The 57,671-nt window shown below is 55.5% G+C and carries 40 protein-coding genes, 7 tRNA genes, 7 rRNA genes and 1 riboswitch (2 of these 55 only partly in view); of the genes, 42 read left to right on the top strand and 12 right to left on the bottom strand.

What is annotated here, in order from left to right; translation table 11 throughout:
* A protein-coding gene (gene fadB / locus ACK3SD_RS16415; RefSeq protein WP_481126183.1) for a fatty acid oxidation complex subunit alpha FadB crosses the window boundary here: on the bottom strand, positions 1–796 show its 5' portion. It extends 1,394 nt beyond the left edge of the window; the window shows 796 of its 2,190 coding nt (coding positions 1–796); its start codon is at positions 794–796; its stop codon lies beyond the left edge, outside the window.
* A 184-nt stretch (positions 797–980) separates the two neighbouring features.
* On the opposite strand from fadB, the gene pepQ reads away from it, so the two are divergent.
* The 10 genes from pepQ to birA all read left to right on the top strand — a co-directional run bounded on the left by pepQ (position 981) and on the right by birA (position 12,608).
* Positions 981–2,312: a Xaa-Pro dipeptidase gene (pepQ, locus tag ACK3SD_RS16410; RefSeq protein WP_481126182.1), complete on the top strand. Its 1,332-nt coding sequence runs from the start codon at positions 981–983 to the stop codon at positions 2,310–2,312.
* A complete protein-coding gene (locus ACK3SD_RS16405) occupies positions 2,312–2,935 on the top strand; it encodes an IMPACT family protein (RefSeq protein ID WP_481126181.1) in 624 nt (207 codons plus the stop codon). The genes pepQ and ACK3SD_RS16405 overlap by 1 nt, the downstream gene beginning before the upstream one ends.
* 20 nt (positions 2,936–2,955) lie before the next feature.
* Positions 2,956–4,407: a Trk system potassium transporter TrkH gene (gene trkH, locus ACK3SD_RS16400; RefSeq protein ID WP_481126180.1), complete on the top strand. Its 1,452-nt coding sequence runs from the start codon at positions 2,956–2,958 to the stop codon at positions 4,405–4,407.
* 18 nt (positions 4,408–4,425) lie between these two features.
* Positions 4,426–4,956: a menaquinone-dependent protoporphyrinogen IX dehydrogenase gene (gene hemG / locus ACK3SD_RS16395; RefSeq protein WP_481126179.1), complete on the top strand. Its 531-nt coding sequence runs from the start codon at positions 4,426–4,428 to the stop codon at positions 4,954–4,956.
* 417 nt (positions 4,957–5,373) lie between these two features.
* Positions 5,374–6,914, top strand: a 16S ribosomal RNA gene (locus ACK3SD_RS16390).
* A gap of 81 nt (positions 6,915–6,995) precedes the next feature.
* Positions 6,996–7,071: transfer RNA gene (locus ACK3SD_RS16385), tRNA-Glu, on the top strand.
* 211 nt (positions 7,072–7,282) lie between these two features.
* Positions 7,283–10,192: ribosomal RNA gene (locus tag ACK3SD_RS16380) — 23S ribosomal RNA — on the top strand.
* Positions 10,193–10,279: 87 nt separating this feature from the next.
* Positions 10,280–10,395 (top strand): 5S ribosomal RNA (rrf, locus tag ACK3SD_RS16375).
* The 16S, 23S and 5S rRNA genes sit together here with 1 tRNA gene alongside, the layout of an rRNA operon.
* 222 nt (positions 10,396–10,617) lie before the next feature.
* Complete coding sequence (murB, locus tag ACK3SD_RS16370) at positions 10,618–11,652, top strand: UDP-N-acetylmuramate dehydrogenase (protein WP_481126178.1); 1,035 nt, start codon at positions 10,618–10,620, stop codon at positions 11,650–11,652.
* Positions 11,649–12,608, top strand: a complete 960-nt coding sequence (gene birA / locus ACK3SD_RS16365; protein ID WP_481126177.1) for a bifunctional biotin--[acetyl-CoA-carboxylase] ligase/biotin operon repressor BirA — start codon at positions 11,649–11,651, stop codon at positions 12,606–12,608. Before murB ends, birA begins: the two co-directional genes overlap by 4 nt.
* Positions 12,609–12,633: 25 nt before the next feature.
* Here birA and coaA read toward each other — a convergent pair whose 3' ends face one another.
* A complete protein-coding gene (gene coaA / locus ACK3SD_RS16360) occupies positions 12,634–13,584 on the bottom strand; it encodes a type I pantothenate kinase (protein WP_137764591.1) in 951 nt (316 codons plus the stop codon).
* A gap of 483 nt (positions 13,585–14,067) precedes the next feature.
* Between coaA and ACK3SD_RS16355 the strand changes: the two genes are divergently transcribed.
* The 15 genes from ACK3SD_RS16355 to ACK3SD_RS16285 all read left to right on the top strand — a co-directional run bounded on the left by ACK3SD_RS16355 (position 14,068) and on the right by ACK3SD_RS16285 (position 31,183).
* Positions 14,068–14,143: transfer RNA gene (locus ACK3SD_RS16355), tRNA-Thr, on the top strand.
* A 14-nt stretch (positions 14,144–14,157) separates the two neighbouring features.
* A tRNA-Tyr gene (locus ACK3SD_RS16350) sits at positions 14,158–14,242 on the top strand.
* Between the two features lie 132 nt (positions 14,243–14,374).
* Positions 14,375–14,449 (top strand) — tRNA-Gly (locus ACK3SD_RS16345).
* A 6-nt stretch (positions 14,450–14,455) separates the two neighbouring features.
* A tRNA-Thr gene (locus tag ACK3SD_RS16340) sits at positions 14,456–14,531 on the top strand.
* Between the two features lie 108 nt (positions 14,532–14,639).
* Positions 14,640–15,824 carry an elongation factor Tu gene (tuf, locus tag ACK3SD_RS16335; protein WP_137761935.1) on the top strand — a complete coding sequence of 395 codons (1,185 nt, stop codon included), beginning with the start codon at positions 14,640–14,642 and terminating at the stop codon, positions 15,822–15,824.
* A gap of 234 nt (positions 15,825–16,058) precedes the next feature.
* The gene (gene secE, locus ACK3SD_RS16330; RefSeq protein WP_137764590.1) at positions 16,059–16,442 is read left to right on the top strand and encodes a preprotein translocase subunit SecE; all 384 of its coding nucleotides are present in this window, start codon (positions 16,059–16,061) and stop codon (positions 16,440–16,442) included.
* Position 16,443: 1 nt separating this feature from the next.
* Entirely contained in the window at positions 16,444–16,989 is a 546-nt protein-coding gene (nusG, locus tag ACK3SD_RS16325) for a transcription termination/antitermination protein NusG (protein WP_137764589.1), read from the top strand.
* Between the two features lie 162 nt (positions 16,990–17,151).
* On the top strand, positions 17,152–17,580 hold the full coding sequence (gene rplK, locus ACK3SD_RS16320; protein WP_072933574.1) for a 50S ribosomal protein L11: 429 nt from the start codon (positions 17,152–17,154) through the stop codon (positions 17,578–17,580).
* Between the two features lie 3 nt (positions 17,581–17,583).
* Positions 17,584–18,288 carry a 50S ribosomal protein L1 gene (gene rplA / locus ACK3SD_RS16315; protein WP_137764588.1) on the top strand — a complete coding sequence of 235 codons (705 nt, stop codon included), beginning with the start codon at positions 17,584–17,586 and terminating at the stop codon, positions 18,286–18,288.
* 307 nt (positions 18,289–18,595) lie between these two features.
* The gene (rplJ, locus tag ACK3SD_RS16310; RefSeq protein WP_481126176.1) at positions 18,596–19,093 is read left to right on the top strand and encodes a 50S ribosomal protein L10; all 498 of its coding nucleotides are present in this window, start codon (positions 18,596–18,598) and stop codon (positions 19,091–19,093) included.
* A 63-nt stretch (positions 19,094–19,156) separates the two neighbouring features.
* Complete coding sequence (gene rplL, locus ACK3SD_RS16305; protein ID WP_137764586.1) at positions 19,157–19,522, top strand: 50S ribosomal protein L7/L12; 366 nt, start codon at positions 19,157–19,159, stop codon at positions 19,520–19,522.
* Positions 19,523–19,847: 325 nt separating this feature from the next.
* Complete coding sequence (gene rpoB, locus ACK3SD_RS16300) at positions 19,848–23,876, top strand: DNA-directed RNA polymerase subunit beta (protein WP_137764585.1); 4,029 nt, start codon at positions 19,848–19,850, stop codon at positions 23,874–23,876.
* A gap of 97 nt (positions 23,877–23,973) precedes the next feature.
* Positions 23,974–28,194, top strand: coding sequence for a DNA-directed RNA polymerase subunit beta' (gene rpoC, locus ACK3SD_RS16295; RefSeq protein ID WP_137764584.1), 4,221 nt, complete (start codon positions 23,974–23,976; stop codon positions 28,192–28,194).
* 331 nt (positions 28,195–28,525) lie between these two features.
* Positions 28,526–29,854, top strand: a complete 1,329-nt coding sequence (locus ACK3SD_RS16290; protein ID WP_481126175.1) for a PTS sugar transporter subunit IIC — start codon at positions 28,526–28,528, stop codon at positions 29,852–29,854.
* 15 nt (positions 29,855–29,869) lie between these two features.
* Positions 29,870–31,183, top strand: a complete 1,314-nt coding sequence (locus ACK3SD_RS16285) for a 6-phospho-beta-glucosidase (RefSeq protein ID WP_481126174.1) — start codon at positions 29,870–29,872, stop codon at positions 31,181–31,183.
* On the opposite strand, the gene ACK3SD_RS16280 is transcribed toward ACK3SD_RS16285, so the two are convergent.
* A complete protein-coding gene (locus ACK3SD_RS16280; protein ID WP_481126173.1) occupies positions 31,173–31,904 on the bottom strand; it encodes a GntR family transcriptional regulator in 732 nt (243 codons plus the stop codon). The two genes, ACK3SD_RS16285 and ACK3SD_RS16280, sit on opposite strands and share 11 nt — an antisense overlap.
* A gap of 101 nt (positions 31,905–32,005) precedes the next feature.
* Here ACK3SD_RS16280 and ACK3SD_RS16275 point away from each other — a divergent pair, with 101 nt between their 5' ends.
* Positions 32,006–33,151 carry an SIS domain-containing protein gene (locus ACK3SD_RS16275; RefSeq protein ID WP_481126172.1) on the top strand — a complete coding sequence of 382 codons (1,146 nt, stop codon included), beginning with the start codon at positions 32,006–32,008 and terminating at the stop codon, positions 33,149–33,151.
* 161 nt (positions 33,152–33,312) lie between these two features.
* On the opposite strand, the gene thiH is transcribed toward ACK3SD_RS16275, so the two are convergent.
* The 7 genes from thiH to rsd all read right to left on the bottom strand — a co-directional run bounded on the left by thiH (position 33,313) and on the right by rsd (position 39,528).
* Positions 33,313–34,440, bottom strand: coding sequence for a 2-iminoacetate synthase ThiH (gene thiH, locus ACK3SD_RS16270; RefSeq protein WP_481126171.1), 1,128 nt, complete (start codon positions 34,438–34,440; stop codon positions 33,313–33,315).
* On the bottom strand, positions 34,437–35,219 hold the full coding sequence (locus tag ACK3SD_RS16265; protein WP_481126170.1) for a thiazole synthase: 783 nt from the start codon (positions 35,217–35,219) through the stop codon (positions 34,437–34,439). Before ACK3SD_RS16265 ends, thiH begins: the two co-directional genes overlap by 4 nt.
* Before the next feature lies 1 nt (position 35,220).
* Positions 35,221–35,421, bottom strand: coding sequence for a sulfur carrier protein ThiS (gene thiS / locus ACK3SD_RS16260; RefSeq protein WP_481126169.1), 201 nt, complete (start codon positions 35,419–35,421; stop codon positions 35,221–35,223).
* Entirely contained in the window at positions 35,405–36,166 is a 762-nt protein-coding gene (locus ACK3SD_RS16255) for a HesA/MoeB/ThiF family protein (RefSeq protein ID WP_481127574.1), read from the bottom strand. Before ACK3SD_RS16255 ends, thiS begins: the two co-directional genes overlap by 17 nt.
* Positions 36,156–36,803 carry a thiamine phosphate synthase gene (gene thiE, locus ACK3SD_RS16250; RefSeq protein WP_481126168.1) on the bottom strand — a complete coding sequence of 216 codons (648 nt, stop codon included), beginning with the start codon at positions 36,801–36,803 and terminating at the stop codon, positions 36,156–36,158. The genes ACK3SD_RS16255 and thiE overlap by 11 nt, the downstream gene beginning before the upstream one ends.
* The gene (gene thiC / locus ACK3SD_RS16245) at positions 36,796–38,724 is read right to left on the bottom strand and encodes a phosphomethylpyrimidine synthase ThiC (protein WP_481126167.1); all 1,929 of its coding nucleotides are present in this window, start codon (positions 38,722–38,724) and stop codon (positions 36,796–36,798) included. The genes thiE and thiC overlap by 8 nt, the downstream gene beginning before the upstream one ends.
* Before the next feature lie 112 nt (positions 38,725–38,836).
* Positions 38,837–38,952: riboswitch (TPP riboswitch) on the bottom strand.
* Between the two features lie 57 nt (positions 38,953–39,009).
* Positions 39,010–39,528 carry a sigma D regulator gene (rsd, locus tag ACK3SD_RS16240; RefSeq protein WP_481126166.1) on the bottom strand — a complete coding sequence of 173 codons (519 nt, stop codon included), beginning with the start codon at positions 39,526–39,528 and terminating at the stop codon, positions 39,010–39,012.
* Between the two features lie 98 nt (positions 39,529–39,626).
* Here rsd and nudC point away from each other — a divergent pair, with 98 nt between their 5' ends.
* The 6 genes from nudC to ACK3SD_RS16210 all read left to right on the top strand — a co-directional run bounded on the left by nudC (position 39,627) and on the right by ACK3SD_RS16210 (position 44,028).
* Positions 39,627–40,433 carry an NAD(+) diphosphatase gene (gene nudC, locus ACK3SD_RS16235; RefSeq protein WP_481126165.1) on the top strand — a complete coding sequence of 269 codons (807 nt, stop codon included), beginning with the start codon at positions 39,627–39,629 and terminating at the stop codon, positions 40,431–40,433.
* Between the two features lie 13 nt (positions 40,434–40,446).
* Positions 40,447–41,511: a uroporphyrinogen decarboxylase gene (hemE, locus tag ACK3SD_RS16230; protein WP_481126164.1), complete on the top strand. Its 1,065-nt coding sequence runs from the start codon at positions 40,447–40,449 to the stop codon at positions 41,509–41,511.
* 9 nt (positions 41,512–41,520) lie between these two features.
* Positions 41,521–42,213, top strand: coding sequence for a deoxyribonuclease V (nfi, locus tag ACK3SD_RS16225; RefSeq protein ID WP_481126163.1), 693 nt, complete (start codon positions 41,521–41,523; stop codon positions 42,211–42,213).
* 56 nt (positions 42,214–42,269) lie between these two features.
* Complete coding sequence (locus ACK3SD_RS16220; protein WP_137764570.1) at positions 42,270–42,860, top strand: YjaG family protein; 591 nt, start codon at positions 42,270–42,272, stop codon at positions 42,858–42,860.
* Positions 42,861–43,049: 189 nt separating this feature from the next.
* The gene (gene hupA, locus ACK3SD_RS16215; protein WP_481126162.1) at positions 43,050–43,322 is read left to right on the top strand and encodes a nucleoid-associated protein HU-alpha; all 273 of its coding nucleotides are present in this window, start codon (positions 43,050–43,052) and stop codon (positions 43,320–43,322) included.
* Between the two features lie 46 nt (positions 43,323–43,368).
* Positions 43,369–44,028 (top strand): DUF1481 domain-containing protein, encoded by a 660-nt coding sequence (locus ACK3SD_RS16210; protein WP_481126161.1) that lies wholly within the window; start codon positions 43,369–43,371, stop codon positions 44,026–44,028.
* Between the two features lie 59 nt (positions 44,029–44,087).
* On the opposite strand, the gene purD is transcribed toward ACK3SD_RS16210, so the two are convergent.
* Together purD and purH are read right to left on the bottom strand one after the other, a co-directional pair.
* Positions 44,088–45,383 (bottom strand): phosphoribosylamine--glycine ligase, encoded by a 1,296-nt coding sequence (purD, locus tag ACK3SD_RS16205; protein WP_481126160.1) that lies wholly within the window; start codon positions 45,381–45,383, stop codon positions 44,088–44,090.
* Between the two features lie 47 nt (positions 45,384–45,430).
* Positions 45,431–47,020 (bottom strand): bifunctional phosphoribosylaminoimidazolecarboxamide formyltransferase/IMP cyclohydrolase, encoded by a 1,590-nt coding sequence (gene purH, locus ACK3SD_RS16200; protein ID WP_481126159.1) that lies wholly within the window; start codon positions 47,018–47,020, stop codon positions 45,431–45,433.
* 613 nt (positions 47,021–47,633) lie between these two features.
* Here purH and ACK3SD_RS16195 point away from each other — a divergent pair.
* From ACK3SD_RS16195 to aceK, 10 genes are all read left to right on the top strand, one after another.
* A 16S ribosomal RNA gene (locus ACK3SD_RS16195) occupies positions 47,634–49,172 on the top strand.
* An 81-nt stretch (positions 49,173–49,253) separates the two neighbouring features.
* Positions 49,254–49,329 (top strand) — tRNA-Glu (locus ACK3SD_RS16190).
* A 211-nt stretch (positions 49,330–49,540) separates the two neighbouring features.
* Positions 49,541–52,450 (top strand): 23S ribosomal RNA (locus ACK3SD_RS16185).
* A gap of 87 nt (positions 52,451–52,537) precedes the next feature.
* Positions 52,538–52,653, top strand: a 5S ribosomal RNA gene (gene rrf / locus ACK3SD_RS16180).
* Between the two features lie 14 nt (positions 52,654–52,667).
* Positions 52,668–52,743, top strand: a tRNA-Thr gene (locus ACK3SD_RS16175).
* A 40-nt stretch (positions 52,744–52,783) separates the two neighbouring features.
* Positions 52,784–52,899: ribosomal RNA gene (gene rrf, locus ACK3SD_RS16170) — 5S ribosomal RNA — on the top strand.
* Positions 52,900–53,266: 367 nt separating this feature from the next.
* Positions 53,267–54,196, top strand: coding sequence for a homoserine O-succinyltransferase MetA (gene metA, locus ACK3SD_RS16165; RefSeq protein WP_481126158.1), 930 nt, complete (start codon positions 53,267–53,269; stop codon positions 54,194–54,196).
* A gap of 327 nt (positions 54,197–54,523) precedes the next feature.
* Positions 54,524–56,122, top strand: a complete 1,599-nt coding sequence (gene aceB / locus ACK3SD_RS16160) for a malate synthase A (RefSeq protein ID WP_481126157.1) — start codon at positions 54,524–54,526, stop codon at positions 56,120–56,122.
* Between the two features lie 27 nt (positions 56,123–56,149).
* Positions 56,150–57,457 (top strand): isocitrate lyase, encoded by a 1,308-nt coding sequence (gene aceA, locus ACK3SD_RS16155; RefSeq protein ID WP_481126156.1) that lies wholly within the window; start codon positions 56,150–56,152, stop codon positions 57,455–57,457.
* Positions 57,458–57,501: 44 nt separating this feature from the next.
* Positions 57,502–57,671, top strand: the start of a protein-coding gene (aceK, locus tag ACK3SD_RS16150; RefSeq protein WP_481126155.1) for a bifunctional isocitrate dehydrogenase kinase/phosphatase. The gene runs 1,591 nt beyond the window's last position; 170 of the gene's 1,761 nt are visible here — the first part of the coding sequence; its start codon is at positions 57,502–57,504; its stop codon lies beyond the right edge, outside the window.

Raw genomic sequence — 57,671 nt, 5'->3', positions numbered from 1 at the left:
GGCCATGTTTCGCCGCGGCCTCAATGGTCTTGACCGCCGCCAGCGGGGCCGGGTAGTGCGGGCCAGCCTGCTGCATCACCAGCCCTTTGGCGACATTGAAACTCATCGCCGCCTCAATCCTGGAGAGCTTCAGTGGCTCCAGCTTTGGTTGGCGTGCCGCGCGCCAGTCGAGCTGGCCGTCAATCGCCTGACGCAGCATCTGCAAGGCCGCCGGCAGCAGCTTCTCGTCGCTGACCACCGCATCCACCAGCCCCAGTTTCAATGCTTCCGCCGCCGGCAGATCTTTCCCAGCAGTGATGATCTCCATCGCGCTGTCCGCCCCCAGCAGGCGTGGCAAGCGGACAGAGCCGCCGAAGCCCGGCATGATGCCCAGCTTGGTCTCCGGCAGGCCGATGCGGGCGTCTGGCGTGGCCACGCGCAAGTCGGTCGCGAGTACGCACTCACACCCGCCGCCGAGGGCATAGCCATTGATCGCCGACAGCGTCGGGACGGGCAGATCCTCCAGCCGGTTGAAGATTTGGTTGGCAAAGCCCAGCCACGCGGCCAGCTTCTCTGGCGGGGCGTCAAACAGTGACAAGAATTCGGTGATATCCGCCCCAACAATAAAGGCGGCCTTGCTGGAACGCAGCAGCACACCTTGCAGATTGGGCAGGGATTCCAGTACCGCAACGGCTTCGCCCAGGCTGGCGACCGTCTTGGTGTCGAGCTTGTTGACCGAGCCTGGGGCATCAAACACTAGCTCGGCAATGCCGTTCTCCAGCCAGTGTAGGTGCAGGGTATCGCCTTGATAGAGCATCTCTCTCTCCTGAATCAGCGCATGAACTGGTATGACCAGATGTCAGGGAGTGTGGTGACTATGTTAATAATTTGCAAATGAATCGTTGTTTATTTGCCGAAGGGATCACAAACCGCTGGAGGCTACGCCCCTACTGTGGCTGTGGTAATATGCCCGGATCATGTGAAGCTAAAAGGATACTGTGATGGAAACGCTCTCTTCGCTTTATAAAGACCATATCGCTACCCTCCAGCAACGGACCCGCGAGGCGCTAGCGCGCCATCAACTCGACGGTTTGCTGATCCACTCCGGCGAACCGCTGACGGTATTCCTGGATGACCATGACTACCCCTTCAAGGTCAATCCCCAGTTCAAGGCCTGGGTGCCGGTCACCCAGGTGCCGCACTGCTGGCTGTGGGTGGATGGCGTGAACAAGCCGAAGCTGTGGTTCTACGCGCCGGTGGATTACTGGCACAAGGTGGAGCCGCTGCCGGAGAGCTTCTGGACGGAAGAGGTCGAGGTGATCGCGCTCAAGAGCGCCGATGAGATTGCCAGCCTGCTGCCCGCCGCCCGTGAGCGCATCGCTTACCTCGGTTATGCCCAGCCGCGTGCGCGCCAGCTTGGCTTTAGCGCCGATAACATCAACCCACAGGGCGTGATTGACTATCTCCATTACTACCGCGCCTATAAGACCAGCTATGAGCTGGCCTGTATGCGTGAGGCGCAGAAGCTGGCGGTGGTGGGCCATCAGGCGGCGTATGAGGCATTCCTCTCTGGCCTCAGCGAGTTCGACATCAATATGGCCTACCTGACTGCCACCGGCCACCGCGATACCGATGTGCCTTACGGCAACATCGTAGCGCTGAATGAGCACGCGGCGGTGCTGCACTATACGCAGCTGGAGCAGCGCGCACCGACGGAGCTGCGCAGTTTCCTGCTGGATGCGGGCGCGGAGTATAACGGCTATGCCGCTGACATCACCCGCACCTATGCCGCCCAGCCAGAGAGTGATTTCGCGGCGCTGGTCAGCGATCTCAATGAGCAGGAGCTGGCGGTGATCGCCACCCTCAAGCCGGGCACCCGTTACACCGATTACCATGTGCAAATGCACCACCGCATCGCCAGCCTGCTGAAAAAGCACGATCTGGTGCAGGGGCTGAGTGAGGAAGCAATGGTGGAGCAGGGGCTGACCACGCCATTCCTGCCGCATGGTCTGGGGCATCCGCTGGGGTTGCAGGTGCATGACGTCGCCGGCTTTATGCAGGATGACCACGGCACCCATCTCGCCGCGCCCTCCCGCTATCCTTTCCTGCGCTGTACCCGTGTGCTGGAGCCGGGCATGGTGCTGACCATCGAGCCGGGCCTCTACTTTATTGATTCCCTGCTGGCACCGTGGCGGGAAGGGGAGTTCAGCCAGCACTTCAACTGGTCACGCATTGAGGCGCTGAAGCCTTACGGCGGTATCCGCATTGAGGACAACGTGGTCATCTACGCGGATCGCATTGAGAACATGACCCGCGACCTGAAACTGGCCTGATGCAACCCTACCCAATACCCGCTGAAACGGTCACTGTCAGCGAAGAGATTAAAAAGAGCCGCTTCATCACCCTGCTGGCCCATGCGGAGGGAACGGAAGCCGCCAAGGCGTTCGTCCAGCAGTGCCGACAGGAACACCCCGACGCCCGGCACCACTGCTGGGCGTTTGTGGCGGGCGCGCCGGGGGATTCCCAGCAGCTCGGCTTCTCTGATGATGGCGAGCCTTCCGGCACGGCGGGCAAGCCAATCCTTGCCCAACTGCTCGGCAGCGGGGTAGGGGAGGTGGTCGCCGTGGTAGTGCGCTACTACGGCGGCATCAAGCTGGGCACCGGTGGGCTGGTGAAAGCCTATGGCAGCGGCGTACAACAGGCGCTGAAAAGCCTGCCCACCCAGCAGAAGGTGCCGCAGGCTGAGTTCTTCCTGCTGTGTGACTATGCGCACCTCTCCATGATTGAGACGCTGCTGGCGCAGTATCAGGGCACGCTGCTGGAGGGGGAGTATGGCGCGCAGGTCACGTTACGGGTGGCGCTGCCGCAAACCGTGACCGAAACGGTTTCCGCACGTTTGCGTGATCTGAGCCGGGGGGCGCTCACACTAAAACCGGTATCCTCTCCGCCGTCATAAATCGCCTACGGAGAGGCGCCATGCAATATCGCACCATTACCCGGATCGTCGGGCTGTTGGTCATGCTCTTTTCCGGCACCATGTGGGTGCCCGGCGCGGTCGCCCTGATCTACCGTGACGGCGCGGGACGTGCCTTTATCCAAACGTTTGTCGCCGCGCTGCTCATCGGTGTGCTGCTCTGGCTACCCAACCGAACCCAGAAGCAGCCGCTGAAAGCGCGCGAGGGCTTTCTGATTGTCGTGCTGTTCTGGACAGTGCTTGGCAGCGTCGGCGCCCTTCCTTTCCTCTTTATTGACAAGCCAGCGCTTTCACTGACTGATGCCCTCTTTGAATCCTTCTCCGGGTTAACCACTACCGGTGCTACGGTGCTGGTGGGGCTGGACCACCTGCCGAAGGCCATCCTCTTCTACCGGCAGATGCTGCAATGGTTTGGTGGGATGGGCATTATTGTGCTGGCTGTGGCTATCCTGCCGATCCTGGGTGTCGGGGGAATGCAGCTCTACCGGGCAGAGATGCCGGGGCCACTGAAAGACAATAAAATGCGCCCGCGCATCGCGGAGACCGCCAAAACGCTCTGGCTTATCTATTTACTGTTGACCATCAGTTGTGCGCTGGCGCTGCGCGGTGCCGGGATGCCGTGGTTCGATGCCATCACCCACAGTTTCTCGACCATCGCCATTGGCGGGTTCTCCACCCACGATGCCAGCATCGGCTACTTCAATAATCCCACCATTAATACGCTGGTGGCACTGTTCCTGCTGATCTCCGCCTGCAATTTTGGCCTGCACTTCGCCCTGATCACCAATCGCCGGATCGGTGTCTATTGGCGTGACCCGGAGTTCCGCATCTTTATTCTGATACAGTGCACCCTGACGGCGATCTGCACGCTGGTGCTGTGGCGGCATGAACTCTACCCATCCAGCCTGCTGGCGCTGAATCAGGCTTTCTTCCAGGCGGTCTCCATGTCCACCACGGCGGGCTATACCACGGTCAGCATCGCTGGCTGGCCGCTGTTCCTGCCGATTTTGCTGCTCTGCTCCTCCTTTATCGGTGGCTGCGCTGGCTCGACCGGCGGTGGGATGAAAGTGATCCGCGTGCTGCTGCTCTCCCTGCAAGGCTCACGTGAAATGAAAAGGTTGGTGCATCCCAATGCGGTCTATACCATTAAGCTGGGGAACCGGATGCTGCCGGATCGCATCATTGAGGCCATCTGGGGATTCTTTTCCGCGTATGCGCTGGTGTTCATCGTCTGTATGCTGGCGGTGTGCGCCACAGGCGTGGATGAGTTCACCGCTTTTTCTGCGGTTGCCGCGACGCTGAATAACCTTGGCCCAGGGCTGGGCAGGGTCGCCGACAACTTTAATACGATGAATGAGCCGGCAAAGTGGATACTGATGATTGCCATGCTGTTCGGCCGGCTCGAAGTTTTTACCCTTTTGGTACTGTTCACCCCGACCTTCTGGCGTGACTAACCAAAACAGGAGCAACAGATGAAAGCACTCCTTCTCTATTCCACCACTGATGGACAAACCCGTGCCATCGCCTCTTATCTGGCAAGCTGTCTGAAGGAGACATTGCCATGCGACGTGGTGGATCTTCAGAATGCTGGGCAACTGCCGCTGGCAGAGTATGGCGTGGTGGTAATTGGTGCATCGATTCGCTATGGCCACTTCAATCCGGCGCTGGATAAGTTCGTAAAACAACATGCCGAAATGCTGAATCGGCTACCTACCGCTTTTTATGGCGTGAATCTCACCGCGCGCAAACCGGAAAAGCGTACGCCGCAGACCAATCCCTATGTCCGCAAGTTCCTGCTGGCTTCCCCCTGGCAGCCTACACGCAGCGCGGTGTTTGCTGGCGCCCTGCGTTACCCTCGCTACCGCTGGCTGGATAAGGTGATGATCCGCTTTATTATGAAAATGACCGGCGGAGAGACGGACACCAGTAAAGAGGTGGAGTACACGGACTGGAACGATGTGGCCGCCTTTGCCCAGGAAATCGCGCGAATCGCGGGTAAATAGTAGGCATATCGCCGTTTATTGCCGCGTTGTGGTGAAAAAAACTGCGGTCAGATAATTTTTTAAAATTAGGGGTTGCGGCCTGCCGAGAACTCCCTATAATGCGCCTCCACTGACCGGGAACAACGACCAACACGTCGCCGGGTCAGCGGAGAGGCCCTCAGCGGAGACGCTGAAAACACTAGAAAATAGTGCTTGACTCTCCGGTGGGAAAGCGTAATATGTGCCTCCCACGTTACCGAAACGAAACGGTAACGACTGCTCTTTAACAATTTATCAGACAATCTGTGTGGGCACTCACAAGACGATATCGAGCATCTTCGGATGCACAAAATATTAAGTCTTGAAGAGTGACTAACTGAAGTAAAATTCAAACAGTAACCTTTGAGCATCGCTACCTTGTGTAGCACATCAAGCTTTTAATTGAAGAGTTTGATCATGGCTCAGATTGAACGCTGGCGGCAGGCCTAACACATGCAAGTCGAGCGGCAGCGGGAAGTAGCTTGCTACTTTGCCGGCGAGCGGCGGACGGGTGAGTAATGTCTGGGGATCTGCCTGATGGAGGGGGATAACTACTGGAAACGGTAGCTAATACCGCATAACGTCGCAAGACCAAAGCGGGGGACCTTCGGGCCTCGCGCCATCAGATGAACCCAGATGGGATTAGCTAGTAGGTGGGGTAATGGCTCACCTAGGCGACGATCCCTAGCTGGTCTGAGAGGATGACCAGCCACACTGGAACTGAGACACGGTCCAGACTCCTACGGGAGGCAGCAGTGGGGAATATTGCACAATGGGGGAAACCCTGATGCAGCCATGCCGCGTGTATGAAGAAGGCCTTCGGGTTGTAAAGTACTTTCAGCGAGGAGGAAGGCGGTAAGGTTAATAACCTTGCCGATTGACGTTACTCGCAGAAGAAGCACCGGCTAACTCCGTGCCAGCAGCCGCGGTAATACGGAGGGTGCAAGCGTTAATCGGAATTACTGGGCGTAAAGCGCACGCAGGCGGTTTGTTAAGTCAGATGTGAAATCCCCGAGCTTAACTTGGGAACTGCATTTGAAACTGGCAAGCTAGAGTCTCGTAGAGGGGGTAGAATTCCAGGTGTAGCGGTGAAATGCGTAGAGATCTGGAGGAATACCGGTGGCGAAGGCGGCCCCCTGGACGAAGACTGACGCTCAGGTGCGAAAGCGTGGGGAGCAAACAGGATTAGATACCCTGGTAGTCCACGCTGTAAACGATGTCGATTTGGAGGTTGTGCCCTTGAGGCGTGGCTTCCGGAGCTAACGCGTTAAATCGACCGCCTGGGGAGTACGGCCGCAAGGTTAAAACTCAAATGAATTGACGGGGGCCCGCACAAGCGGTGGAGCATGTGGTTTAATTCGATGCAACGCGAAGAACCTTACCTACTCTTGACATCCAGAGAACTTGGCAGAGATGCCTTGGTGCCTTCGGGAACTCTGAGACAGGTGCTGCATGGCTGTCGTCAGCTCGTGTTGTGAAATGTTGGGTTAAGTCCCGCAACGAGCGCAACCCTTATCCTTTGTTGCCAGCGATTCGGTCGGGAACTCAAAGGAGACTGCCGGTGATAAACCGGAGGAAGGTGGGGATGACGTCAAGTCATCATGGCCCTTACGAGTAGGGCTACACACGTGCTACAATGGCGCATACAAAGAGAAGCGAACTCGCGAGAGCAAGCGGACCTCATAAAGTGCGTCGTAGTCCGGATTGGAGTCTGCAACTCGACTCCATGAAGTCGGAATCGCTAGTAATCGTGGATCAGAATGCCACGGTGAATACGTTCCCGGGCCTTGTACACACCGCCCGTCACACCATGGGAGTGGGTTGCAAAAGAAGTAGGTAGCTTAACCTTCGGGAGGGCGCTTACCACTTTGTGATTCATGACTGGGGTGAAGTCGTAACAAGGTAACCGTAGGGGAACCTGCGGTTGGATCACCTCCTTACCTAGAGATATTTGACTGTGCAGTGCTCACACAGATTGTCTGATAGATGTACGAGCAAAGCGTCTGCGAAGCTGACCACGTGTCCCCTTCGTCTAGAGGCCTAGGACACCGCCCTTTCACGGCGGTAACAGGGGTTCGAATCCCCTAGGGGACGCCACTTGCTGATGATGGGTGAAAGACATTATCAACCGATATCTTAAAGCTGACTTACGAGTCAGGTTTACGATATTTGCTCTTTAACAATCTGGAACAAGCTGAAAATTGAAACCTTACAGCCCTGTCTCTCTCCGTAGAAGTCTTGAGAGATGGCGCATGTAAGAGAGTCTCTCAAATAATCACACCCTGATGGAAACATCTTCGGGTTGTGAGGTTAAGCGACTAAGCGTACACGGTGGATGCCTAGGCAGTCAGAGGCGATGAAGGGCGTGCTAATCTGCGATAAGCGTCGGTAAGCTGATATGAAGCGTTATACCCGACGATACCCGAATGGGGAAACCCAGTGTGATACGTCACACTATCTCTGCATGAATACATAGTGCAGTGAGGCGAACCGGGGGAACTGAAACATCTAAGTACCCCGAGGAAAAGAAATCAACCGAGATTCCCCCAGTAGCGGCGAGCGAACGGGGAACAGCCCAGAACCTGAATCAGTTTGTGTGTTAGTGGAAGCGTCTGGAAAGTCGCACAGTAAAGGGTGATAGTCCCGTACACAAAAATACACAGGCTGTGAGTTCGATGAGTAGGGCGGGACACGTGACATCCTGTCTGAATATGGGGGGACCATCCTCCAAGGCTAAATACTCCTGACTGACCGATAGTGAACCAGTACCGTGAGGGAAAGGCGAAAAGAACCCCGGCGAGGGGAGTGAAATAGAACCTGAAACCGTGTACGTACAAGCAGTGGGAGCCTTGATTTATCAGGGTGACTGCGTACCTTTTGTATAATGGGTCAGCGACTTATATTTTGTAGCAAGGTTAACCGAATAGGGGAGCCGTAGGGAAACCGAGTCTTAACTGGGCGTCTAGTTGCAAGGTATAGACCCGAAACCCGGTGATCTAGCCATGGGCAGGTTGAAGGTTGGGTAACACTAACTGGAGGACCGAACCGACTAATGTTGAAAAATTAGCGGATGACTTGTGGCTGGGGGTGAAAGGCCAATCAAACCGGGAGATAGCTGGTTCTCCCCGAAAGCTATTTAGGTAGCGCCTCGTGAATTTATCTTCGGGGGTAGAGCACTGTTTCGGCTAGGGGGCCACCCCGGCTTACCAACCCGATGCAAACTGCGAATACCGAAGAATATTATCACGGGAGACACACGGCGGGTGCTAACGTCCGTCGTGAAGAGGGAAACAACCCAGACCGCCAGCTAAGGTCCCAAAGTCATGGTTAAGTGGGAAACGATGTGGGAAGGCATAGACAGCCAGGATGTTGGCTTAGAAGCAGCCATCATTTAAAGAAAGCGTAATAGCTCACTGGTCGAGTCGGCCTGCGCGGAAGATGTAACGGGGCTAAACCATGCACCGAAGCTGCGGCAGCGACGCTTAGGCGTTGTTGGGTAGGGGAGCGTTCTGTAAGCCTGCGAAGGTGGACTGTGAGGTCTGCTGGAGGTATCAGAAGTGCGAATGCTGACATAAGTAACGATAAAGCGGGTGAAAAGCCCGCTCGCCGGAAGACCAAGGGTTCCTGTCCAACGTTAATCGGGGCAGGGTGAGTCGACCCCTAAGGCGAGGCTGAAAAGCGTAGTCGATGGGAAACAGGTTAATATTCCTGTACTTGGTGTTACTGCGAAGGGGGACGGAGAAGGCTAGGCTGGCCAGGCGACGGTTGTCCTGGTTTAAGCGTGTAGGGGGAGAAGGCAGGTAAATCCGCTTTCTTGTTAACCCTGAGGCGCAATGACGAGCCACTACGGTGGTGAAGTAGCTGATGCCCTGCTTCCAGGAAAAGCCTCTAAGCTCCAGGTAACACGAAATCGTACCCCAAACCGACACAGGTGGTCAGGTAGAGAATACTCAGGCGCTTGAGAGAACTCGGGTGAAGGAACTAGGCAAAATGGTGCCGTAACTTCGGGAGAAGGCACGCTGGCATGTAGGTGAAGGGACTTGCTCCCAGAGCCGAAGCCAGTCGCAGATACCAGCTGGCTGCAACTGTTTAATAAAAACACAGCACTGTGCAAACACGAAAGTGGACGTATACGGTGTGACGCCTGCCCGGTGCCGGAAGGTTAATTGATGGGGTTAGCGGCAACGCGAAGCTCTTGATCGAAGCCCCGGTAAACGGCGGCCGTAACTATAACGGTCCTAAGGTAGCGAAATTCCTTGTCGGGTAAGTTCCGACCTGCACGAATGGCGTAATGATGGCCAGGCTGTCTCCACCCGAGACTCAGTGAAATTGAACTCGCTGTGAAGATGCAGTGTACCCGCGGCAAGACGGAAAGACCCCGTGAACCTTTACTATAGCTTGACACTGAACATTGAGCCTTGATGTGTAGGATAGGTGGGAGGCTTTGAAGTGTGGACGCCAGTCTGCATGGAGCCAACCTTGAAATACCACCCTTTAATGTTTGATGTTCTAACTCGGCCCCGTTATCCGGGGTGAGGACAGTGTCTGGTGGGTAGTTTGACTGGGGCGGTCTCCTCCTAAAGAGTAACGGAGGAGCACGAAGGTTAGCTAATCACGGTCGGACATCGTGAGGTTAGTGCAAAGGCATAAGCTAGCTTGACTGCGAGAGTGACGGCTCGAGCAGGTGCGAAAGCAGGTCTTAGTGATCCGGTGGTTCTGAATGGAAGGGCCATCGCTCAACGGATAAAAGGTACTCCGGGGATAACAGGCTGATACCGCCCAAGAGTTCATATCGACGGCGGTGTTTGGCACCTCGATGTCGGCTCATCACATCCTGGGGCTGAAGTAGGTCCCAAGGGTACGGCTGTTCGCCGTTTAAAGTGGTACGCGAGCTGGGTTTAGAACGTCGTGAGACAGTTCGGTCCCTATCTGCCGTGGGCGTTGGAAGATTGAGAGGGGTTGCTCCTAGTACGAGAGGACCGGAGTGAACGCACCACTGGTGTTCGGGTTGTCATGCCAATGGCACTGCCCGGTAGCTAAGTGCGGAAAAGATAAGCGCTGAAAGCATCTAAGCGCGAAACTTGCCTCAAGATGAGTCTTCCCTGGGGCCTTGAGCCTCCTGAAGGGACGTTTAAGACGAAGACGTTGATAGGCCGGATGTGTAAGTGCAGCGATGCATTGAGCTAACCGGTACTAATGACCCGTGAGGCTTAACCTTACAACACCGAAGGTGTTTTTAGAGACACGATATTCAGCTTGGTTCAGATATCTGATGGCCCGGTGGGCGGTCAGAGCACAGAATTTGCCTGGCGGCACGAGCGCGGTGGTCCCACCTGACCCCATGCCGAACTCAGAAGTGAAACGCCGTAGCGCCGATGGTAGTGTGGGGTCTCCCCATGCGAGAGTAGGGAACTGCCAGGCATCCATTCACAAAACAGCCTCATGCGACAGCATGGGGCTTTTTTGTTGTCTTAAAATCATCATTTTGCTTATTTTTCCTGCTATTTATTTAGCTCATCCCGCCAAAATCACTGCCGATCAATTCACTATTTCCATTACAGAAGCGATAACTGATAAACAAGCGATCTGCATTGATTAGGATCGGGTAGACTATCCGGGATCACGTTGAGATGAGTTTTCGTAATGGCTAATCCAGTATCTTTGCATCCTTATAATACTTTCCATATAGCAGCCAGCGCCCAACAGCTGGTTATTGCGACGACTGTGGAGCAGCTGCACGCGGCATGGCAGGAAGCCAGGCATCAACAACACGATGTATTGTTGATGGGCGAGGGGAGCAATATGCTTTTCCTCGAGGATTTTGGTGGCACTGTTATCCTGAACCGCATCATGGGTATCACCCTGACTGAGTCGGCCACTGATTGGCGTCTGCATGTTGGTGCCGGTGAGAATTGGCATCAGTTGGTGTGTTATTCCCTGGAACAGGGGATTATGGGCCTGGAGAATCTGGCGCTCATCCCAGGATGTGTAGGCTCCTCGCCAATCCAAAATATCGGTGCCTACGGCGTCGAATTAAAACAGGTATGTGAATATGTGGACGTGCTCGATCTGGAGAACGGTAAAACATTCCGCTTGAGTAACGAAGCCTGCCAATTTGGATACCGTGAAAGTGTATTCAAGCATCATTATCGCCAAGGATACGCGGTCATTGCCGTTGGTTTTAAACTTACCAAACAGTGGCAGCCGGTATTGGCCTATGGCGATCTGCGTAATCTGGACAGCACTACGGTTACCGCAAAAGAGGTGTTTGAAGCGGTCTGCCAAATGCGGCGCAGTAAATTACCCGACCCTGCTGTCACTGGGAATGCAGGTAGCTTCTTCAAAAACCCTGTCGTGCAGCCGGCGGCATTTGAGAAAATTAAAAAAGAGTTTCCGACCGTGCCGGCTTACCCTCAGCCCGATGGGGCTATCAAATTGGCGGCTGGCTGGTTAATTGACCAGTGCCATTTGAAAGGATATGCCCAAGGCGCCGCAGCTGTTCACCGTAATCAGGCGCTGGTATTGATTAATCAGGGTGGGGCGTCAGGTGCAGAAATTAAGGCCCTGGCCCGGCATGTGCGTGAAACGGTAGCAGAACGCTTTGGTATTTGGTTGGAGCCGGAGGTGCGTTTTATTGCGGCTCATGGAGAAGTGGACGCAGTAGGAGCATTGGCATGAAAGATTACACCACCCCTTTACGGCTGATCGCGATCCTTGCTGACGGCGAGTTCCACTCTGGCGAACAGGTGGGCACAGCATTGGGCATGAGCCGCGCTGCTGTTAACAAGCATATCCACACTATCCGCGAATGGGGCTTGGATATCTTTACCGTTCCAGGTAAGGGCTATAGCTTGCCTGCACCCATACAGTTACTGGATGAAGAGAAGATTCTGACGACCCTGCCGGAAGGGCAAGTGACGGTGTTATCCGTCATTGACTCCACCAACCAATACTTGATGGAACGCATCCACCAATTGAAATCGGGTGACGCGTGTGTGGCTGAATATCAGCAAGCAGGCCGGGGAAGGCGCGGCCGACAATGGGTTTCGCCATTTGGAGCAAACCTCTATCTATCGATGTTCTGGCGTCTGGAGCAGGGGCCTGCTGCCGCCATGGGATTGAGCCTGGTTATAGGTATCGTGATGGCGGAAGTCTTGCAGAACCTGGGTGCAGAAGATGTGCGGGTCAAATGGCCTAATGATCTCTACCTGCGTGACCGGAAACTGGCTGGAATTCTGGTAGAACTGACAGGAAAAACCGGTGATGCGGCTCAACTGGTTATCGGTGCCGGTATCAATCTGGCAATGCGTGAATCATCCAGTCAAGCTATCAATCAGGGATGGATTAACCTGCAAGAGGCGGGCGTGAATATCGATCGCAATCAACTGACAGCCATGATCTTAAAAGAGTTGCGTCAGGCCCTACGCCAGTTTGAGATTGAGGGCTTAGTGCCATTTATTTCGCGCTGGAATCGGCTGGATAATTTCAAGGATCGCCAAGTAAAACTGTTGATTGGCGAACAGGAGATATTCGGCATTGCACGAGGAATCGATAATCAGGGCGGGCTGCTTTTGGAACGTGAAGGGGAGATCAAGCCCTTTATTGGTGGCGAAATCTCCCTGCGCAGCGCATAACTCAAAGTGGGGGACATCCCCGCCTCTATTTTCTTAAACGTACCGATTCGACGGCATGATTGGCACTTTTCGTCATAATTAAGCTAGCGCGTTCTCGGGTCGGTAATATATTTTGTTGCAGGTTCAACCCATTAATTTCCTGCCATAACTGCGTAGCGATATTAATCGCCTCCGGTTCTGGCAACTTCGCATAATTATGGAAGTAGGAGTTGGGATCGGAGAATGCGCCTTGGCGGAACTTCAGGAAGCGATTGATATACCATCGTTGCAGCAACGCTTCCGGGGCATCAACATAAATAGAAAAGTCCACAAAATCAGAGACAAATACGCGATGTGGATCATGTGGATAATCCATGCCACTCTGTAGGACATTCAATCCCTCAAGGATCAGAATATCTGGCTGCTCTATTGTTTTATTGCCATCAGGAATGATGTCGTAAATAAGATGCGAGTAAACAGGCGCAGTAACTTTCTGAGCACCAGATTTTACTTCAGAAACAAACCGCACCAGGTTGTGCATATCATAGGATTGCGGAAAGCCTTTCTTCTTCATTAATCCACGTTCCTGCAATACCTTGTTCGGATGCAAGAAACCATCGGTGGTAATGAGTTCAACAGTGCGATGCTCAGGCCACCGGCTGAGTAACGCCTGAAGTAAGCGAGCTGTCGTGCTTTTCCCGACCGCCACACTACCGGCAATGCCGATAACATAGGGAATTTTTTGCCCATCAGTGCCAAGGAATTGCTCGAGCACCGCCTGACGACGCAAGTTAGAACTGATGTAGAAATTTAACAGTCGTGAAAGGGGCAGATAGATCTGTGCCACTTCCTCTAAAGACAAATCTTCATTGATCCCTTTTAACTTGACGATCTCTTCTTCCGTCAGCGTGAGGGGGACTGAATCACGCAGCGCCGCCCATTGGGTTCGATCAAACTGTAGATAGGGCGTCGCCAGCGATTGGTCTTTCTTGGTCATAAGCTACGTCTGCCTGTTAGCGCAGGTCGGGAGAGGCGTAATAGCCAGCCCAGACAGTAAACAAGCCGACCATTATAAACACCTTCGTTTTTTCCGTAGACAATTTTCTCACAAGCACATGTTTTCTTTGGGAGCTGGATTACAACTCCTTATGCAGATCCACAAGTCAGCCTAATTGATTGCTACCAGGAGAGTGTAACGTAACCACTCTAAAACGCGGTATCACCAGTAAGATAAGAGCGAACACTCGACCTGCGGGGTTCAGAAAGGCGTGTAAATAGAGAAGCGGGACGAATTGATTTTGAGCAATAACGTGGGCTGGTGCAAAGGGGTAAAAATGATTTTTGAGTATTATTTCAACAAGACAGGGCAGCTTCGATAACAAATCAGCCTGTTTTGGATGAAAACTGAGCGGAAGCACACAGAAAGCAATTTTTTTGTTGCATAGGTGCCGATGTCTCCCTAGAATGCGCTGCACTTGATGCCGGCTTAGCTCAGTAGGTAGAGCAACTGACTTGTAATCAGTAGGTCACCAGTTCGATTCCGGTAGCCGGCACCATTATCAAGTACTCAGGTGGGGTTCCCGAGCGGCCAAAGGGAGCAGACTGTAAATCTGCCGTCACAGACTTCGAAGGTTCGAATCCTTCCCCCACCACCAAATTCACCCTAGCGATAGGGTAAGCTTGGAGCCACTCAAAAGGCTTCAGGTGAAGTTGGAAGAGACGAACGATACCAATCCTCTTTCAGCTTTAACAATCTACAGAAAAATCAGGTAGCCGAGTTCCAGGATGCGGGCATCGTATAATGGCTATTACCTCAGCCTTCCAAGCTGATGATGTGGGTTCGATTCCCACTGCCCGCTCCAAGATGTGCTGATATAGCTCAGTTGGTAGAGCGCACCCTTGGTAAGGGTGAGGTCGGCAGTTCGAATCTGCCTATCAGCACCACTTCTTTTTTTCTCGCCCCTGATTATCTTTCTGTTGTGGATTCAGCAAGCACTTGCTTGGTTAATGTGGTGAAACCACCGATTTACTCGTGTATTAGAGGGACAATCGATGTCTAAAGAAAAGTTTGAACGTAAAAAACCGCACGTTAACGTCGGTACTATCGGCCACGTTGACCACGGTAAAACAACGCTGACCGCTGCAATCACTAACGTACTGGCTAAGAAATTCGGTGGCCAGGCTCGTGCTTTCGACCAGATCGATAACGCGCCGGAAGAAAAAGCACGTGGTATCACCATCAACACCTCTCACGTTGAGTACGATACCCCGAGCCGTCACTACGCACACGTTGACTGCCCAGGGCACGCCGACTACGTGAAAAACATGATCACCGGTGCTGCTCAGATGGACGGCGCGATCCTGGTTGTTGCTGCGACTGACGGCCCGATGCCGCAGACCCGTGAGCACATCCTGCTGGGTCGTCAGGTAGGCGTTCCTTTCATCATCGTGTTCCTGAACAAATGTGACATGGTTGATGACGAAGAGCTGCTGGAACTGGTTGAGATGGAAGTGCGTGAGCTGCTGTCTCAGTACGACTTCCCGGGCGACGACACTCCGGTAATCCGTGGTTCTGCTCTGAAAGCGCTGGAAGGCGAAGCAGAGTGGGAAGACAAGATTGTAGAACTGGCCGAAGCACTGGACAGCTACATCCCGGAACCAGAGCGTGCGATTGACAAGCCGTTCCTGCTGCCGATCGAAGACGTGTTCTCCATCTCCGGCCGTGGTACCGTTGTGACCGGTCGTGTAGAGCGCGGCATCATCAAAGTGGGTGAAGAAGTTGAAATCGTTGGTATCAAAGACACCGCGAAATCCACTTGTACCGGCGTTGAAATGTTCCGCAAACTGCTGGACGAAGGCCGTGCAGGCGAGAACGTAGGTGTTCTGCTGCGTGGTATCAAACGTGAAGAGATCGAACGTGGTCAGGTACTGGCTAAGCCGGGCACCATCAAGCCGCACACCAAGTTCGAATCTGAAGTGTACATCCTGTCCAAAGAAGAAGGCGGTCGTCACACTCCGTTCTTCAAAGGCTACCGTCCGCAGTTCTACTTCCGTACTACTGACGTGACTGGTACCATCGAACTGCCGGAAGGCGTTGAGATGGTAATGCCGGGCGACAACATTCAGATGGTTGTTACCCTGATCCACCCGATCGCGATGGACGACGGTCTGCGTTTCGCAATCCGTGAAGGCGGCCGTACTGTTGGTGCGGGCGTTGTTGCTAAAGTTATCGCTTAATCGCTGATAATATTTGACGCAATACGTACTGAAAGGGCATCATTCGATGCCCTTTTCTACGCTGTGACGTTAGAACCTATCTCATCAGCGATTTTATGTCATAATCATTGGTGAGATGGGCTCTGGGCTATAGCGTAAATACCGAGTTTGCGCTCTAAGAGCATCAATCGGTTTGGTTTGCCTCGCGACGCGAGGCAAAGTTGTTTGTTCTAAATCATTGTGACAGGTTGGTTTATGAGTGCGAATACCGAAGCTCAAGGGAGCGGACGCGGCCTGGAAGCGGTAAAGTGGTTGGGTGTCGCCCTATTATTGGTCGTCGCCATCGTCGGTAACTATCTCTACCGTGAGTATAGCCTGCCACTGCGAGCATTGGCTGTTGTCATCCTGATCGCCCTGGCGGGCGCGCTGGCACTGACGACGACGAAAGGTAAAGCCACTGTCGCTTTCGCCCGCGAAGCGCGTACTGAAGTACGCAAAGTAATCTGGCCGACCCGCCAGGAAACGCTGCACACCACACTCATCGTCGCCGCGGTTACTGCCGTGATGTCACTGATTCTGTGGGGCCTGGATGGTATTCTGGTCCGCCTGGTATCATTTATTACTGGCCTGAGGTTCTAAGATGTCTGAAGCTCCAAAAAAACGTTGGTACGTCGTTCAGGCGTTCTCCGGCTTTGAAGGCCGCGTAGCCCAATCGCTGCGTGAGCATATCAAATTACATGACATGGAAGAGCTGTTTGGCGACGTCATGGTTCCGACCGAAGAGGTTGTTGAAATCCGTGGCGGTCAGCGTCGTAAGAGCGAGCGCAAGTTCTTCCCTGGCTATGTTCTGGTCCAGATGGTCATGAACGATGCAAGCTGGCACTTAGTTCGCAGCGTACCGCGTGTAATGGGCTTCATCGGGGGTACTTCCGATCGTCCTGCGCCGATCAGCGATAAAGAAGTGGATGCGATCATGAACCGCCTGCAACAGGTGGGTGACAAGCCACGTCCGAAAACGCTGTTTGAGCCGGGTGAGCTGGTTCGTGTTAACGATGGTCCGTTCGCTGACTTTAACGGTGTGGTTGAAGACGTTGACTATGAGAAGAGCCGCCTGAAGGTGTCTGTTTCTATCTTTGGTCGCGCAACACCGGTTGAGCTGGACTTTAGTCAGGTAGAGAAGGGCTGATTACGTTTCACCCAATTTTCTCTATTTGCTAGTTGTAAGAGGCGCGAAATTGAACTACAATTTCGCGCCTTTTGTTTTTAGACGTCGCCATTATGGCGGCGGCTTCGTAAAAGAACGGGGAGCCTGTTACCAGGCGATATAACCCAAATCGAGGATATTTAGATGGCTAAGAAAGTACAAGCCTACGTTAAGCTGCAAGTTGCAGCTGGCATGGCTAACCCGAGCCCACCGGTAGGTCCGGCTCTGGGTCAGCAGGGTGTGAACATCATGGAATTCTGTAAGGCGTTCAATGCTAAGACTGACAGCATTGAAAAAGGTCTGCCGATTCCGGTTGTTATCACTGTTTACTCTGACCGTTCCTTCACTTTCGTTACCAAAACCCCGCCGGCAGCTGTGCTGCTGAAAAAAGCGGCTGGTATCAAATCTGGTTCCGGCAAGCCGAACAAAGATAAAGTGGGTACTGTGACCCGTGCTCAGGTACGTGAAATCGCAGAGACCAAAGCTGCGGACATGACTGGTTCTGACGTTGAAGCGATGACTCGCTCCATCGAAGGTACTGCTCGTTCCATGGGCCTGGTAGTGGAGGATTAAGAAATGGCTAAGCTGACCAAGCGCATGCGCGTGATCCGTGACAAAGTTGATGCAACTAAACAGTATGACATCAACGAAGCCGTTGCCCTGCTGAAAGAGCTGGCCACTGCTAAATTCGTAGAAAGCGTTGACGTTGCTGTTAACCTCGGCATCGACGCTCGTAAATCTGACCAAAACGTTCGTGGCGCTACCGTTCTGCCGCACGGCACCGGTCGTTCTGTTCGCGTTGCCGTATTTACCCAAGGCGCAAACGCTGAAGCTGCTAAAGCTGCAGGCGCTGAGCTGGTAGGTATGGAAGATCTGGCTGACCAGATCAAGAAAGGCGAAATGAACTTCGACGTAGTGATTGCCTCCCCGGATGCAATGCGCGTTGTAGGTCAACTGGGTCAGGTTCTGGGCCCGCGCGGCCTGATGCCGAACCCGAAAGTTGGTACTGTAACTCCGAACGTTGCTGAAGCGGTTAAGAACGCTAAAGCAGGTCAGGTTCGCTACCGTAACGACAAAAACGGCATCATCCACACCACCATCGGTAAAGTGGACTTTGACGCTGACAAACTGAAAGAGAACCTGGAAGCACTGCTGGTTGCGCTGAAAAAAGCAAAACCGTCTACTGCTAAAGGCGTTTTCATCAAGAAAGTTAGCCTGTCCACCACCATGGGTGCTGGCGTTGCGGTTGACCAAAGCGGCCTGAACGCAGCAGCGAACTAATCGCGCTGTATTTAACGCTTTACGCGGGCGTTGGTTTTGTATAAAATCTGACGCCCGTTGTTTCGCTAAGTGCGAAACCAAGATTTTTTCGGTTGGAGCCTGGCCTAATCCAGGCCTCCGTCCAAGACCGCAGGTGCTTCGTCAGGGGCTTAATTTTCCTGCGTAGACGGTGACAGAGCCTAAAGAAAATTTTTAATTGTCTTTGCTGGATTCTGCTCACCGTGTTTGAACGTCTGTCATCGATACTCGATAGCAGGCGAAGTGAGTTCCGGGGGTTTTCCCCGGCCCAATCCAGGAGCAAAAGCTAATGGCATTAAATCTTCAAGACAAACAAGCGATTGTTGCTGAAGTCAACGAAGTAGCCAAAGGCGCGCTGTCTGCGGTTGTTGCGGATTCCCGCGGCGTTACCGTTGACAAAATGACCGAACTGCGTAAAGCAGGCCGTGAAGCTGGCGTATACATGCGTGTTGTTCGCAACACCCTGATGCGTCGCGTCGTTGAAGGTACTCCTTTCGAGTGCCTGAAAGACACGTTTGTCGGTCCGACCTTGATTGCATTCTCTAACGAACACCCGGGCGCTGCTGCTCGTCTGTTCAAAGAGTTCGCTAAAACGAATGCAAAATTCGAGGTTAAAGCTGCGGCCTTTGAAGGTGAGCTGATCCCTGCGGCGCAAATCGACCGCTTGGCAACGCTGCCGACTTACGAAGAAGCAATCGCACGCCTGATGGCAACCATGAAAGAAGCCTCTGCTGGCAAACTGGTTCGTACTCTGGCTGCACTGCGCGATCAGAAAGACGCGGCTTAATCGCCCGCTTTTTCATCGCGTTGCTAACGTATAATCTATTTCTGAATTTTAGGAACAATTGTTATGTCTATCACTAAAGAGCAAATTCTGGACGCAGTTGCAGAAATGTCCGTAATGGACGTTGTTGAACTGATCTCCATGATGGAAGAAAAATTCGGCGTTTCCGCTGCTGCTGCTGTAGCTGTAGCTGCTGGCCCGGCTGAAGCTGTTGAAGAAAAAACCGAGTTCGACGTAGTTCTGGCTGCTGTTGGCGCTAACAAAGTTGCTGTTATCAAAGCAGTACGTGGCGCAACTGGCCTGGGTCTGAAAGAAGCTAAAGACCTGGTAGAATCTGCTCCGGCAGTTCTGAAAGAAGCCATCAGCAAAGACGACGCTGAAGCTCTGAAAAAATCCCTGGAAGAAGCTGGTGCTTCTGTTGAAGTTAAATAAGTTAACTTCCCAGGTTGCAGCCTGACTTAAAAGGCTGATGGCTGGTGACTTTTCGGTCACCAGCCTTTTTGCGCTCTAGGCGTCAGTGGTCTTTCACACTGTTTAACCACTGAACAGCCTCAATATTTATTTCTATCGACGCCTTAATATACTGCCGCTCCCTGTGACAGACCGCTTCTCGATCAAAGTGCAATGAAATGATTTAAGAGTGATAGAAACGAATATTGCGGAAAGTCTTTCGCTTTCCGATCGACATAAATGGTGTTGTAGAACTGTCCTTTAGGACGGACAGAGTGGGTCACTGATCAGCGAGCTGAGGAACCCTATGGTTTACTCCTATACCGAGAAAAAACGCATTCGTAAGGACTTTGGTAAGCGTCCACAAGTTCTGGACGTACCATATCTCCTTTCTATCCAGCTTGACTCGTTCCAGAAGTTTATCGAGCAAGATCCAGAAGGGCAGTACGGGCTTGAAGCGGCATTCCGTTCTGTTTTTCCCATCCAGAGCTATAGCGGTAATTCGGAGCTGCAATACGTTAGCTACCGTCTTGGTGAGCCGGTATTCGACGTTAAAGAATGCCAGATCCGCGGTGTAACATATTCTGCGCCACTGCGCGTTAAATTGCGCCTGGTTATCTATGAGCGCGAAGCACCGGAAGGTACGGTTAAAGACATCAAGGAACAAGAAGTCTACATGGGTGAAATTCCGCTCATGACCGAAAACGGTACCTTTGTAATTAACGGGACTGAGAGGGTTATCGTATCTCAGCTGCACCGTAGTCCTGGTGTCTTCTTTGACAGCGATAAGGGTAAAACCCACTCGTCGGGTAAAGTGCTCTATAACGCACGTATCATCCCTTACCGTGGTTCCTGGCTGGATTTCGAGTTTGACCCGAAAGACAACCTGTTTGTACGTATTGACCGTCGCCGCAAATTGCCAGCGACCATCATTCTGCGTGCACTGAATTACACCACTGAGCAGATCCTCGACCTGTTCTTCGACAAAGTTGTCTTCGAAATTCGTGACAACAAGTTGCAGATGGAACTGGTGCCTGAGCGCCTGCGCGGTGAGACTGCCTCCTTCGATATCGAAGCTGATGGCAAAACTTACGTCGAAAAAGGCCGCCGTATCACGGCTCGCCATATCCGTCAGCTGGAGAAAGATGGCGTTGAGCGCATCGAAGTCCCGGTTGAGTACATTGCGGGTAAAGTGGTCGGTAAAGACTACATCGACGAGAGCACCGGTGAGCTGATTTGTGCCGCGAACATGGAACTGTCCATGGATCTGCTGGCCAAGCTGAGCCAGTCTGGTCACAAGCGCATTGAGACGCTGTTTACCAACGACCTGGATCACGGCCCATACATCTCTGAGACGCTGCGCGTCGACCCAACCAACGATCGTCTGAGCTCGCTGGTTGAGATCTACCGCATGATGCGTCCGGGCGAGCCGCCGACGCGTGAAGCAGCGGAAACGCTGTTCGAGAACCTGTTCTTCTCCGAAGATCGTTACGATCTCTCTGCCGTTGGCCGGATGAAGTTCAACCGTTCTCTGCTGCGCGACGAGATCGAAGGTTCCGGTATCCTGAGCAAAGACGACATCATTCAGGTGATGAAGAAGCTCATCGATATCCGTAACGGCAAAGGCGAAGTCGATGATATCGACCACCTGGGCAACCGTCGTATCCGTTCTGTCGGTGAGATGGCGGAGAACCAGTTCCGCGTCGGTCTGGTGCGTGTTGAGCGTGCGGTGAAAGAGCGTCTGTCTCTGGGCGATCTGGACACCCTGATGCCTCAGGACATGATCAACGCCAAGCCTATTTCGGCGGCGGTGAAAGAGTTCTTTGGCTCCAGCCAGCTCTCCCAGTTCATGGATCAGAACAACCCGTTGTCTGAGATCACGCACAAGCGTCGTATCTCCGCACTGGGCCCGGGCGGTCTGACCCGTGAGCGCGCCGGCTTTGAAGTTCGAGACGTACACCCAACCCACTACGGTCGTGTGTGCCCAATCGAAACGCCGGAAGGTCCGAACATCGGTCTGATCAACTCCCTGTCTGTGTACGCACAGACCAACGAGTACGGTTTCCTGGAAACCCCGTACCGTCGTGTGGTTGATGGCGTGGTGACGGACGAGATTCACTATCTGTCTGCGATTGAAGAAGGCAACTTTGTTATTGCCCAGGCGAACACCAACCTGGATGAAGAAGGCCACTTCGTAGACGATCTGGTTACCTGTCGTAGCAAAGGCGAATCAAGCCTGTTTAGCCGCGACCAGGTTGACTATATGGACGTATCCACCCAGCAGGTTGTTTCTGTTGGTGCATCCCTGATTCCATTCCTGGAACACGATGACGCCAACCGTGCATTGATGGGTGCGAACATGCAACGTCAGGCAGTTCCGACCCTGCGCGCTGATAAGCCGCTGGTAGGTACTGGTATGGAACGTGCGGTAGCGGTCGACTCCGGTGTAACAGCCGTAGCGAAACGCGGCGGTACTGTTCAGTACGTTGATGCATCCCGTATCGTGATTAAGGTCAACGAAGACGAGATGTACCCAGGCGAAGCAGGCATCGACATTTACAACCTGACCAAGTACACCCGTTCCAACCAGAACACCTGCATCAACCAGATGCCGTGTGTCTCGCTGGGCGAGCCAATCGAGCGCGGCGACGTGCTGGCTGATGGCCCGTCTACCGATCTGGGCGAGTTGGCACTGGGTCAGAACATGCGCGTAGCGTTCATGCCTTGGAACGGCTACAACTTCGAAGACTCCATCTTGGTCTCCGAGCGCGTGGTACAAGAAGATCGCTTCACCACGATTCATATCCAGGAACTGGCGTGCGTCTCCCGTGACACCAAGCTGGGGCCTGAAGAGATCACCGCTGACATCCCGAACGTGGGTGAAGCTGCGCTCTCCAAACTGGATGAATCCGGCATCGTCTATATCGGTGCTGAAGTGACCGGCGGTGACATTCTGGTTGGTAAGGTAACGCCGAAAGGTGAAACCCAGCTGACGCCAGAAGAGAAGCTGCTGCGTGCGATTTTCGGTGAGAAAGCATCGGACGTGAAAGATTCGTCCCTGCGTGTACCGAACGGCGTTTCCGGTACGGTTATCGATGTACAGGTCTTTACCCGCGATGGCGTGGAAAAAGACAAACGTGCATTGGAAATCGAAGAGATGCAGCTGAAGCAGGCGAAGAAAGACCTGACTGAAGAGCTGCAGATCCTGGAAGCCGGTCTGTTTGCGCGTATCCATGCCGCACTGGTATCTGGTGGTGTTGAAGCTGAGAAGCTGGACAAACTGCCGCGTGACCGTTGGCTGGAACTGTCGCTGACTGACGAAGCGAAGCAAAACCAACTCGAGCAGTTGGCTGAGCAGTACGACGAACTGAAATCCGACTTCGAGAAGAAGCTGGAAGCCAAGCGTCGTAAGATCACCCAGGGTGATGATCTGGCACCGGGCGTGCTGAAGATCGTCAAAGTGTATCTGGCCGTTAAACGTCAGATCCAGCCGGGTGACAAGATGGCAGGTCGCCACGGGAACAAGGGTGTTATCTCCAAGATCAACCCGATCGAAGATATGCCTTACGATGAAAACGGTACGCCGGTTGACATCGTTCTGAACCCGCTGGGCGTTCCATCTCGTATGAACATCGGTCAGATTCTGGAGACCCACTTGGGTATGGCCGCGAAGGGCATTGGTGAAAAGATCAATGCTATGCTGAAGAAACATGAAGAAGTTTCCAAGCTGCGCGAGTTCATCCAGAAAGCGTACGAATTGGGCGACGATACCCGTCAGAAGGTTGATCTGAATACCTTCAGCGATGACGAAGTACTGCGCCTGGCAGAGAACCTGAAAAAGGGTATGCCGATCGCGACGCCTGTCTTCGATGGTGCAAAAGAGAAAGAGATCAAAGAGCTGTTGCAGCTGGGTGGTTTGCCGACTTCCGGTCAGATCACACTGTTCGACGGTCGTACCGGTGAGCAGTTCGAGCGCCAGGTTACCGTTGGCTACATGTACATGCTGAAACTGAACCACTTGGTCGATGACAAAATGCACGCGCGTTCTACCGGTTCTTACAGCCTGGTTACTCAGCAGCCGCTGGGTGGTAAGGCGCAGTTCGGTGGTCAGCGCTTCGGTGAGATGGAAGTATGGGCACTGGAAGCTTACGGTGCCGCCTACACGCTGCAAGAAATGCTTACTGTCAAGTCGGATGACGTCAACGGCCGTACCAAGATGTATAAGAACATCGTGGATGGCAATCATCAGATGGAACCGGGCATGCCGGAATCCTTCAACGTACTGTTGAAAGAGATCCGCTCACTGGGCATCAACATCGAACTGGAAGACGAATAGTCTCCTCCCGTTCGATAGTGCAGTTCGCACTCGTCACAGGGGCGCCTGAATTTCGGTTCAGGCGCCTGACAGGTCTAACTCCGACAGGAGCCAATCCGTGAAAGACTTATTGAAGTTTCTGAAAGCGCAAACTAAAACCGAAGAGTTTGATGCGATCAAAATTGCTCTGGCATCGCCAGACATGATCCGTTCCTGGTCTTTTGGTGAAGTTAAAAAGCCGGAAACGATCAACTACCGTACGTTCAAGCCTGAGCGTGACGGCCTTTTCTGCGCCCGTATCTTTGGGCCGGTTAAAGATTACGAATGCCTGTGCGGTAAGTACAAGCGTTTGAAACACCGTGGTGTTATCTGTGAGAAGTGTGGCGTTGAAGTTACCCAGACTAAAGTGCGCCGTGAGCGTATGGGTCACATCGAGCTGGCTTCTCCGACTGCCCACATCTGGTTCCTGAAGTCGCTGCCGTCCCGTATCGGCCTGCTGCTGGATATGCCGCTGCGTGATATCGAACGTGTACTCTACTTTGAGTCCTACGTGGTGGTTGAAGGCGGCATGACCAACCTGGAGCGTCGTCAGATCCTGACTGAAGAGCAGTATCTGGACGCGCTGGAAGAGTTCGGCGATGAGTTCGACGCGAAGATGGGCGCCGAAGCTATCCAAGCCCTGTTGAAAAACATGGATCTGGAAGCAGAGTGCGAGCAGCTGCGTGAAGAGCTGAACGAAACCAACTCTGAAACCAAGCGTAAAAAGCTGACCAAGCGTATCAAGCTGCTGGAAGCGTTCGTACAGTCTGGCAACAAGCCGGAGTGGATGATCCTGACCGTGCTGCCGGTACTGCCGCCGGATCTGCGTCCGCTGGTTCCGCTGGATGGTGGTCGTTTCGCAACGTCCGATCTGAACGATCTGTATCGTCGCGTGATCAACCGTAACAACCGTTTGAAACGCCTGCTGGATCTGGCTGCGCCTGACATCATCGTGCGCAACGAAAAACGTATGCTGCAAGAAGCGGTAGACGCCCTGCTGGACAACGGCCGTCGCGGTCGCGCCATCACTGGCTCGAACAAGCGTCCGCTGAAGTCCCTGGCAGACATGATCAAAGGTAAGCAAGGTCGTTTCCGTCAGAACCTGCTGGGTAAACGTGTTGACTACTCCGGTCGTTCCGTTATCACCGTAGGCCCGTACCTGCGTCTGCACCAGTGCGGCCTGCCGAAGAAGATGGCGCTGGAGCTGTTCAAACCGTTCATCTACGGCAAGCTGGAGCTGCGTGGCCTCGCGACCACCATCAAAGCTGCCAAGAAGATGGTTGAGCGTGAAGAAGCGGTAGTCTGGGATATCCTGGACGAAGTGATCCGTGAGCACCCGGTACTGCTGAACCGTGCGCCGACCCTGCACCGTCTGGGTATCCAGGCGTTCGAGCCAGTACTGATCGAAGGTAAAGCGATCCAGCTGCACCCGCTGGTTTGTGCGGCATACAACGCCGACTTCGATGGTGACCAGATGGCTGTTCACGTACCGCTGACGCTGGAAGCCCAGCTGGAAGCGCGTGCGCTGATGATGTCCACCAACAACATCCTGTCTCCTGCGAACGGCGAGCCAATCATCGTTCCGTCTCAGGACGTTGTACTGGGCCTCTACTACATGACGCGTGACTGTGTTAACGCCAAAGGCGAAGGCATGGTACTGACTGGGCCGAAAGAAGCTGAGCGCATCTACCGCGCTGGCCTGGCGTCCCTGCATGCACGTGTGAAAGTCCGTATCACTGAAGATGTGAAGAACACGGAAGGCGAGTGGGAATCCAAGACCTCTCTGGTGGACACCACCATTGGTCGTGCGATCCTGTGGATGATTGTGCCGAACGGCCTGCCGTTCTCCATCGTCAACCAGCCGCTGGGCAAGAAAGCGATCTCCAAAATGCTGAACACCTGTTACCGCATTTTGGGCCTGAAGCCGACCGTTATCTTCGCTGACCAGATCATGTATACCGGCTTTGCGTATGCAGCACGTTCTGGTGCGTCCGTTGGTATCGACGACATGGTTATCCCGGAGAAGAAAGCCGAGATCATCGAAGAAGCCGAAACCGAAGTGGCCGAGATCCAGGAGCAGTTCCAGTCTGGTCTGGTTACCGCGGGCGAGCGTTACAACAAAGTCATCGATATCTGGGCTGCGGCGAACGAGCGCGTAGCGAAGGCGATGATGGAAAACCTGTCTGTTGAAGACGTGGTTAACCGTGACGGCGAAGTTGAGCAGCAGGTTTCGTTCAACAGCATCTTCATGATGGCCGACTCCGGTGCGCGTGGTTCTGCCGCGCAGATTCGTCAGCTGGCCGGTATGCGTGGTCTGATGGCGAAGCCGGATGGCTCCATCATCGAAACGCCGATCACCGCGAACTTCCGTGAAGGTCTGAACGTACTCCAGTACTTCATCTCGACCCACGGTGCACGTAAAGGTCTGGCGGATACCGCACTGAAAACTGCGAACTCCGGTTATCTGACCCGTCGTTTGGTTGACGTGGCGCAGGATCTGGTTGTGACCGAAGACGACTGTGGCACCCACGAAGGCATCCTGATGACTCCGGTTATCGAGGGTGGCGACGTGAAAGAGCCGCTGCGTGAGCGTGTACTGGGTCGTGTAACTGCAGAAGACGTGCTGAAGCCGGGTACGGCGGACATTCTGGTGCCGCGTAACACCCTGCTGAACGAGAAGACGTGTGATCTTTTAGAAGAGAACTCTGTCGACGCCGTGAAAGTACGCTCCGTGGTAGGTTGTGAAACCGACTTTGGTGTGTGTGCTTACTGCTACGGTCGTGACCTGGCACGTGGCCACATCATCAACAAAGGTGAAGCGGTCGGTGTTATTGCAGCACAGTCCATCGGTGAGCCGGGTACCCAGCTGACGATGCGTACCTTCCACATCGGTGGTGCGGCATCCCGTGCGGCAGCAGAGTCCAGCATTCAGGTGAAGAACAAGGGCAGCATCAAGCTGACCAACGCGAAGCACGTAACCAACTCCAACGGTAAGCTGGTTATCACCTCGCGTAACACTGAACTGAAGCTGATTGACGAATTCGGTCGTACGAAAGAGAGCTACAAAGTGCCTTACGGTGCGGTCATGGCGAAAGGTGACGGTCAGGAAGTCAGCGCGGGCGAAACCGTAGCTAACTGGGATCCGCACACCATGCCAGTTATCAGTGAAGTGAGTGGTTTCATTCGCTTCGCCGATATGGTCGATACCCAAACCATTACCCGCCAGACTGACGAACTGACCGGTTTGTCCTCTATCGTGGTACTGGACAGCGCAGAGCGTACCGGTAGCGGTAAAGACCTGCGTCCGGCACTGAAAATCGTTGACGCCAGCGGCGATGACGTACTGATCCCAGGCGCGGATATGCCTGCCCAGTACTTCCTGCCGGGTAAAGCGATTGTTCAGCTGGAAGATGGTATCCAGATCAACGCAGGTGACACCCTGGCGCGTATTCCGCAGGAATCCGGCGGTACCAAGGACATCACCGGTGGTCTGCCACGCGTTGCTGACCTGTTCGAAGCGCGTCGTCCGAAAGAGCCGGCAATCCTGGCTGAGATCAGCGGGATCATCTCCTTCGGTAAAGAGACCAAAGGCAAGCGTCGTCTGGTGATCACCCCGCTGGATGGTAGCGATCCGTACGAAGAGATGATTCCGAAATGGCGTCAGCTCAACGTGTTCGAAGGTGAACGTGTAGAACGTGGTGACGTCGTATCTGACGGCCCAGAGTCTCCGCACGACATCCTGCGTCTGCGTGGTGTTCACGCGGTGACCCGTTACATCGTGAACGAAGTGCAGGACGTTTACCGTCTGCAAGGCGTTAAGATTAACGATAAGCACATCGAAGTTATCGTTCGTCAGATGCTGCGTAAAGGCACCATTGCCAGCGCAGGCAGCTCTGAGTTCCTGGAAGGCGAACAGGCTGAAGTGTCTCGCATCAAGATTGCCAACCGTCAGCTGGAAGCAGACGGCAAGATCGCAGCAACGTACCATCGTGACCTGCTGGGTATCACCAAGGCATCTCTGGCGACCGAGTCCTTCATCTCTGCGGCTTCGTTCCAGGAAACGACGCGTGTTCTCACCGAAGCGGCAGTTGCCGGTAAGCGTGATGAACTGCGCGGCCTGAAAGAGAACGTGATCGTGGGCCGTCTGATCCCAGCCGGTACCGGTTACGCTTATCATCAGGACCGTATGCGTCGCCGCGCACAGAATGAAGAGCAGGTTGCTCCTCAGGTCAGCGCGGAAGAGGCTACAGCCAACCTGGCTGAGCTGCTGAACGCAGGCCTTGGCGGCGACGACGAATAATCGTCCGCAAGCGCCAACGCTAAATAAAAAACCCGCTTCGGCGGGTTTTTTTATGGGCGCTTTCCGGCAACGGTAGAGGTAAGCGTTACATGGATAGGGTGAGTGAAGATTGCAAATTGCCCGGCAGTTTACCCGTGCCCGCATCCAGCCCAATATTTTAGTGAACAACTCTCTTTCTGCGCACTCTCCGTTTCAATTGTGTGGCTAATCACAAAATAGGTTTAATCATCCTCAATCCTTGTTTGGCTCGTTGACAGGAAAACCCGAAGTGCATAGTCTCACTTCAAGTGGTATATACCACTTGGTCTATAATCCGCACAGTGAGCCAAATATGAATAATTTCACTGCATTTATGGAACGGAAAATATTGCCGCTGGCAATGAAGATTGAAGGGAATGACTATCTAGGCGCCATCAAAGATGGCTTTATTCGAATTATGCCTTTCCTGATTATCGGTTCGTTTTTCTTGCTGATAGCCAACCTACCGATTCCAGGCTACGGCGAATTCATCGTTCGCCATTTTGGCGAGAAGTTTATTAGCCAACTGAATTACGTTCTGGATGCGACTTATTCGATTATGGCGCTGCTGGTTGTCACCAGCACCAGTATCAGCCTGGCGAAACGCTGGAACTTGAATGAGATCTCCTGTGCGTTAATATCACTTATCAGTTTTCTGGTGATTACTCCTTATCAATACCCGCAGGAGAATGGCGCAGTTATGCGTGACGTAATCCCTACGTTCGCGCTCGGGGCGCAAGGATTATTCCTTTCACTGATCGTAACGGTCATCGCAGTACGCTTGTATCGCTTATTCAACCATCCGCGTCTGACTATCTCCATGCCAGAGAGCGTGCCGCCTGCCGTCTCAAACAGCTTTAGCTCACTGATCCCCTCCTTCCTGATTGTGGTCATCTTCTGGCTAGCCCGTCTGCTGTTTGAAATGACCCCGTTTGCTACCGCTCAGGAGATGATCTTCAAAGTGCTACAAGCGCCCATGATGGAGTTGGGTAATACCTTGCCATCACAGATGGTGGCCGAATTTTTTGTGAGCTTCTTCTGGTTCTTTGGGCTGCATGGCGACTCTATTGTCACCGCCATTATGGGGCCTATCTGGCGCTCTTTAACGCTTGAGAATATGCAGGCGATGAAACAGGGCCTGCCGCCGGTGAATATCATTACCCAACAGTTCCGTGATGTCTTTCTGATTTGCGGCGGCACTGGTTTTACGCTGGCAATGCTGCTGGTGATGCTGTTCCGGGCTAAGAGCAAGCGTATGCGTGAAATTGCAAAACTTGCCTCACCTGCGGCCCTCTTTAATATCAATGAGCCTATTATCTTCGGCGCGCCTATCGCACTCAATCCTTTGCTGTTTATCCCTTTTATTACCGTGCCCGTGGTCTTGTGTGTGATGACTTATAGCGCAATGGCCTTTGGCTGGCTGCCTTTAACCTCTGGTCTGGAAATCCCCTGGACCACACCAATATTTATCAGCGGTTTCTTAATCTGCGGCTGGAAGGGAATACTTTTTCAGGCAATTAATTTGCTGGTGGCCATGGCAATTTACTACCCATTTGTCATGACACTCGATAAACACTATTTACGCGATGAAAATGAACAGGCAAAAAACACCCTGAATCAACATGCCCTTGCCCCGGAATGAATTAAGGACTGTGTAATGAATAAGAGTTTAAAGATTGTCACTATCGGCGGCGGTAGCTCTTATACGCCGGAAATTATCGAAGGCTTTATCCAGCGCTATGCAGAGCTGCCCATTCGCGAAATTTGGTTAGTGGATGTCGAGGCAGGACGTGAAAAACTGGAGGTGGTAGGTAATCTCGCGAAACGCATGGTGGAGGCGGCGGGCATTAATTGTCAGGTGCACCTGACGCTGAATCGCCGGGAGGCGCTGAAAGGCGCGGACTTTGTGACCACCCAGCTGCGTGTCGGGCAATTAGAGGCACGTATCAAAGACGAACGTATTCCTCTTTCTCACGGTTTAATCGGTCAGGAAACCAATGGGGCGGGTGGTCTGGCTAAGGCGCTGCGCACCATTCCGGTGATCCTCGATATCTGCCGGGATATGGAGGAGCTTTGCCCGGATGCCTGGCTGGTTAATTTCACCAACCCCAGCGGCATTGTCACTGAGGCGGTATTGAAGTACAGCAGCATAAAGTGCATTGGCCTGTGCAATCTTTCGCAGTCCATGCAGCATATGGTGGCGGAGATACTTGGCGTCGATCGATCGCGTTTTCTGCTACAGCTGGTTGGGCTTAACCACTTCCTCTATGGCACGCACGTCTATATGGACGGTAAGGACGTGATGCCGGACGTGCTGAAGAACCTGAAATATGACAGCGCCCATAAGCCCAAAAATATCCCTGACATTCCGTGGTTGCAGGAACAAATCCAGCATCTTGGCGTGATCCCATGCCCCTATCACCAGTACTACTACGCCACCAGCGACGTGCTGGAAAAGCAGCTTCATGAATTTGCAGAGCATGGTACGCGTGGCGAGGTGGTACAGGCCGTCGAGCACGAACTGTTTGAACTTTATAGAAACCCGCAGCTTCATGAAAAGCCCAAGCAGCTGGAGCAGCGGGGTGGCACGTATTACTCCGAAGCGGCCTGCGAGCTGATCAGCGCCATCTATAACGACAAAAACCTGCTGATGACGGTTAACGTGCGTAACAACGGCGCTATTCGCTCATTGCCGGATAACGTTGCTATCGAGACCACCTGCGTCATTGGGCGTTACGGTGCCATCCCGCTGAATAACGATCCTTTGCCAGCTACCGTGTCTGGACTGGTCTCGCTAATGAAAGCGTGGGAAGAGATGGCCGTTGAGGCAGCCGTGACCGGCGATTACGGCGCGGCCCTGCAGGCGCTGACGCTTAACCCGCTGGTGCCGTCAGGTAAGGTGGCGAAAGTCGTGCTGGATGAGCTGCTGGAAGCGCATCACGAATATTTGCCTCAATTCTTTAAGGCGTAAGCACTTTACGGCTACGCATACGGAAAAGGTCGCCACGGTTATAGCTCCATGAATAGTTAAATACCGTGCCATCTTCAAGCCAGGTGCTCTCTTTGATGTACAGCATCGGTGAATTAACCGGGATGTCCAGCAGGGCGGCCATTTCTGCATCGAATAGGCTCGCGCCGATCTGCGAGTCCGTGCCACCAATCTTTTGCTGGCACTTTTGTTCGATAAAGGCATACAGCGAATGGTTTTGCAGCACGTCGTCGTCGATGGTGTCCACCACCGCCAGTGGAATGTAGCTGTCTTCAATCAGCACCGGCGTGCCGTCAAACAGGCGGACACGACGAATTGCGTGGAGCGGTTCATCTTCCGCGACGCCAAACTGGCTTGCCAGATAAGCGCCTGCCGTTTGCTGGACGTGGTAGATAAGGCGGCTGGTGATGGTCACTGTACCGCTTAGCTCATTTGTGACGCCCAGCGCACTGTCTGCACCATCCGGGTTGAGTAGGTAAACCGGCGGAGCAAAAGTGCGGCTGACAAAGGTGCCTTTACCGATGATTTTTTTGACCAGGCCCTCCTGCTCCATATGAGCAATGGCTTTTTGGACGGTGGCCCGCGTGACCTGGTAGGTCTCTGCCAGTTCGCGTTCCGAGGGGATGAGTGAACCAACCGGGTATTTTTGATTCTGAATATCGCGTTTTAGCGTATCGCGGATAAGGACATAGACCGGTTTCATGGCTCTCCCGTCAGGGCTATGGATAAATAGGGTGATGCGGTGTCGAGATGCTAAAGCACTTTTCCGACGCGACGCAAGTAACATACAGGTAGCGAATAAGCATGTTAAATCATAACCAAGCGTACTGGCAGCAGAAGGGCGCCAGCTTAACCGTCGAGGCGATCCTTGCTCAGCCCCGTTTATGGCAGGAGGGGCTGGAGCAGGTCAAAGCGCGGCAGTCTGATATTCAGGCCTTCTGGCAGCAGCGCGCGGCGCATACCCGCGTAGTAATGACTGGAGCAGGTTCATCTTTACTGGCGGCGCAGGCGAGCGTTAACTGGCTGCGCACGGTATTACCCCGTCAGATAGACGTCATCCCGGCGACAGATCTGGTGCTGACGCCCGGCATGATTGATGACGATGTCTATCTGGTTTCCGTCAGCAGCTCGGGCAACACGCCGGAGACCGTCACGGTTGTTGAGCAGGCGCTGGCAGCGCACCCGCAACTGTGCCATTTGGCGATTACCAATAATGCGGGTAGCCGCCTGGCAACCCTGGCGGAGCAGCACCCGGCGGGCCTATTTATCCCGGTTCCTGATGGCACCTCTAACGGCAGTTTTGCCGCCACTTCTGAATTTACCTTGCCCTTGTGGTACTTGATGCTGCTGCTTGCGCCAGAGAGCTGGGGTGAAGCTGAAAACGTCTTGCCTGTTTTGCAGCGGGGTGCGGGCTATTTCCTGACCCACTATGCCGACACCCTGGAACAGTGGGCGGCCGAGCCGCGCAACACGATGGTGGCGATAGGTTCTCTCTCCTTAAAGGCGGTGGCCTGTGAAACCAGCCTAAAACTGCTGGAGATGGGCAACGGGCAGGTGATGACCGCCTGGCACTCAATGCTGGAATTCCGCCACGGGCCCAAGCTTATTATTAACCGCGATGTCACCGTTGTCGGCTACCTTGCGGCGCGCCCTGAAATCCACCGTTATGACTATGACATGATGGCGGAACTGACAGGCGAGCGCAGCGCAGGCGCTCAGGTGATTGCCGTCGGGCATGATGTTCTGCCTGAGGGCAAAAAGCCTGCGGATCGCTATTTCCATTTTGCCTCGCCGGAACTGGCCGATTACCACGAATCCTGGACCACCTTGCTCTACGTCCTCTTTGCGCAACTGGCAGGTCTGTACCGCGCCATTGCGCTGGGCGTCACGCCAGATATGCCCTCCCGTGATGGGAAAGTGGCTAAGGTGGCAAACGTCACCGTTTACTGACGGAAAGCGGGGCGGCGATGGGAAGGGAAGGTTGCCGCCCCGGTTGGTCAGTAAACCCAACGAGGCGACAATATTTCACTCAGTGGGGCACGGCAAGATGCGGTTTCTTATCCTTCGGCAGCCCTCCAGAACGTATTTTTCTGTTCTGCAACGTTGCAGGACTACTGCGCGCTCCTTCCCAGAAAACTGTCCCAATCTTTCCAGACCGGCTGCAAGCCCGCGCGCGCAATTGATTCGGCCACCCGCATCGGCGAGCGGTCATCATGCGGGGCGAACTGCTCCAACTCCGGGTGATCGTCAGCATAGCCGCCAGGCTGGGTTTTCGAACCGGCGCTGACGTTGGTGATCGCCAGCGGGATCAGGTTGTCACGGAAATAGGGTGACTCGCGGGTCGACAGCGTCAGCTCGACATCCGGCGCTAGCAAGCGGAAGGCGCACACCAGTTGCACCAGTTGTGGCTCGCTCATCAGGGAGGCTGGCTCAATGCCGCCGGTGCAGGGACGCAACCGTGGGAAAGCGATCGAGTAGCGGCTCTGCCAGTAGTGGCGCTGGAGATAGAGCAGGTGCTCCGCCACCATATAGCAGTCGGTGCGCCAACTGTTCGATAGACCAATCAGCGCGCCCAGCCCAATCTTGTCGATGCCCGCCCGGCCAAGGCGATCCGGCGTATCCAGTCGCCAGAAGAAATCCTGCTTCTGGCCGCGCAGATGGTGCTGTTGGTAGGTCGCGGCATGGTACGTCTCCTGATAGACCAGCACGCCATCCAGCCCCAGTTCTTTCAGTTCGGCATACTCCTCCTGCGCCAGCGGCTGTACCTCAATCATCAGCGAGCTGAACTGCTGGCGAATCGCCGGGAAGTGGCGACGGAAATAGTCCATCCCCACTTTGCTCTTGTGCTCACCGGTGACCAGCAACAGATGGTCGAAACCCAGTGCCTTGATGGCGGCGCACTCACGCGCGATCTCTGCCTCATCCAACGTCTTGCGCTTGATGCGGTTGCTCATCGAAAAACCGCAGTAGGTGCACTCATTGGCACACAGGTTGGAGAGGTAGAGCGGCACGTAAAAGCCCACCGTATTGCCGAAGCGCTGGCGGGTCAGGCGTTGGGCGCGCTGGGCCATCGGCTCCAGATAGGCCAGCCCGGCTGGTGAGATCAACGCCATAAAATCCTCACGGCTGATCCGGTCTGCCGCCAGCGCCCGCTCCACATCCTGCGCGGTCTTGCTGTGGATGCGCAGGTTGGTGTCGTCCCAATCCAGCTGTTGCCAGTAATCGCTGAAGTTGCTCATAGCAGCCTCTCAGTGCTTTGGCTGAGGAACGCGGTCAGCGGGCTGGAGGCGGAGGCGTGGGAGAGCACCGGCGCACTGCCGCTCTCGCGGGCCAGCTTGCCAGCCTCCACCGCCAGCCGGAAGGCGCGGGCCATGGCAACCGGGTCGCGGGCCACGGCGATCGCCGTGTTTACCAACACCGCGCTGGCTCCCATCTCCATCGCCTCGGCGGCATGGCTGGGCGCACCAATGCCCGCATCCACTACCACCGGCACCTGTGCCTGCTCAATAATGATCTCAAGGAAGTCGCGGGTTTTCAGCCCCTGATTGGAGCCGATGGGCGCACCGAGCGGCATTACCGCCGCGCAGCCCACCTCCTCCAGCCGCTTGCATAGCACCGGATCAGCGCTGCAGTAGGGCAGCACCACAAATCCCAGTTTCACCAGCTTCTCCGCCGCCTTCAGGGTTTCCACGGCATCAGGCAGCAGGTATTTCACATCAGGGTGAATCTCCAGTTTTACCCAGTGGGTGCCAAGCGCCTCACGCGCCAGCTGGGCGGCAAAGATCGCCTCTTCCGCCGTTTTCGCCCCGGAGGTGTTGGGCAGTAGCCGCACCCCCAGCGCCCGCAGTGGCGCCAGAATGGCGTCATTGCCGCCGCGGAGGTCAACGCGCTTCATCGCCATCGTCACCAACTGGCTGCCGGAAGCGGCCAGCGCCGCTTGCATCAGATCGGCACTGGCGAATTTGCCGGTGCCAGTAAAGAGGGAAGAGTCAAAAGTTACATCGGCAATCGTCGGCATCTCAGCCTCCTGCAATGGCCTGAAACAGCAGAATGGCGTCGCCGTCCTGCAACATGTGGGTCTCCCACTGCGCGCGCGGGATAATGATCTGGTTCACTGCCAGCGCCGTGCCGGGCTGGTGGCGGTCAAGCTGCTGTAGCAGCGCCGCCAGCGTCAGGGGGGCCGTGAGGGGCAGGCGCTCGTCATTAATGCTGATGACCATTACGCCCTCCGCAGACGGCGCAACCCGCATCGGCGCTCAGTTGCAGCGTTGCCCAGCTCTGCTGCTTGCCATCAAACAGCCGCAGTTTGCCGGCGAGCGCGGCGGGCATCCCAGCCAGCATCTTGATCGCCTCTAAAGCCTGTAGCGTGCCGATCACTCCCACCACTGGCCCCAGCACCCCGGCGGTGCGGCAGTTGCGCTCCGGCAGATCGCGGTCGGGGTAGAGGCAGGCATAGCAGCCGTGGCGATAGGGCGGCGTGAGCACCAGCAGCTGGCCGCTGAAGCCCACCGCGCTGCCGCTGATGAGTGGCTTGCCCGCCGAGACGCACGCCTGATTAATCGCGTGGCGGGTCGCCATGTTGTCGCTGCAATCCAGCACCAGATCGGCGCGCTTCACCGCGTCTGCCAGCGCCTGATCCTGCATCCGCACCGGCAGGGCGATCGCTTCAACTTGCGGGTTGAGATCGCGCAGCCGCTGGCTGGCCAGCCCGGCTTTGTGCTGTTTGAGATCGGCCGTGCGGTAGAGGATCTGCCGTTGCAGGTTAGTGATCTCCAGCCGATCGTCATCGGCCAGCAGGATCGTGCCGACACCGGCCGCCGCCAGATAGAGCGCCGCCGGCGAACCAAGCCCGCCGAGGCCAATAATCAGTACCGTGGCAGCCCGCAGCGCCTCCTGCCCCTGTGGGCCAACCTCCTCAAGCAACAGCTGCCGACTGTAGCGCAGGAAATCTTCGTCATTGAGCATCATCCGCCTCCGCGCAGAGCGCCAGTAATTCCGCGGTGGCCTGACGCCAGTCGCGTGCCTGCGTGATGGCGCTGACCACGGCGATGCTGCCGACGCCGGTAGCCAGCACCTCCGGCGCGCGCGCAATATTGATGCCGCCAATCGCCACCGTCGGGAAGGTGCCCTGTAGGCGATCAATGTGCCGCGCCAAATCGCGCACGCCTTGTGGGGCGGAGGGCATCTGTTTGGTCTGGGTCGGGAAGATGTGGCCCAACGCCAGATAGGAGGGGCGCACGGCGATCGCGCGCGCCAGCTCCGCCTCATCATGGGTAGAGACGCCAAGGCGTAGCCCGGCCTGCCGGATCGCTGCCAGATCGGCGCTGTCCAGATCCTCCTGCCCCAGATGCACGCCATAGGCCTGATGCGTGATCGCCAGCCGCCAGTAGTCATTGATGAACAGCCGAGCCTGATACCGCTGGCCAAGGGCGATGGCCTCGACAATCGCTGGCTCCGCCTCAGCGTCCGGCAGATCCTTGATGCGCAGTTGGAGGGTTCTCACGCCAGCTTCCAGCAAGCGAGCGATCCACGCCACGCTGTCCACTACCGGGTAGAGGCCGAGGCGGTGCGGCACGGACGGAAAGGCGGGCAGGTTACTCATCGCTGGCCTCCGGTTGCAGGGCGGCTTCTTGGTAAAGCTCACTGCCTTGGGCGCGGAAGGCGGCGGACATCTGGTCCATGCCAGCATCGCGTACCTCAATCGGATGGGCGGCGGCGTAATCACGCACCTCTTGGGAGATCTTCATCGAGCAGAACTTCGGCCCGCACATGGAGCAGAAGTGCGCCACCTTGCCGGACTCCTGCGGCAGCGTCTCATCGTGGTAGGCGCGGGCGGTGGCGGGATCCAGCGCCAGATTGAACTGGTCTTCCCAGCGGAACTCAAAGCGCGCTTTGGACATCGCGTTGTCGCGGATCTGCGCGCCGGGGTGCCCCTTCGCCAAATCGGCGGCGTGGGCGGCAATCTTGTAGGTGATCAGCCCCTGCTTCACATCCTCTTTATTGGGCAGGCCGAGGTGCTCTTTCGGGGTGACGTAGCAGAGCATCGCACAGCCGAACCAGCCGATCATGGCGGCCCCGATGCCGGAGGTGAAGTGGTCATAACCCGGCGCAATGTCAGTGGTCAGTGGGCCGAGGGTGTAGAACGGCGCTTCATGGCAGTGCTCCAGCTCCTCGGTCATGTTGCGGCGGATCATGTGCATCGGCACATGGCCGGGGCCTTCAATCATCACCTGGACGTCATACTCCCAGGCAATGTTGGTCAGCTCGCCCAGCGTATGCAGTTCAGCAAACTGCGCCTCATCGTTGGCATCCTGAATGGAGCCGGGGCGCAGGCCATCGCCCAGCGACAGCGAGACGTCATAGGCGGCGCAGATTTCACAGATTTCGCGGAAGTGCTGGTAGAGGAAGTTCTCACGGTGGTGGGAGAGGCACCACTTCGCCATGATCGAACCGCCACGGGAGACAATGCCGGTCAGGCGCTTGGCGGTCATTGGCACGTAGCGCAGCAGCACGCCCGCGTGAATGGTGAAGTAGTCCACGCCCTGTTCGGCCTGCTCCAGCAGCGTGTCGCGGAACATCTCCCAGGTCAGGTTTTCGGCCACGCCATTGACCTTCTCCAGCGCCTGATAGATCGGCACCGTGCCAATCGGCACCGGGCTGTTGCGCAGGATCCACTCCCGTGTTTCGTGGATATAACGGCCGGTGGAGAGATCCATCACCGTGTCGGCGCCCCAGCGGGTTGACCACACCAGCTTCTCCACCTCCTCTTCGATGGAGGAGGTCACGGCGGAGTTGCCGATATTGGCGTTCACCTTGACCAGGAAGTTGCGGCCAATGATCATCGGCTCGGACTCTGGGTGGTTAATATTGGCTGGGATGATGGCCCGGCCCGCTGCCACCTCCTGGCGCACAAATTCGGGCGTGATGTCAGGCGGCAGCAGAGCACCAAAGCTCTGGCCGGGGTGCTGCTGGCGCAGCACTTCACTGCGGATGCGCTCGCGCCCCATGTTTTCGCGCAGGGCGATGAACTCCATCTCCGGCGTGATGATCCCCTGACGAGCGTAGTGCAACTGGGTGACCCGGCGGCCCGCCTTGGCGCGCTGCGGCTGCGGCAGGTGCTCAAAGCGCAGGTGATCCAACCCCTCATCGGCCAGCCGCTGCTGGGTAAAGTGGGAGCTGACGTGGGAGAGCGGCGCAGTGTCTTCGCGTTCGGCAATCCAGCCGGCACGCAGTTTCGGCAGACCAGCGTGCACATCCAGCGTGGCCTCGGGATCGCCGTAGGGGCCGGCGGTGTCATAGACCGGCACCGCCTCGTTTGGCTCATAGCGCGGGGCCTCTTTGCTGCCGCCGACCATCGTCGGGCTGAGCTGGATCTCGCGCATCGGCACCCGGATGTCCGGGCGTGAGCCGGTCAAATAGATGCGGGTGGAGTTGGGGAACGCGACGCCCTGCAGGCCGTCAATGAATGCCTGTGCCTCAGCGCGTTGCTGCTGGCGGCGGGAGACAGGTTTGGTGATAGACATAGCAAATTCCTTCCGTATGAGTATGGGAACGTTGCTTGTCTGGAGTGATTTTCAGCGGGAGTAACAGAATGGGGCCGGGGGCGCGCGCAAAAAGGGTGCGCGCAGCCCCGGACACGAAATTACTCTTGTTCCCTTCGCGGGTACTAACCCGATCAGGTTCCGCGGATCCCGAATTAACGGTCTCAGCCTGGCATCCTAATGATGCGCTAGGCACTCCGACAAGAAGCCTCAGTATACGAGGCGGATAAAAAACGACAACCCTTGTGGGGTCACCGGGACTGCAAATCAGGCTGGGCGAGCAATCGCCGGATCGTTAGCGACCGGCTGCTCCAGCGGCAGGGCGGCGGCCTCAAGTGCCAGGCCAATCAACTGGTCTTCGAACTGGAAGCGGGCATCCAACGCCACGCCGATTTCCGCCAACGCCTCATGGAATTCGAGGATATTGTCGTGATCCAGGGTGGTTTCCATCGAGCGATCGTAGAGCGCCATGATGCTTTCAGTATTGCCTTGCAGGGCAGGATAGAGCTGGGTGGTGATCACCATGCGCGGGCTTTGCGAGCCCTCAATTCCTTGGATGATTTTGTCGTAGATGTGGAAATGGCCAGCCGAGAGGTAATCCACCAGACGATGGCAGAAGTTATTCAGCGCCTCTTCATCCAGTGGCGTATGCTTTTCTTTATGCGGTTTTAAACCGACCAGCGTGCAATAGGCGACTAATAGCTCTTTACGTTCATGCAGCCATTGATCAATTAACTCATTACTGCCGCCAACGCGCTGAGTCAGTCTTTCCAGACGGTTTAGCATGGTGGACTCCGTGAGCAAGAAAACGTGTTTAATCGTTACTAATATGTAAAAGTCACAATCCCAGAGTGTCAGTGTAGTCGAGGTTATGCAATAACAATATGGAAATTCAACTCACAGAATCACATCAGGGCTGGTGGGTGATCAGCCACGAGGGCAAGCTGTGGCTGCCGAAAGGCGAACTGCCGGTTGGCCCGGCCACACAATTCTCACTGGTGGGCAAAGCCGCCCGCCAATTGGGTGAATGGCAGGGGCTGCCGATCTGGCTGGTGCGCGAGCCGCGGCCAGCGGAGATGGCCTCCGTCCGGCAGCTGATTGACCAGGATCGCGAGCTGTTCCAGCTGGCCGGGCGCGGTGTGCAGCTGGCGGAGTTCTACCGTTCGCACCGCTTCTGTGGCTACTGCGGTCATGAGATGCACCCCAGCAAAAAAGAGTGGGCGGTGCACTGCCAGCACTGCCATGAGCGCTACTACCCCCAGATTGCCCCTTGCATGATCGTGGCGATCCGCCGCGGCGAGGAGATCCTGCTGGCCCAGCACGTCCGCCACCGCAACGGCATCCACACGGTGCTGGCCGGTTTTGTCGAGGTCGGCGAAACGATGGAGCAGGCAGTGGCACGTGAAGTGATGGAGGAGAGCAACCTCTGCGTGAAAAACCTACGCTATGTCAGTTCCCAGCCCTGGCCCTTCCCTAATTCGCTGATGATGGCCTTCATGGCGGATTACGATCGCGGCGAGATCCGCGTCGATCCCAGCGAGCTGCTCAGCGCCGCCTGGTATCGCTATGACCAGCTGCCGCAACTGCCGCCACCCGGCACCATCGCCCGCCGCCTGATCGAGGACACCGTGGCACTGTGCCGTGCAGAGAGCGACAGCCGGGGCGCGCGTGGTACAATGGCGCCGGATTAATGAGGAGCCCTACATGAAAGAGTTGAAGAACGATCGCTATCTGCGCGCGCTGCTGCGTCAGCCGGTCGATGTTACCCCTGTCTGGATGATGCGTCAGGCCGGGCGTTATTTGCCGGAGTACAAGGCGACGCGGGCACAGGCTGGTGATTTCATGTCACTGTGCAAAAATGCCGAGCTGGCGTGTGAAGTGACATTGCAGCCGCTGCGCCGCTTCCCGCTGGATGCCGCGATCCTGTTCTCCGACATCCTGACCATCCCGGACGCCATGGGCTTGGGGCTGCACTTCGAGGCCGGTGAAGGCCCGCGCTTCTCCCATCCGGTGACCTGCCGCGCAGACGTAGAGAAGCTGCCGATTCCCGATCCTGAGCAGGAGCTGGGCTATGTGATGAATGCGGTGCGCACCATCCGCCACAACCTGGAAGGTGAGGTGCCGCTGATTGGCTTCTCCGGCAGCCCGTGGACGCTGGCTACCTACATGGTGGAAGGCGGCAGCAGCAAGGCCTTCACCAAGCTGAAGAAGATGATGTACGCCGAGCCGGCGACCCTGCACCTGATGCTCGACAAGCTGGCGGACAGCGTCATTCTCTACCTGAATGCCCAAATCAAGGCGGGCGCGCAGTCGGTGATGGTATTCGACACCTGGGGCGGCGTGCTGACCGGCCGCGACTACCAAGAGTTCTCCCTGCACTACATGCATAAGATCGTCGATGGCCTGATCCGCGAGAACGAAGGGCGCCGCGTGCCAGTGACGCTGTTCACCAAAGGCGGGGGGCAGTGGCTGGAGGCGATGGCCGCCACCGGCTGTGACGCGCTGGGCCTCGACTGGACAACCGACATCGCCGATGCGCGCCGTCGCGTGGGGCATCAGGTTGCCCTGCAAGGCAATATGGATCCGTCTATGCTTTATGCGCCACCGTCCCGCATCGAACAGGAGGTCGAAACCATCCTGGCGGGCTTTGGTCACGGGGAGGGCCATGTGTTTAACCTTGGCCACGGTATCCATCTGGATGTGCCGCCGGAGCACGCCGGCGCATTCGTCAATGCGGTACATGCCCAATCGGCAAAGTACCACCGATAAGGAGCAGGTTTGATTGATACTCAGGCGTTGCGTCAGGAGCAGATAATCAAGGCGGCGGAAGTGATCCGCCATGATGATTATGAGTTTGAGCAACCGGCGTTCATCGCCGGGGCGGATGTCGGGTTTGAGCAGGAGGGGGAGGTGACACGCGCCGCCATCGCCCTGCTGCGCTACCCTTCGCTGGAGCTGGTGGAGTACCGCATCGCGCGGATCAAGACCACTATGCCCTATATTCCGGGCTTTCTCTCCTTCCGTGAGTACCCGGCCCTGCTGGCCGCCTGGGATCAGTTGCAACAGAAGCCTGACCTGCTGTTCGTCGATGGTCACGGCATCTCCCACCCGCGCCGGCTGGGTGTCGCCAGCCATTTTGGCCTGCTGGTGGATGTGCCAACCATCGGCGTGGCGAAGCGCCGCCTGTGTGGCAAGTTCGAACCGCTGGGGCCAGAGGTTGGGGCGAAGCAGCCCTTGATGGACAAGGGTGAGCAACTGGCGTGGGTGTGGCGCAGCAAGGCGCGCTGCAACCCGCTGTTTGTTGCCACCGGCCACCGCGTGGGTCTCGACAGCGCGCTGGCGTGGGTGGAGCGCTGCATGCGCGGCTACCGCCTGCCGGAACCTACCCGCTGGGCAGACGCCGTGGCCTCCAACCGGCCTGCGTTCCAGCGCTGGCAAGCCCTGCCGCCCGCTTTAGGAATCGAAGAATAGGGTTCCTGGGAGTTTTCGGGTACACTGCCGCGCAGCAACATTACTGAGAACCGAACATGTTACAAAACCCGATCCACTTGCGGCTTGAAAAGCTGGAGAGCTGGCAACACGTCACCTTTATGGCCAGCCTGTGCGAGCGCATGTACCCCAACTATCAGATGTTCTGTCTGCAAACCGGTTTTGGCGATCCGCAAGTCTATCGCCGCATTTTGGATCTGGTTTGGGAAACGCTGGTGGTAAAGGATGCCAAGGTCAATTTTGACAGCCAGCTCGAGAAGCTGGAAGAGGCGATCCCTTCGGCAGAAGATTACGATCTTTACGGCGTTTACCCGGCAATCGATGCCTGTATCGCATTAGGGGAACTTATCCACTCGCGACTTAGCGGCGAGACTTACTCTCACGCCGTGGCAATCAGCGAAACTTCCATTCGGACCGTCGCCATGCTGGAGATGACTCAGGCAGGCAAAGAGATGACCGACGCAGAACTGAAAATTGTGCCGGCTGTCGAGGAAGAGTGGGATATCCAATGGGAAATTTTCCGCTTGCTGGCTGCCTGCGAGGAGCGTGACCTGGAATTGATTAAGGGGTTACGTTCTGACCTGCGCGAAGCAGCGGTCAGTAACATTGGGATAAATTTAACGCAATAAGGCAACAAAACGTGATTTAACGCCTGATTTGTCGTGCCTTAAGGCTTCACATCCGCACCCTGTCTGGTCTACATTTGGGGGGCGTAAAAAAAGTGGCTATCGGTGCGTGTATGCAGGAGAGTGCTGTCCATCGGCATATCCGTCGCACTCGATGCTTTGCAAACGATAAACACACTGTAAGGATAACTTATGAATAAGACTCAACTGATTGATGTAATCGCAGATAAGGCTGATCTGTCCAAGGCTCAGGCTAAAGCCGCACTGGAATCAACCCTGAACGCGATTACTGAGTCTCTGAAAGACGGTGATGCAGTACAATTGGTTGGCTTCGGGACGTTCAAAGTAAACCATCGTAGCGAGCGCACTGGCCGCAACCCGCAAACCGGTAACGAAATCAAAATCGCCGCTGCAAACGTACCGGCTTTCGTTTCTGGCAAGGCACTGAAAGACGCTGTTAAATAATCGCGCTTCTGTGAAAAGAATAGACAGAGGGGCGATCACGCCCCTTTTGTTTGCCCGCCGCTGCCTGATCGCCACTCTCCTGGCGAGCGGCCTGGCGGGCTGTAGTTTCCACGACGATCCCCCCACTTTCACTGCCAGCGGTTACATCGCTGATCAGGGCATCAACCGCCTTTGGCGTCAAGATGATGCACAGAACCATCCACAAACGCTTATCAATGTCTACAGCCCCTATCGTGGCAAAGAGACGGTCATCACGCGCTACGAGTATCAGGACGATCTCCTGCACCAGATCCGCGAGACCCATCTCGGCCCAGAGGGGGAGACCATCCAGATCCGCTTTGACCGTGAGGGGCAGGTGAGCTTTATGCAGCGCCAGCGAGCCAGCGGCCGGCAGAAGCTCTCTGCGGATGATATTGGCCGCTACCAGTATCAGGCGCAGGCCGTGCGTGAACTGAGCGATACCCTACGCGCCGGGCAGGTTAGCCTGAATCAGGGGCACTGGAATCAGGGCGTCATTACCCTGTGCAGTGGTGAGACGGTGAAACCGCAATTCGGTGCCTATTCACAAGTCTGGCTGGCGAAACGGGCGAGTCAGTCCAATGACCGGCTAGGGCTGGCGTGGCTGAGCGCGCCGGAAGGCACGGAACTGCTGCTGGTGGCGAATGAGGATTTCTGCCGCTGGGAACCCAAGCCCGACAATCTCTAAACCCCGCCAAATCTCGCCCATAAAAAAGGGCGCCGTAGCGCCCCTGTAAACCTGTACCTTTATTTGCCTTGCTGGCTCTCGCGCGCAATGGCGCGGTAGCCGATGTCATGGCGGCAGAAACAGCCCTGCCACTGGATGCTCTCGGCCAGCTGGTGGGCGCGACGCTGCGCGGCGGCCACGGTTTCGCCCAGCGCGGTGACGCACAGCACGCGGCCACCGCTGGTCACCACCTGCTCATCCTGCAAGCGAGTACCGGCGTGGAACACCTTGCCATCTGAAACCTCTTCCAGCGGCAGGCCGTGGATCACGTCGCCTGTGGGGTAGTTGCCCGGATAGCCGCCCGCGGCCAGCACTACGCCCAGCGCCGGGCGTTCGTCCCAGTCAGAGCTTTTGCCGCTCAGGTCGCCTTCCGCGCCCGCCAGACACAGTTCAACCAGATCGGAACGCAGACGCAGCATGATCGGCTGGGTCTCCGGGTCGCCAAAGCGGCAGTTGAACTCAATCACCTTCGGCTGGCCGTCGGCGGAGATCATCAGACCAGCGTAGAGGAAACCGGTGTAGGTATTGCCTTCCGCCGCCATGCCGCGCACGGTCGGGTAGATCACCTGTTCCATGATGCGCTGGTGAATCTCTTCAGAGACCACCGGGGCAGGGGAGTAAGCGCCCATGCCGCCGGTGTTCGGGCCGGTATCGCCATCGCCAACGCGTTTGTGATCCTGGCTGGTGGCCATCGGCAGGACGTGGGTGCCATCGACCATCACGATAAAGCTGGCCTCTTCGCCGTCCAGGAACTCCTCCACCACGATGCGGTGGCCGGCGTCGCCGAAGGCATTGCCTGCCAGCATGTCAGTCACTGCCGCTTCCGCCTCTTCCAGCGTCATGGCGACAATCACCCCTTTGCCCGCCGCCAGGCCGTCGGCCTTGATGACAATCGGCGCACCCTTGCTGCGCACATAGGCCAGCGCCAGCTCTACGTCGGTAAAGTTGTGGTACTCCGCAGTCGGAATGGCATGGCGCGCCAGGAAGTCCTTGGTGAACGCCTTGGAGCCTTCCAATTGGGCGGCCGCTTGCGTCGGGCCGAAGATCTTCAGGCCCGCGGCGCGGAAGGCGTCTACCACGCCAATCACCAGCGGCGCTTCCGGGCCAACGATGGTTAGGCCGATCTCATTCTGTTTGGCGAACTCCAGCAGGCCGTTGACGTCCGTGGCGGCGATATCGACATTCACCAGCAGCGGCTCCAGGGCGGTGCCAGCATTGCCCGGTGCGACAAAGACCTTATCCGCCAGCGGGGATTGAGAGGCTTTCCAGGCCAGCGCGTGTTCGCGGCCACCGTTACCGATAATCAAGATATTCATTTACATAACTCCGGAGCGGCGGGTGCCTCATGCACCCGCAGTAAAAACTAGTGGCGGAAATGGCGCATGTCAGTGAACAGCATGGCGATGCCGTGCTCATTGGCGGCGGCAATCACCTCGTCATCACGGATGGAGCCACCCGGCTGGATCACGCAGGTCACGCCCACGGCCGCGGCGGCATCAATGCCATCACGGAACGGGAAGAAGGCGTCTGACGCCATGACCGAGCCTTCCACCTCCAGCCCTTCGTCCGCGGCTTTGATGCCGGCGATTTTGGCGGAGTAGACGCGGCTCATCTGGCCTGCACCAATGCCGATGGTGACGTTATCGCGCGCATAGACGATAGCGTTGGATTTCACGAATTTTGCCACTTTCCAGCAGAACAGCGCGTCGCGCAGCTCCTGCTCAGTCGGCTGGCGCTGGGACACCACGCGCAGGTCACGGGCAGCGACCATGCCAAGATCGCGATCCTGCACCAGCAGGCCACCGTTGACGCGCTTGAAGTCCAGCGCCGCATGGCGGCCGCTCCACTCGCCGCAGCGCAGCACACGCACATTCTGCTTGCTGGCCGTCAGCGCCAGCGCCTCTTTACTCACCGACGGGGCGATGATCACTTCCACAAACTGGCGGCTGATGATCGCTTTAGCGGTTTCAGCATCCAGCTCACGGTTAAAGGCAATGATGCCGCCGAAGGCTGAGGTCGGGTCAGTCTGGTAGGCACGCTCATAGGCATCCAGCAGGGAGCTGCCAATCGCCACGCCACACGGGTTGGCGTGCTTGACGATCACACAGGCTGGCTCGCTGAACTCTTTCACACACTCCAGTGCCGCATCGGTATCGGCAATGTTGTTATAGGAGAGCGCTTTGCCCTGCAACTGCTCGGCCGTGGCCACGGATGCCTCGTTGATCTCTTCTTCTATATAGAAGGCGGCTTTCTGGTGGCTGTTCTCACCGTAGCGCATATCCTGCTTCTTGATGTAGTTCAGGTTCAGGGTACGCGGGAACTGGCCAGACGGCTCCTGGGTTTCACCATGGTACGCTGGCACCAGAGTACCGAAGTAGTTGGCGATCATGCTGTCATAGGCGGCAGTATGCTCGAAGGCTTTAATCGCCAGGTCAAAGCGGGTCTTCAGCGTCAGAGAGTTATCGTTGTCGTCCATCTCACGCAGGATGGCGCGGTAGTCGCTGCTCTTCACCACAATGGCGACATCTTTATGGTTCTTGGCAGCGGAGCGCACCATGGTTGGGCCGCCGATATCAATATTCTCTACCGCATCTTCCAGTGAGCAGTCCGGGCGGGCCACGGTCTGGGCGAAGGGATAGAGGTTAACGACCACCATGTCGATAGGTGAGATGTCATGCTGTTGCATGATCGCATCGTCCTGACCGCGACGACCCAAAATGCCGCCGTGGACTTTCGGGTGCAGGGTTTTGACGCGTCCATCCATCATTTCCGGGAAACCGGTGTAGTCAGACACTTCAGTGACCGGCAGACCCGCGTCTGCCAGCAGACGGGCGGTTCCGCCTGTAGAGAGCAATTCAACCCCACGCTGAGACAGAGCTTGGGCGAATTCGACGATACCGGCTTTGTCAGAAACACTGAGCAGTGCGCGGCGAACAGGACGACGTTGTTGCATGGTGGTTTTATCCCTTGGCTTTGGAGTCTCAATAAAGAGCGTTACGTGAATTTTGCCCAGGTCTCTCTCTATAAAGAGCAAGATTCAGATAACGCCCCCACGGGGGCAGCCAGTTTAACGTCATTAATGTCGGCAGGGATTGTAGCGAAAACGATTGCGCAGCGCCCGTAAAATTTGGCCTGAGATCGTCTTTGTGGATAAGTTTGTGTAAAAAAGGGTATAAGGGCGCGATCTGCTGTGGAATGCAGCAAACAGGCATTTTTCTTTAAAAAACCTATTGCGGCCTGCGCGGAACTCCCTATAATGCGCCTCCATCGACACGGCGCAAGTGATTCACTTCACAGAGCGACCGTAGCGAAAGAGAAAAAACTTCTGAAAAAAGAAGTTGACTCTGAAAGAGGAACGCGTAATATACGCCACCTCGAGTTAACAAGCGAAAGCGCGTAACTCACTGCTCTTTAACAATTTATCAGACAATCTGTGTGGGCACTCACAAGACGATATCAAGCATCTTCGGATGCACAAAATATTAAGTCTTGAAGAGTGACTAACTGAAGTAAAATTCAAACAGTAACCTTTGAGCATCGCTACCTTGTGTAGCACATCAAGCTTTTAATTGAAGAGTTTGATCATGGCTCAGATTGAACGCTGGCGGCAGGCCTAACACATGCAAGTCGAGCGGCAGCGGAAAGTAGCTTGCTACTTTGCCGGCGAGCGGCGGACGGGTGAGTAATGTCTGGGGATCTGCCTGATGGAGGGGGATAACTACTGGAAACGGTAGCTAATACCGCATAACGTCGCAAGACCAAAGCGGGGGACTTTCGGGCCTCGCGCCATCAGATGAACCCAGATGGGATTAGCTAGTAGGTGGGGTAATGGCTCACCTAGGCGACGATCCCTAGCTGGTCTGAGAGGATGACCAGCCACACTGGAACTGAGACACGGTCCAGACTCCTACGGGAGGCAGCAGTGGGGAATATTGCACAATGGGGAAACCCTGATGCAGCCATGCCGCGTGTATGAAGAAGGCCTTCGGGTTGTAAAGTACTTTCAGCGAGGAGGAAGGCGGTAAGGTTAATAACCTTACCGATTGACGTTACTCGCAGAAGAAGCACCGGCTAACTCCGTGCCAGCAGCCGCGGTAATACGGAGGGTGCAAGCGTTAATCGGAATTACTGGGCGTAAAGCGCACGCAGGCGGTTTGTTAAGTCAGATGTGAAATCCCCGAGCTTAACTTGGGAACTGCATTTGAAACTGGCAAGCTAGAGTCTCGTAGAGGGGGTAGAATTCCAGGTGTAGCGGTGAAATGCGTAGAGATCTGGAGGAATACCGGTGGCGAAGGCGGCCCCTGGACGAAGACTGACGCTCAGGTGCGAAAGCGTGGGGAGCAAACAGGATTAGATACCCTGGTAGTCCACGCTGTAAACGATGTCGATTTGGAGGTTGTGCCCTTGAGGTGTGGCTTCCGGAGCTAACGCGTTAAATCGACCGCCTGGGGAGTACGGCCGCAAGGTTAAAACTCAAATGAATTGACGGGGGCCCGCACAAGCGGTGGAGCATGTGGTTTAATTCGATGCAACGCGAAGAACCTTACCTACTCTTGACATCCAGAGAACTTGGCAGAGATGCCTTGGTGCCTTCGGGAACTCTGAGACAGGTGCTGCATGGCTGTCGTCAGCTCGTGTTGTGAAATGTTGGGTTAAGTCCCGCAACGAGCGCAACCCTTATCCTTTGTTGCCAGCGATTCGGTCGGGAACTCAAAGGAGACTGCCGGTGATAAACCGGAGGAAGGTGGGGATGACGTCAAGTCATCATGGCCCTTACGAGTAGGGCTACACACGTGCTACAATGGCGCATACAAAGAGAAGCGAACTCGCGAGAGCAAGCGGACCTCATAAAGTGCGTCGTAGTCCGGATTGGAGTCTGCAACTCGACTCCATGAAGTCGGAATCGCTAGTAATCGTGGATCAGAATGCCACGGTGAATACGTTCCCGGGCCTTGTACACACCGCCCGTCACACCATGGGAGTGGGTTGCAAAAGAAGTAGGTAGCTTAACCTTCGGGAGGGCGCTTACCACTTTGTGATTCATGACTGGGGTGAAGTCGTAACAAGGTAACCGTAGGGGAACCTGCGGTTGGATCACCTCCTTACCTAGAGATATTTGACTGTGCAGTGCTCACACAGATTGTCTGATAGATGTACGAGCAAAGCGTCTGCGAAGCTGACCACGTGTCCCCTTCGTCTAGAGGCCTAGGACACCGCCCTTTCACGGCGGTAACAGGGGTTCGAATCCCCTAGGGGACGCCACTTGCTGATGATGGGTGAAAGACATTATCAACCGATATCTTAAAGCTGACTTACGAGTCAGGTTTACGATATTTGCTCTTTAACAATCTGGAACAAGCTGAAAATTGAAACCTTACAGCCCTGTCTCTCTCCGTAGAAGTCTTGAGAGATGGCGCATGTAAGAGAGTCTCTCAAATAATCACATCCTGATGGAAACATCTTCGGGTTGTGAGGTTAAGCGACTAAGCGTACACGGTGGATGCCTAGGCAGTCAGAGGCGATGAAGGGCGTGCTAATCTGCGATAAGCGTCGGTAAGCTGATATGAAGCGTTATACCCGACGATACCCGAATGGGGAAACCCAGTGTGATACGTCACACTATCTCTGCATGAATACATAGTGCAGTGAGGCGAACCGGGGGAACTGAAACATCTAAGTACCCCGAGGAAAAGAAATCAACCGAGATTCCCCCAGTAGCGGCGAGCGAACGGGGAACAGCCCAGAACCTGAATCAGTTTGTGTGTTAGTGGAAGCGTCTGGAAAGTCGCACAGTAAAGGGTGATAGTCCCGTACACAAAAATACACAGGCTGTGAGTTCGATGAGTAGGGCGGGACACGTGACATCCTGTCTGAATATGGGGGGACCATCCTCCAAGGCTAAATACTCCTGACTGACCGATAGTGAACCAGTACCGTGAGGGAAAGGCGAAAAGAACCCCGGCGAGGGGAGTGAAATAGAACCTGAAACCGTGTACGTACAAGCAGTGGGAGCCTTGATTTATCAGGGTGACTGCGTACCTTTTGTATAATGGGTCAGCGACTTATATTTTGTAGCAAGGTTAACCGAATAGGGGAGCCGTAGGGAAACCGAGTCTTAACTGGGCGTCTAGTTGCAAGGTATAGACCCGAAACCCGGTGATCTAGCCATGGGCAGGTTGAAGGTTGGGTAACACTAACTGGAGGACCGAACCGACTAATGTTGAAAAATTAGCGGATGACTTGTGGCTGGGGGTGAAAGGCCAATCAAACCGGGAGATAGCTGGTTCTCCCCGAAAGCTATTTAGGTAGCGCCTCGTGAATTTATCTTCGGGGGTAGAGCACTGTTTCGGCTAGGGGGCCACCCCGGCTTACCAACCCGATGCAAACTGCGAATACCGAAGAATATTATCACGGGAGACACACGGCGGGTGCTAACGTCCGTCGTGAAGAGGGAAACAACCCAGACCGCCAGCTAAGGTCCCAAAGTCATGGTTAAGTGGGAAACGATGTGGGAAGGCATAGACAGCCAGGATGTTGGCTTAGAAGCAGCCATCATTTAAAGAAAGCGTAATAGCTCACTGGTCGAGTCGGCCTGCGCGGAAGATGTAACGGGGCTAAACCATGCACCGAAGCTGCGGCAGCGACGCTTAGGCGTTGTTGGGTAGGGGAGCGTTCTGTAAGCCTGCGAAGGTGGACTGTGAGGTCTGCTGGAGGTATCAGAAGTGCGAATGCTGACATAAGTAACGATAAAGCGGGTGAAAAGCCCGCTCGCCGGAAGACCAAGGGTTCCTGTCCAACGTTAATCGGGGCAGGGTGAGTCGACCCCTAAGGCGAGGCTGAAAAGCGTAGTCGATGGGAAACAGGTTAATATTCCTGTACTTGGTGTTACTGCGAAGGGGGACGGAGAAGGCTAGGCTGGCCAGGCGACGGTTGTCCTGGTTTAAGCGTGTAGGGGGAGAAGGCAGGTAAATCCGCTTTCTTATTAACCCTGAGGCGCAATGACGAGCCACTACGGTGGTGAAGTAGCTGATGCCCTGCTTCCAGGAAAAGCCTCTAAGCTCCAGGTAACACGAAATCGTACCCCAAACCGACACAGGTGGTCAGGTAGAGAATACTCAGGCGCTTGAGAGAACTCGGGTGAAGGAACTAGGCAAAATGGTGCCGTAACTTCGGGAGAAGGCACGCTGGCACGTAGGTGAAGGGACTTGCTCCCGGAGCTGAAGCCAGTCGCAGATACCAGCTGGCTGCAACTGTTTAATAAAAACACAGCACTGTGCAAACACGAAAGTGGACGTATACGGTGTGACGCCTGCCCGGTGCCGGAAGGTTAATTGATGGGGTTAGCGGCAACGCGAAGCTCTTGATCGAAGCCCCGGTAAACGGCGGCCGTAACTATAACGGTCCTAAGGTAGCGAAATTCCTTGTCGGGTAAGTTCCGACCTGCACGAATGGCGTAATGATGGCCAGGCTGTCTCCACCCGAGACTCAGTGAAATTGAACTCGCTGTGAAGATGCAGTGTACCCGCGGCAAGACGGAAAGACCCCGTGAACCTTTACTATAGCTTGACACTGAACATTGAGCCTTGATGTGTAGGATAGGTGGGAGGCTTTGAAGTGTGGACGCCAGTCTGCATGGAGCCAACCTTGAAATACCACCCTTTAATGTTTGATGTTCTAACTCGGCCCCGTTATCCGGGGTGAGGACAGTGTCTGGTGGGTAGTTTGACTGGGGCGGTCTCCTCCTAAAGAGTAACGGAGGAGCACGAAGGTTAGCTAATCACGGTCGGACATCGTGAGGTTAGTGCAAAGGCATAAGCTAGCTTGACTGCGAGAGTGACGGCTCGAGCAGGTGCGAAAGCAGGTCTTAGTGATCCGGTGGTTCTGAATGGAAGGGCCATCGCTCAACGGATAAAAGGTACTCCGGGGATAACAGGCTGATACCGCCCAAGAGTTCATATCGACGGCGGTGTTTGGCACCTCGATGTCGGCTCATCACATCCTGGGGCTGAAGTAGGTCCCAAGGGTACGGCTGTTCGCCGTTTAAAGTGGTACGCGAGCTGGGTTTAGAACGTCGTGAGACAGTTCGGTCCCTATCTGCCGTGGGCGTTGGAAGATTGAGAGGGGTTGCTCCTAGTACGAGAGGACCGGAGTGAACGCACCACTGGTGTTCGGGTTGTCATGCCAATGGCACTGCCCGGTAGCTAAGTGCGGAAAAGATAAGCGCTGAAAGCATCTAAGCGCGAAACTTGCCTCAAGATGAGTCTTCCCTGGGGCCTTGAGCCTCCTGAAGGGACGTTTAAGACGAAGACGTTGATAGGCCGGATGTGTAAGTGCAGCGATGCATTGAGCTAACCGGTACTAATGACCCGTGAGGCTTAACCTTACAACACCGAAGGTGTTTTTAGAGACGCGATATTCAGCTTGGTTCAGATATCTGATGGCCCAGTGGGCGGTCAGAGCACAGAATTTGCCTGGCGGCACGAGCGCGGTGGTCCCACCTGACCCCATGCCGAACTCAGAAGTGAAACGCCGTAGCGCCGATGGTAGTGTGGGGTCTCCCCATGCGAGAGTAGGGAACTGCCAGGCATCCAATTTAGCGTGCTGATATGGCTCAGTTGGTAGAGCGCACCCTTGGTAAGGGTGAGGTCCCCAGTTCGACTCTGGGTATCAGCACCAGTTTTTTAGTGGTTAATGTTCGGCATTTAAAAAGAATTTGCCTGGCGGCACGAGCGCGGTGGTCCCACCTGACCCCATGCCGAACTCAGAAGTGAAACGCCGTAGCGCCGATGGTAGTGTGGGGTCTCCCCATGCGAGAGTAGGGAACTGCCAGGCATCAAAAAAACAGAAAAGCCTCATGCGAAAGCATGGGGCTTTTCTGTTTGTCTTATGGATACCCATAGAGTTCAAAAAGTAGCCTTTTCCTCTTAATTGCTTTATGATTTGCACGTTATTTCGTCATTTAGCATGTTTATCTCTTGGCCGTGGCCTCTCTCAGATCCCCTTTGATCGATCAAAACTGCCTGTTCATTACTCTCTACTGGTGCTATTGGGCACATATTTACTCGTGTCAGACCCTTATGCGAAATGTAGTGAAACATTTTCATAAACCGCATGAAAGCTCGACAACTTGGCCTAAATTGGCTATCTTCGGGCATCTAGAAGTCTAAACGTATAAACGTATGTTGCGAGGAAAGAAGCTATGCCGATTCGGGTTCCGGATGAGTTACCAGCCGTGAATTTCTTGCGTGAAGAGAATGTCTTTGTCATGACCTCTTCACGAGCAAAAACACAAGAGATCCGTCCGTTAAAGGTTCTGGTGCTCAATCTGATGCCGAAGAAAATCGAGACTGAGAATCAGTTTCTACGGCTGCTTTCCAACTCCCCGCTGCAAATCGACATCCAGTTGCTGCGCATCGACAGCCGTGAGTCAAAAAACACGCCGGCTGAGCATCTCAATAATTTCTACTGCAACTTTGAAGATGTGCAGAATGAAAACTTCGATGGCCTGATTGTGACTGGCGCCCCATTAGGACTGGTCGATTTTAATGATGTGGCTTACTGGCCGCAGATTGAACGCATCATTCACTGGGCGAAGGAGCATGTCACTTCCACTCTGTTTGTCTGTTGGGCTGTACAGGCTGCACTGAACGTGTTGTATGGCTTGCCGAAAATGACACGTGAAACCAAACTCTCAGGCGTATACCAGCATCAGACGCTGCAACCACACGCGCTGCTGACCCGTGGGTTCGATGAAACCTTCCTGGCACCCCATTCACGTTATGCCGACTTCCCGGCGCACACGCTACGTGAACTGACCGACCTGGACATTCTGGCCGAATCAGAAGAAGCGGGCGCTTATCTGTTCGCGACCAAAGATAAGCGCATGGCGTTTGTTACCGGCCACCCGGAGTATGATGCTGGCACCCTGGCCGGTGAATACCTGCGTGATATCTCTGCGGGTGTAGAGGCGATTCTGCCCGTGAATTACTTCACCAATGACAACCCTGATCTGCCGCCGAAAGCAAGCTGGCGCAGCCATGGCCATCTGCTGTTTTCCAACTGGCTGAACTACTACGTTTATCAGATCACGCCGTTTGATCTGCGCCAGATGAACCCCACGCTCGACTGATCTTCTCGCTGCGGCAGCCCCTTATTGCCGCAGCGCTACTCTCCTCCATTGCCACCTCTCTGACCACTCCCCTTTTTAAAATCTGGGAGCTGTTTCCCAACGCATCTGCATTATTACCTCATTCAACATACTGCTTTGTAAGGCGTTTCCAAGAAATTTAAATAAAATGGAAATTGTTTTTGAATTTTTTAATGGCTAGATTATGCTCAATAGGGTCGGATGAATATTCATCAACTTTGCCCAGTGGCTGACGTTTGGCCCCAGCAGATTCGCTGTCCCGACATGTGATTATCTACTAACACCATGATGCATAAGCAGGAGGATGTGATGAACCAGCCCACACTGACTTCACCTTTGCACTTCACCCGCATGTTCCGGGAGAGCGACAGCAAAATCCTGACAGAACCCGCGATCCAGTTCCTTAACGAGCTGGTGAGCGAATTTATGCCGCGCCGCAACCAGTTACTTGCGATGCGACATCAGGTACAGCAGCAGATCGATCAGGGTACACTGCCCGGATTTCTTTCAGAAACGGCTTCCATTCGCGAAACAGAGTGGAAAATTCGTGGCATCCCTGCGGATCTGCGCGATCGACGGGTGGAGATTACCGGCCCCGTCGAGCGCAAAATGATCATTAATGCATTAAATGCCAACGTGAAGGTCTTCATGGCAGATTTCGAAGATTCGCTGGCACCAGGTTGGGACAAGATAATGGATGGCCAGACCAACCTGCGTGATGCGGTCAACGGCACCCTCTCTTACACCAATGAGAGCGGTAAAATCTACCAATTGAAGCCCAACCCCGCCGTGTTGATCTGCCGGGTGCGCGGCCTGCACTTGCCGGAGAAGCATGTGCAGTGGCAGGGGGAGGCGATTGCCGGCTGCCTGTTTGATTTTGCCCTCTACGTTTTCCATAACGCCCATACACTGCTCGAAAAGGGCAGTGGCCCTTACTTCTATCTGCCGAAAACCCAATCCTGGCAAGAGGCAGCCTGGTGGATGGAGGTGTTCAGTTTCACGGAGGATCGACTGGGCCTGTCACGGGGAACCATCAAAGCCACCGTTTTGATTGAGACCCTGCCGGCGGTGTTCCAGATGGATGAGATCCTTTACCACCTGCGCGACCACATCGTTGGGCTGAACTGTGGCCGCTGGGACTACATCTTTAGCTATATCAAAACACTGCGGAACCATCCGTCGCGCGTCCTGCCCGATCGCCAATCTGTCACCATGGATAAACCCTTCCTCGACGCCTACTCGCGGTTGCTGATCCAAACCTGTCATCGGCGCGGTGCCTTCGCCATGGGGGGCATGGCGGCCCTCATCCCGAGTAAGGATCCGGCTCGCAATGCTGAAGTGCTGGAGAAAGTGCGGGCCGACAAAATGCGCGAGGCGGCAAACGGCCATGATGGCACCTGGATTGCCCATCCGGGTCTGGCCGATACGGTAATGGAGGTGTTCAATCAGGCGCTGGGCGAGCGGCAGAACCAGCTAGATGTGTTGCGTGAAGAGGATGCCCCCATCACGGCTGACCAGTTGCTGGCACCCTGTGACGGCGAGCGCACGGAGGCAGGAATGCGCGCCAACATTCGCGTCGCGGTGCAGTATATCGAGGCGTGGATCGGCGGCAATGGCTGTGTGCCGATCTATGGCCTGATGGAGGATGCGGCAACGGCAGAGATTTCACGCACCTCTATCTGGCAGTGGATTCACCATCAAAAACACCTCAGTGATGGACGCCCGGTAACGGAAGCGCTGTTCCGACAGATGCTGGCTGAAGAGCTGGAGACCATCCGGCAGGAGCTGGGCGCGCAACGCTACGACAGCGGGCGCTTTGCAGATGCGGCGCGCCTGATGGCGCAGATCACCACCCAAGACACGCTGGTCGATTTCCTGACCTTGCCCGGCTACGCCCTGCTGGCGTAACCCTTCCTGATATAAGGAGTCCTTGCCATGACCCTTTCACGTAGCCAACAGACAGAGATGCTGGAGCAACAGTGGCGCAGCCCGCGCTGGGCGGGAATTATTCGCCCCTATGCGGCAGAGGCGGTTATCAACTTGCGTGGCTCGGTAAACCCGGCCTGTAGCCTGGCGCAACTGGGCGCGGAAAAACTATGGCGGCTGCTGCACGGTGAGGCGCGCAAAGGCTATGTGAACTGCCTGGGCGCGCTGACCGGTGGGCAGGCGCTGCAACAGGCGAAAGCCGGGCTGGAGGCGGTCTACCTCTCCGGCTGGCAGGTGGCGGCAGACGGCAACACCGCTGGCCAGATGTACCCGGATCAGTCACTCTATCCGGCGGATTCAGTACCGGCGATGATCCGACGCATCAACCACAGCTTCCGGCGGGCAGACCAAATCCAGTGGGCAAACGGCATCGGGCCGGGGGATGAGGGGTATATCGACTACTTCCTGCCGATTGTGGCGGATGCCGAGGCTGGGTTTGGCGGCGTGCTGAATGCCTTCGAACTGATGAAAAGCATGATTGAGGCGGGCGCGGCGGCCGTGCACTTTGAAGACCAACTGGCAGCGGTGAAGAAGTGCGGCCATATGGGCGGGAAAGTGCTGGTGCCGACGCAGGAAGCGATCCAAAAACTGGTGGCGGCGCGTCTGGCGGCAGATGTGCTGGACGTGCCCACCTTGCTGGTTGCGCGTACCGACGCGGATGCCGCCGACCTGTTGACCTCAGATTGCGATCCCAATGATCACCCCTTCCTCAGCGGCGAACGCACGCCAGAGGGCTTCTTCCGTACCCATGCTGGCATTGAGCAGGCCATCAGTCGCGGGCTGGCCTATGCGCCCTATGCCGATCTGGTCTGGTGTGAAACCTCGACCCCCGATCTGCGCGCCGCGCGCCAGTTTGCCGATGCCATTCACGCCCGCTTCCCCGGCAAGCTGCTGGCCTACAACTGTTCGCCCTCCTTCAACTGGCAGAAAAATCTGGACGACGCCACCATCGCCCGTTTCCAGGACGCGCTGGCAGAGATGGGCTATGCCTACCAGTTCATTACGCTGGCGGGTATCCACAGCATGTGGTTCAACATGTTTGACCTGGCCCATGCCTACGCGCGTGGGGAAGGGATGCGGCACTACGTGGAAAAGGTGCAGCAGCCGGAGTTTGCCGCTGGCCAGCATGGCTACACCTTTGCCTCGCACCAGCAGGAGGTAGGCACCGGCTACTTTGATAAGGTCACCACCCTGATTCAGGGCGGTAGCTCCTCGGTTACGGCGCTCACCGGTTCCACGGAAGAGCGGCAGTTCTGATGCGGCGGGGAGGGCAATCCTCCCCACTCGCGAGGGAAAAAGCGATGGAGCAGAGCGTCGAGAGCCTGACCGCCCACACCATCCTGCAAGGGTTTGATGCCCAGTATGGGCGCTTCCTGGAGATCACCGCTGGTGCCCAGCAGCGTTTTGAGCAGGCGGACTGGCATGGCATACAGCGCGCCATGAAGCAGCGCATCCATCTCTATGACCACCA

The organism is Chimaeribacter sp. YP20170169, assembly GCF_056739715.1.
This window is presented reverse-complemented; position numbering and strand designations above follow the sequence as displayed.

Coding starts and splice junctions, on each gene's coding strand:
- pepQ (WP_481126182.1), top strand. CDS start 981: ATGGAAACGCTCTCTTCGCTTTATAAAGACCATATCGCTACCCTCCAG.
- ACK3SD_RS16405 (WP_481126181.1), top strand. CDS start 2,312: ATGCAACCCTACCCAATACCCGCTGAAACGGTCACTGTCAGCGAAGAG.
- trkH (WP_481126180.1), top strand. CDS start 2,956: ATGCAATATCGCACCATTACCCGGATCGTCGGGCTGTTGGTCATGCTC.
- hemG (WP_481126179.1), top strand. CDS start 4,426: ATGAAAGCACTCCTTCTCTATTCCACCACTGATGGACAAACCCGTGCC.
- murB (WP_481126178.1), top strand. CDS start 10,618: ATGGCTAATCCAGTATCTTTGCATCCTTATAATACTTTCCATATAGCA.
- birA (WP_481126177.1), top strand. CDS start 11,649: ATGAAAGATTACACCACCCCTTTACGGCTGATCGCGATCCTTGCTGAC.
- coaA (WP_137764591.1), bottom strand. CDS start 13,584: ATGACCAAGAAAGACCAATCGCTGGCGACGCCCTATCTACAGTTTGAT.
- tuf (WP_137761935.1), top strand. CDS start 14,640: ATGTCTAAAGAAAAGTTTGAACGTAAAAAACCGCACGTTAACGTCGGT.
- secE (WP_137764590.1), top strand. CDS start 16,059: ATGAGTGCGAATACCGAAGCTCAAGGGAGCGGACGCGGCCTGGAAGCG.
- nusG (WP_137764589.1), top strand. CDS start 16,444: ATGTCTGAAGCTCCAAAAAAACGTTGGTACGTCGTTCAGGCGTTCTCC.
- rplK (WP_072933574.1), top strand. CDS start 17,152: ATGGCTAAGAAAGTACAAGCCTACGTTAAGCTGCAAGTTGCAGCTGGC.
- rplA (WP_137764588.1), top strand. CDS start 17,584: ATGGCTAAGCTGACCAAGCGCATGCGCGTGATCCGTGACAAAGTTGAT.
- rplJ (WP_481126176.1), top strand. CDS start 18,596: ATGGCATTAAATCTTCAAGACAAACAAGCGATTGTTGCTGAAGTCAAC.
- rplL (WP_137764586.1), top strand. CDS start 19,157: ATGTCTATCACTAAAGAGCAAATTCTGGACGCAGTTGCAGAAATGTCC.
- rpoB (WP_137764585.1), top strand. CDS start 19,848: ATGGTTTACTCCTATACCGAGAAAAAACGCATTCGTAAGGACTTTGGT.
- ACK3SD_RS16290 (WP_481126175.1), top strand. CDS start 28,526: ATGAATAATTTCACTGCATTTATGGAACGGAAAATATTGCCGCTGGCA.
- ACK3SD_RS16285 (WP_481126174.1), top strand. CDS start 29,870: ATGAATAAGAGTTTAAAGATTGTCACTATCGGCGGCGGTAGCTCTTAT.
- ACK3SD_RS16280 (WP_481126173.1), bottom strand. CDS start 31,904: ATGAAACCGGTCTATGTCCTTATCCGCGATACGCTAAAACGCGATATT.
- ACK3SD_RS16275 (WP_481126172.1), top strand. CDS start 32,006: ATGTTAAATCATAACCAAGCGTACTGGCAGCAGAAGGGCGCCAGCTTA.
- thiH (WP_481126171.1), bottom strand. CDS start 34,440: ATGAGCAACTTCAGCGATTACTGGCAACAGCTGGATTGGGACGACACC.
- ACK3SD_RS16265 (WP_481126170.1), bottom strand. CDS start 35,219: ATGCCGACGATTGCCGATGTAACTTTTGACTCTTCCCTCTTTACTGGC.
- thiS (WP_481126169.1), bottom strand. CDS start 35,421: ATGGTCATCAGCATTAATGACGAGCGCCTGCCCCTCACGGCCCCCCTG.
- ACK3SD_RS16255 (WP_481127574.1), bottom strand. CDS start 36,166: ATGCTCAATGACGAAGATTTCCTGCGCTACAGTCGGCAGCTGTTGCTT.
- thiE (WP_481126168.1), bottom strand. CDS start 36,803: ATGAGTAACCTGCCCGCCTTTCCGTCCGTGCCGCACCGCCTCGGCCTC.
- thiC (WP_481126167.1), bottom strand. CDS start 38,724: ATGTCTATCACCAAACCTGTCTCCCGCCGCCAGCAGCAACGCGCTGAG.
- rsd (WP_481126166.1), bottom strand. CDS start 39,528: ATGCTAAACCGTCTGGAAAGACTGACTCAGCGCGTTGGCGGCAGTAAT.
- nudC (WP_481126165.1), top strand. CDS start 39,627: ATGGAAATTCAACTCACAGAATCACATCAGGGCTGGTGGGTGATCAGC.
- hemE (WP_481126164.1), top strand. CDS start 40,447: ATGAAAGAGTTGAAGAACGATCGCTATCTGCGCGCGCTGCTGCGTCAG.
- ACK3SD_RS16220 (WP_137764570.1), top strand. CDS start 42,270: ATGTTACAAAACCCGATCCACTTGCGGCTTGAAAAGCTGGAGAGCTGG.
- hupA (WP_481126162.1), top strand. CDS start 43,050: ATGAATAAGACTCAACTGATTGATGTAATCGCAGATAAGGCTGATCTG.
- purD (WP_481126160.1), bottom strand. CDS start 45,383: ATGAATATCTTGATTATCGGTAACGGTGGCCGCGAACACGCGCTGGCC.
- purH (WP_481126159.1), bottom strand. CDS start 47,020: ATGCAACAACGTCGTCCTGTTCGCCGCGCACTGCTCAGTGTTTCTGAC.
- metA (WP_481126158.1), top strand. CDS start 53,267: ATGCCGATTCGGGTTCCGGATGAGTTACCAGCCGTGAATTTCTTGCGT.
- aceB (WP_481126157.1), top strand. CDS start 54,524: ATGAACCAGCCCACACTGACTTCACCTTTGCACTTCACCCGCATGTTC.
- aceA (WP_481126156.1), top strand. CDS start 56,150: ATGACCCTTTCACGTAGCCAACAGACAGAGATGCTGGAGCAACAGTGG.